This window comes from Methylorubrum suomiense, assembly GCF_022179765.1.
Lineage (GTDB): Bacteria > Pseudomonadota > Alphaproteobacteria > Rhizobiales > Beijerinckiaceae > Methylobacterium > Methylobacterium suomiense.
Genome location: NZ_BPRE01000013.1, coordinates 113716 through 166031, shown reverse-complemented (window position 1 = coordinate 166031; position 52316 = coordinate 113716). Strand labels below are relative to the sequence as shown.

73 protein-coding genes (1 of these 73 running past the window's edge) are annotated in these 52316 nt (G+C 64.0%); 12 read left to right on the top strand and 61 right to left on the bottom strand.

What is annotated here, in order from left to right; translation table 11 throughout:
• Window positions 1-336, bottom strand: partial view of a GIY-YIG nuclease family protein gene (locus MFF26_RS26635; protein WP_373324503.1) — the 5' portion only. Its footprint begins 150 nt before the window's first position; only the first 336 of its 486 coding nucleotides appear in the window; its start codon is at window positions 334-336; the stop codon falls past the left edge of the window.
• A 162-nt stretch (window positions 337-498) separates the two neighbouring features.
• On the opposite strand from MFF26_RS26635, the gene MFF26_RS19490 reads away from it, so the two are divergent.
• From MFF26_RS19490 to MFF26_RS19470, 5 genes are all read left to right on the top strand, one after another.
• Window positions 499-1620, top strand: coding sequence for a T4 RnlA family RNA ligase (locus tag MFF26_RS19490; RefSeq protein ID WP_238308426.1), 1122 nt, complete (start codon window positions 499-501; stop codon window positions 1618-1620).
• A gap of 57 nt (window positions 1621-1677) precedes the next feature.
• Window positions 1678-2094 (top strand): hypothetical protein, encoded by a 417-nt coding sequence (locus MFF26_RS19485; RefSeq protein ID WP_238308425.1) that lies wholly within the window; start codon window positions 1678-1680, stop codon window positions 2092-2094.
• An 11-nt stretch (window positions 2095-2105) separates the two neighbouring features.
• Complete coding sequence (locus tag MFF26_RS19480; protein WP_238308424.1) at window positions 2106-2525, top strand: hypothetical protein; 420 nt, start codon at window positions 2106-2108, stop codon at window positions 2523-2525.
• 120 nt (window positions 2526-2645) lie between these two features.
• Window positions 2646-2870: a hypothetical protein gene (locus tag MFF26_RS19475; protein ID WP_238308423.1), complete on the top strand. Its 225-nt coding sequence runs from the start codon at window positions 2646-2648 to the stop codon at window positions 2868-2870.
• Window positions 2871-2927: 57 nt separating this feature from the next.
• Entirely contained in the window at window positions 2928-3404 is a 477-nt protein-coding gene (locus tag MFF26_RS19470; protein ID WP_238308422.1) for a hypothetical protein, read from the top strand.
• A gap of 63 nt (window positions 3405-3467) precedes the next feature.
• Here MFF26_RS19470 and MFF26_RS19465 read toward each other — a convergent pair whose 3' ends face one another.
• The 19 genes from MFF26_RS19465 to MFF26_RS19375 all read right to left on the bottom strand — a co-directional run bounded on the left by MFF26_RS19465 (window position 3468) and on the right by MFF26_RS19375 (window position 19845).
• Entirely contained in the window at window positions 3468-3692 is a 225-nt protein-coding gene (locus MFF26_RS19465; RefSeq protein WP_238308421.1) for a hypothetical protein, read from the bottom strand.
• Window positions 3692-4252, bottom strand: coding sequence for a hypothetical protein (locus MFF26_RS19460; protein WP_238308420.1), 561 nt, complete (start codon window positions 4250-4252; stop codon window positions 3692-3694). The genes MFF26_RS19465 and MFF26_RS19460 overlap by 1 nt, the downstream gene beginning before the upstream one ends.
• A complete protein-coding gene (locus tag MFF26_RS19455; protein WP_238308419.1) occupies window positions 4249-4590 on the bottom strand; it encodes a hypothetical protein in 342 nt (113 codons plus the stop codon). Before MFF26_RS19455 ends, MFF26_RS19460 begins: the two co-directional genes overlap by 4 nt.
• 262 nt (window positions 4591-4852) lie before the next feature.
• On the bottom strand, window positions 4853-5344 hold the full coding sequence (locus MFF26_RS19450; protein ID WP_238308418.1) for a 3TM-type holin: 492 nt from the start codon (window positions 5342-5344) through the stop codon (window positions 4853-4855).
• Between the two features lie 4 nt (window positions 5345-5348).
• Window positions 5349-6176: a hypothetical protein gene (locus MFF26_RS19445; protein ID WP_238308417.1), complete on the bottom strand. Its 828-nt coding sequence runs from the start codon at window positions 6174-6176 to the stop codon at window positions 5349-5351.
• Between the two features lie 305 nt (window positions 6177-6481).
• On the bottom strand, window positions 6482-8482 hold the full coding sequence (locus MFF26_RS19440) for a hypothetical protein (RefSeq protein ID WP_238308416.1): 2001 nt from the start codon (window positions 8480-8482) through the stop codon (window positions 6482-6484).
• Window positions 8483-8537: 55 nt separating this feature from the next.
• Entirely contained in the window at window positions 8538-11039 is a 2502-nt protein-coding gene (locus MFF26_RS19435) for a hypothetical protein (protein WP_238308415.1), read from the bottom strand.
• Between the two features lie 78 nt (window positions 11040-11117).
• Complete coding sequence (locus MFF26_RS19430) at window positions 11118-11537, bottom strand: hypothetical protein (RefSeq protein ID WP_238308414.1); 420 nt, start codon at window positions 11535-11537, stop codon at window positions 11118-11120.
• A gap of 10 nt (window positions 11538-11547) precedes the next feature.
• On the bottom strand, window positions 11548-12690 hold the full coding sequence (locus MFF26_RS19425; protein WP_238308413.1) for a glycine-rich domain-containing protein: 1143 nt from the start codon (window positions 12688-12690) through the stop codon (window positions 11548-11550).
• Between the two features lie 10 nt (window positions 12691-12700).
• Window positions 12701-13525 carry a baseplate wedge 1 family protein gene (locus MFF26_RS19420; protein WP_238308412.1) on the bottom strand — a complete coding sequence of 275 codons (825 nt, stop codon included), beginning with the start codon at window positions 13523-13525 and terminating at the stop codon, window positions 12701-12703.
• Entirely contained in the window at window positions 13525-14424 is a 900-nt protein-coding gene (locus MFF26_RS19415) for a hypothetical protein (protein ID WP_238308411.1), read from the bottom strand. Before MFF26_RS19415 ends, MFF26_RS19420 begins: the two co-directional genes overlap by 1 nt.
• A complete protein-coding gene (locus MFF26_RS19410) occupies window positions 14424-14867 on the bottom strand; it encodes a contractile injection system sheath initiator (protein WP_238308410.1) in 444 nt (147 codons plus the stop codon). The genes MFF26_RS19415 and MFF26_RS19410 overlap by 1 nt, the downstream gene beginning before the upstream one ends.
• 1 nt (window position 14868) lies before the next feature.
• On the bottom strand, window positions 14869-15510 hold the full coding sequence (locus MFF26_RS19405) for a Gp138 family membrane-puncturing spike protein (protein ID WP_238308409.1): 642 nt from the start codon (window positions 15508-15510) through the stop codon (window positions 14869-14871).
• 8 nt (window positions 15511-15518) lie between these two features.
• On the bottom strand, window positions 15519-16409 hold the full coding sequence (locus tag MFF26_RS19400) for a baseplate hub protein (protein WP_238308408.1): 891 nt from the start codon (window positions 16407-16409) through the stop codon (window positions 15519-15521).
• Entirely contained in the window at window positions 16409-16729 is a 321-nt protein-coding gene (locus MFF26_RS19395; protein ID WP_238308407.1) for a phage baseplate plug family protein, read from the bottom strand. Before MFF26_RS19395 ends, MFF26_RS19400 begins: the two co-directional genes overlap by 1 nt.
• 9 nt (window positions 16730-16738) lie before the next feature.
• Window positions 16739-17239 (bottom strand): phage baseplate protein, encoded by a 501-nt coding sequence (locus MFF26_RS19390; protein WP_238308406.1) that lies wholly within the window; start codon window positions 17237-17239, stop codon window positions 16739-16741.
• Window position 17240: 1 nt separating this feature from the next.
• A complete protein-coding gene (locus MFF26_RS19385; RefSeq protein WP_238308405.1) occupies window positions 17241-19085 on the bottom strand; it encodes a phage tail tape measure protein in 1845 nt (614 codons plus the stop codon).
• Window positions 19085-19330, bottom strand: coding sequence for a hypothetical protein (locus MFF26_RS19380; RefSeq protein WP_238308404.1), 246 nt, complete (start codon window positions 19328-19330; stop codon window positions 19085-19087). Before MFF26_RS19380 ends, MFF26_RS19385 begins: the two co-directional genes overlap by 1 nt.
• Window positions 19327-19845, bottom strand: a complete 519-nt coding sequence (locus tag MFF26_RS19375; RefSeq protein WP_238308403.1) for a phage tail assembly chaperone — start codon at window positions 19843-19845, stop codon at window positions 19327-19329. The genes MFF26_RS19380 and MFF26_RS19375 overlap by 4 nt, the downstream gene beginning before the upstream one ends.
• A gap of 45 nt (window positions 19846-19890) precedes the next feature.
• Between MFF26_RS19375 and MFF26_RS19370 the strand changes: the two genes are divergently transcribed.
• Both MFF26_RS19370 and MFF26_RS19365 read left to right on the top strand, forming a co-directional pair.
• Window positions 19891-20232 carry a hypothetical protein gene (locus MFF26_RS19370; RefSeq protein WP_238308402.1) on the top strand — a complete coding sequence of 114 codons (342 nt, stop codon included), beginning with the start codon at window positions 19891-19893 and terminating at the stop codon, window positions 20230-20232.
• A 51-nt stretch (window positions 20233-20283) separates the two neighbouring features.
• Complete coding sequence (locus MFF26_RS19365; protein WP_238308401.1) at window positions 20284-20589, top strand: hypothetical protein; 306 nt, start codon at window positions 20284-20286, stop codon at window positions 20587-20589.
• Here MFF26_RS19365 and MFF26_RS19360 read toward each other — a convergent pair.
• The 18 genes from MFF26_RS19360 to MFF26_RS19275 form a co-directional block, all read right to left on the bottom strand.
• Window positions 20586-21038, bottom strand: a complete 453-nt coding sequence (locus tag MFF26_RS19360) for a phage structural protein (RefSeq protein WP_283207417.1) — start codon at window positions 21036-21038, stop codon at window positions 20586-20588. The genes MFF26_RS19365 and MFF26_RS19360 overlap by 4 nt on opposite strands.
• Before the next feature lie 16 nt (window positions 21039-21054).
• Entirely contained in the window at window positions 21055-22482 is a 1428-nt protein-coding gene (locus MFF26_RS19355; protein WP_238308399.1) for a DUF3383 family protein, read from the bottom strand.
• Window positions 22483-22485: 3 nt separating this feature from the next.
• Window positions 22486-23055, bottom strand: coding sequence for a phage neck terminator protein (locus tag MFF26_RS19350; protein WP_238308398.1), 570 nt, complete (start codon window positions 23053-23055; stop codon window positions 22486-22488).
• Window positions 23033-23404, bottom strand: coding sequence for a hypothetical protein (locus tag MFF26_RS19345; protein WP_238308397.1), 372 nt, complete (start codon window positions 23402-23404; stop codon window positions 23033-23035). Before MFF26_RS19345 ends, MFF26_RS19350 begins: the two co-directional genes overlap by 23 nt.
• A 579-nt stretch (window positions 23405-23983) precedes the next feature.
• The gene (locus tag MFF26_RS19340) at window positions 23984-24397 is read right to left on the bottom strand and encodes a DUF4054 domain-containing protein (protein ID WP_238308396.1); all 414 of its coding nucleotides are present in this window, start codon (window positions 24395-24397) and stop codon (window positions 23984-23986) included.
• 3 nt (window positions 24398-24400) lie between these two features.
• A complete protein-coding gene (locus tag MFF26_RS19335) occupies window positions 24401-24712 on the bottom strand; it encodes a hypothetical protein (protein ID WP_238308395.1) in 312 nt (103 codons plus the stop codon).
• Window positions 24713-24715: 3 nt separating this feature from the next.
• A complete protein-coding gene (locus tag MFF26_RS19330; RefSeq protein WP_238308394.1) occupies window positions 24716-25654 on the bottom strand; it encodes a DUF2184 domain-containing protein in 939 nt (312 codons plus the stop codon).
• A 13-nt stretch (window positions 25655-25667) separates the two neighbouring features.
• Window positions 25668-26135: a structural cement protein Gp24 gene (locus tag MFF26_RS19325; RefSeq protein ID WP_238308393.1), complete on the bottom strand. Its 468-nt coding sequence runs from the start codon at window positions 26133-26135 to the stop codon at window positions 25668-25670.
• A gap of 3 nt (window positions 26136-26138) precedes the next feature.
• Window positions 26139-27353 (bottom strand): DUF2213 domain-containing protein, encoded by a 1215-nt coding sequence (locus tag MFF26_RS19320; RefSeq protein WP_238308392.1) that lies wholly within the window; start codon window positions 27351-27353, stop codon window positions 26139-26141.
• Between the two features lie 22 nt (window positions 27354-27375).
• Window positions 27376-27768 carry a gp53-like domain-containing protein gene (locus tag MFF26_RS19315; protein ID WP_238308391.1) on the bottom strand — a complete coding sequence of 131 codons (393 nt, stop codon included), beginning with the start codon at window positions 27766-27768 and terminating at the stop codon, window positions 27376-27378.
• Window positions 27769-27779: 11 nt separating this feature from the next.
• Window positions 27780-28265, bottom strand: coding sequence for a hypothetical protein (locus tag MFF26_RS19310; RefSeq protein ID WP_238308390.1), 486 nt, complete (start codon window positions 28263-28265; stop codon window positions 27780-27782).
• 10 nt (window positions 28266-28275) lie between these two features.
• Window positions 28276-28908 (bottom strand): hypothetical protein, encoded by a 633-nt coding sequence (locus MFF26_RS19305; protein ID WP_238308389.1) that lies wholly within the window; start codon window positions 28906-28908, stop codon window positions 28276-28278.
• Window positions 28909-28930: 22 nt separating this feature from the next.
• Window positions 28931-29761, bottom strand: a complete 831-nt coding sequence (locus MFF26_RS19300) for a hypothetical protein (RefSeq protein WP_238308388.1) — start codon at window positions 29759-29761, stop codon at window positions 28931-28933.
• Between the two features lie 3 nt (window positions 29762-29764).
• Window positions 29765-32710, bottom strand: coding sequence for a hypothetical protein (locus MFF26_RS19295; RefSeq protein ID WP_238308387.1), 2946 nt, complete (start codon window positions 32708-32710; stop codon window positions 29765-29767).
• Between the two features lie 114 nt (window positions 32711-32824).
• Complete coding sequence (locus MFF26_RS19290; protein WP_238308386.1) at window positions 32825-33127, bottom strand: hypothetical protein; 303 nt, start codon at window positions 33125-33127, stop codon at window positions 32825-32827.
• Between the two features lie 27 nt (window positions 33128-33154).
• Complete coding sequence (locus tag MFF26_RS19285) at window positions 33155-33781, bottom strand: hypothetical protein (protein WP_238308385.1); 627 nt, start codon at window positions 33779-33781, stop codon at window positions 33155-33157.
• A gap of 1 nt (window position 33782) precedes the next feature.
• Complete coding sequence (locus MFF26_RS19280; RefSeq protein WP_238308384.1) at window positions 33783-34181, bottom strand: phage baseplate upper protein; 399 nt, start codon at window positions 34179-34181, stop codon at window positions 33783-33785.
• A 15-nt stretch (window positions 34182-34196) separates the two neighbouring features.
• Window positions 34197-35093, bottom strand: a complete 897-nt coding sequence (locus MFF26_RS19275; RefSeq protein ID WP_238308383.1) for a phage head morphogenesis protein — start codon at window positions 35091-35093, stop codon at window positions 34197-34199.
• A 147-nt stretch (window positions 35094-35240) separates the two neighbouring features.
• Between MFF26_RS19275 and MFF26_RS26515 the strand changes: the two genes are divergently transcribed.
• Entirely contained in the window at window positions 35241-35372 is a 132-nt protein-coding gene (locus MFF26_RS26515) for a hypothetical protein (protein WP_283207416.1), read from the top strand.
• Between the two features lie 23 nt (window positions 35373-35395).
• Here MFF26_RS26515 and MFF26_RS19270 read toward each other — a convergent pair whose 3' ends face one another.
• The 5 genes from MFF26_RS19270 to MFF26_RS19250 all read right to left on the bottom strand — a co-directional run bounded on the left by MFF26_RS19270 (window position 35396) and on the right by MFF26_RS19250 (window position 38864).
• A complete protein-coding gene (locus MFF26_RS19270) occupies window positions 35396-35596 on the bottom strand; it encodes a hypothetical protein (RefSeq protein WP_238308382.1) in 201 nt (66 codons plus the stop codon).
• 4 nt (window positions 35597-35600) lie between these two features.
• Window positions 35601-35849, bottom strand: a complete 249-nt coding sequence (locus MFF26_RS19265) for an Acb2/Tad1 domain-containing protein (protein ID WP_238308381.1) — start codon at window positions 35847-35849, stop codon at window positions 35601-35603.
• Window positions 35846-36721: an anti-CBASS protein Acb1 family protein gene (locus MFF26_RS19260; RefSeq protein WP_283207418.1), complete on the bottom strand. Its 876-nt coding sequence runs from the start codon at window positions 36719-36721 to the stop codon at window positions 35846-35848. Before MFF26_RS19260 ends, MFF26_RS19265 begins: the two co-directional genes overlap by 4 nt.
• Before the next feature lie 52 nt (window positions 36722-36773).
• Window positions 36774-37925 (bottom strand): tyrosine-type recombinase/integrase, encoded by a 1152-nt coding sequence (locus MFF26_RS19255; RefSeq protein WP_238308379.1) that lies wholly within the window; start codon window positions 37923-37925, stop codon window positions 36774-36776.
• A gap of 255 nt (window positions 37926-38180) precedes the next feature.
• Window positions 38181-38864 carry a phage antirepressor KilAC domain-containing protein gene (locus MFF26_RS19250; protein WP_373324502.1) on the bottom strand — a complete coding sequence of 228 codons (684 nt, stop codon included), beginning with the start codon at window positions 38862-38864 and terminating at the stop codon, window positions 38181-38183.
• Between MFF26_RS19250 and MFF26_RS19245 the strand changes: the two genes are divergently transcribed.
• A complete protein-coding gene (locus MFF26_RS19245; RefSeq protein ID WP_238308377.1) occupies window positions 38805-38957 on the top strand; it encodes a hypothetical protein in 153 nt (50 codons plus the stop codon). The genes MFF26_RS19250 and MFF26_RS19245 overlap by 60 nt on opposite strands.
• A 17-nt stretch (window positions 38958-38974) precedes the next feature.
• Here MFF26_RS19245 and MFF26_RS19240 read toward each other — a convergent pair whose 3' ends face one another.
• The 4 genes from MFF26_RS19240 to MFF26_RS19225 all read right to left on the bottom strand — a co-directional run bounded on the left by MFF26_RS19240 (window position 38975) and on the right by MFF26_RS19225 (window position 40915).
• Complete coding sequence (locus MFF26_RS19240; RefSeq protein ID WP_238308376.1) at window positions 38975-39304, bottom strand: hypothetical protein; 330 nt, start codon at window positions 39302-39304, stop codon at window positions 38975-38977.
• Window positions 39305-39732: 428 nt separating this feature from the next.
• Entirely contained in the window at window positions 39733-40215 is a 483-nt protein-coding gene (locus MFF26_RS19235) for a hypothetical protein (protein ID WP_238308375.1), read from the bottom strand.
• Window positions 40212-40457 carry a hypothetical protein gene (locus MFF26_RS19230; RefSeq protein WP_238308374.1) on the bottom strand — a complete coding sequence of 82 codons (246 nt, stop codon included), beginning with the start codon at window positions 40455-40457 and terminating at the stop codon, window positions 40212-40214. Before MFF26_RS19230 ends, MFF26_RS19235 begins: the two co-directional genes overlap by 4 nt.
• Complete coding sequence (locus tag MFF26_RS19225) at window positions 40454-40915, bottom strand: hypothetical protein (RefSeq protein ID WP_238308373.1); 462 nt, start codon at window positions 40913-40915, stop codon at window positions 40454-40456. Before MFF26_RS19225 ends, MFF26_RS19230 begins: the two co-directional genes overlap by 4 nt.
• A gap of 434 nt (window positions 40916-41349) precedes the next feature.
• On the opposite strand from MFF26_RS19225, the gene MFF26_RS19220 reads away from it, so the two are divergent.
• The 3 genes from MFF26_RS19220 to MFF26_RS19210 are packed head-to-tail and all read left to right on the top strand — an operon-like array spanning window position 41350 to window position 42566.
• Complete coding sequence (locus MFF26_RS19220) at window positions 41350-41619, top strand: BrnT family toxin (RefSeq protein ID WP_238308372.1); 270 nt, start codon at window positions 41350-41352, stop codon at window positions 41617-41619.
• Window positions 41601-42206 (top strand): helix-turn-helix domain-containing protein, encoded by a 606-nt coding sequence (locus MFF26_RS19215; RefSeq protein ID WP_238308371.1) that lies wholly within the window; start codon window positions 41601-41603, stop codon window positions 42204-42206. Before MFF26_RS19220 ends, MFF26_RS19215 begins: the two co-directional genes overlap by 19 nt.
• A gap of 51 nt (window positions 42207-42257) precedes the next feature.
• Entirely contained in the window at window positions 42258-42566 is a 309-nt protein-coding gene (locus tag MFF26_RS19210; RefSeq protein WP_238308370.1) for a hypothetical protein, read from the top strand.
• On the opposite strand, the gene MFF26_RS19205 is transcribed toward MFF26_RS19210, so the two are convergent.
• From MFF26_RS19205 to MFF26_RS19140, 14 genes are all read right to left on the bottom strand, one after another.
• Window positions 42563-43162, bottom strand: coding sequence for a hypothetical protein (locus tag MFF26_RS19205; protein WP_238308369.1), 600 nt, complete (start codon window positions 43160-43162; stop codon window positions 42563-42565). The two genes, MFF26_RS19210 and MFF26_RS19205, sit on opposite strands and share 4 nt — an antisense overlap.
• A gap of 1 nt (window position 43163) precedes the next feature.
• The gene (locus tag MFF26_RS19200; protein ID WP_283207415.1) at window positions 43164-44219 is read right to left on the bottom strand and encodes a DUF2213 domain-containing protein; all 1056 of its coding nucleotides are present in this window, start codon (window positions 44217-44219) and stop codon (window positions 43164-43166) included.
• An 8-nt stretch (window positions 44220-44227) separates the two neighbouring features.
• A complete protein-coding gene (locus MFF26_RS19195) occupies window positions 44228-46171 on the bottom strand; it encodes a phage tail tape measure protein (RefSeq protein ID WP_238308367.1) in 1944 nt (647 codons plus the stop codon).
• Between the two features lie 262 nt (window positions 46172-46433).
• Window positions 46434-46823, bottom strand: coding sequence for a phage tail assembly chaperone (locus MFF26_RS19190; RefSeq protein ID WP_238308366.1), 390 nt, complete (start codon window positions 46821-46823; stop codon window positions 46434-46436).
• 1 nt (window position 46824) lies between these two features.
• A complete protein-coding gene (locus MFF26_RS19185; protein WP_238308365.1) occupies window positions 46825-47025 on the bottom strand; it encodes a hypothetical protein in 201 nt (66 codons plus the stop codon).
• An 85-nt stretch (window positions 47026-47110) separates the two neighbouring features.
• Window positions 47111-47341, bottom strand: coding sequence for a helix-turn-helix domain-containing protein (locus MFF26_RS19180; RefSeq protein WP_238308364.1), 231 nt, complete (start codon window positions 47339-47341; stop codon window positions 47111-47113).
• A 47-nt stretch (window positions 47342-47388) separates the two neighbouring features.
• Window positions 47389-48903 carry a terminase large subunit domain-containing protein gene (locus MFF26_RS19175; protein WP_238308363.1) on the bottom strand — a complete coding sequence of 505 codons (1515 nt, stop codon included), beginning with the start codon at window positions 48901-48903 and terminating at the stop codon, window positions 47389-47391.
• A 5-nt stretch (window positions 48904-48908) separates the two neighbouring features.
• Window positions 48909-49277, bottom strand: coding sequence for a hypothetical protein (locus MFF26_RS19170; RefSeq protein WP_238308362.1), 369 nt, complete (start codon window positions 49275-49277; stop codon window positions 48909-48911).
• 10 nt (window positions 49278-49287) lie between these two features.
• Complete coding sequence (locus MFF26_RS19165; protein WP_238308361.1) at window positions 49288-49845, bottom strand: hypothetical protein; 558 nt, start codon at window positions 49843-49845, stop codon at window positions 49288-49290.
• Between the two features lie 78 nt (window positions 49846-49923).
• Window positions 49924-50622 carry a hypothetical protein gene (locus MFF26_RS19160; protein WP_238308360.1) on the bottom strand — a complete coding sequence of 233 codons (699 nt, stop codon included), beginning with the start codon at window positions 50620-50622 and terminating at the stop codon, window positions 49924-49926.
• Between the two features lie 19 nt (window positions 50623-50641).
• Window positions 50642-50863, bottom strand: a complete 222-nt coding sequence (locus MFF26_RS19155; protein WP_238308359.1) for a hypothetical protein — start codon at window positions 50861-50863, stop codon at window positions 50642-50644.
• Entirely contained in the window at window positions 50860-51096 is a 237-nt protein-coding gene (locus tag MFF26_RS19150; RefSeq protein WP_238308358.1) for a hypothetical protein, read from the bottom strand. The genes MFF26_RS19155 and MFF26_RS19150 overlap by 4 nt, the downstream gene beginning before the upstream one ends.
• The gene (locus tag MFF26_RS19145) at window positions 51093-51287 is read right to left on the bottom strand and encodes a hypothetical protein (RefSeq protein ID WP_238308357.1); all 195 of its coding nucleotides are present in this window, start codon (window positions 51285-51287) and stop codon (window positions 51093-51095) included. The genes MFF26_RS19150 and MFF26_RS19145 overlap by 4 nt, the downstream gene beginning before the upstream one ends.
• 73 nt (window positions 51288-51360) lie before the next feature.
• Window positions 51361-52098, bottom strand: coding sequence for a recombinase family protein (locus MFF26_RS19140; protein WP_283207414.1), 738 nt, complete (start codon window positions 52096-52098; stop codon window positions 51361-51363).
• Window positions 52099-52316 lie beyond the last annotated feature (218 nt).

Sequence of the window (52316 nt, the reverse complement as noted above, 5' to 3'; positions counted from 1 at the left end):
AAAGCGGACAATGGTCGTGTCTTCAAGCTTCGCCTTCGGCACCTGCGCCCTCGCCATCCGACTTCGATGGCCCTCTCCGCAAGCAACAGCGCGTCGAGCCGCCTGAACCGCTTGCACGGCTCGGACAGGAAGGACGCGAAACCACTCGCCACGCACTCGGTGCTCCTTAAGGAGGAAATGCGCGTGGCGCTCAACGGCGAAGGCCTCCTGCCGCGAGAGCGCGACGGAAAGCGATATCTCCAACGCCGTCAAGCTTGCGACCTGAAGAACGCTTCGACGACTTTCAACGTCGTTGGTCACACCAACCTTCACCGGGCCATCGGCTGGACCGATCACGTAGACAAACGCCGGCCGGGCACTCGTAGCTTCTTGCGGCAACAAAAACGCCTCCAATGCGATATCGCTTGTTGCAAGCTATCCGATATCGGATTAGCCTTCAATTCGATATCGCATCCGGTCCGCCGTAGGATGCGAGATATCTCTTAAGGAGCCGTGTCGATGACCCGCCACCCCGCACGAGCGATCTCATTTCCTGATCTGATGGCTGGTCTCGACGCCGCCGTGACGGCTGGCATGGTCTACCGGCGCGCCGACCCTGCTACGGGCCTTGAGCTCTACATTTACTCGAACAAGTGCGTGTACGAGGACGGCTGGGATATCTTCGCTCTGATGGCGCGCGGCTTGATTTTGGATCGCGCCAAGGGCCGCGTGCTGGCAACGCCGTTTCCGAAGTTCTTCAATGTCGGCGAGAAGCGCGGGGTCGTGCCGGATCTACCGTTTGAGGCTTACGAAAAGCTCGACGGCAGCCTCATCATCGTGTTCTTCCATGATGGGCGATGGAAGGCGGCGACGAAGGGCGCTTTCAATTCCGAGCAAGCGCGGTGGGCGCAAATCCGGCTGGACCAGTCGGATCTGTCTCCGCTCGTGCCGGGCGCCACCTACCTGTTCGAGGCCGTTTATCCCGAAAACAGGATCGTCGTTCACTACGACGAGCCAGCGCTCGTGATGCTCGCTGCTTACGCTGAGGATGGGCTGGAACTGTCTTATGCGGACGTGCTCGCGACCTGCAACGCGTTGGGCTGGCGCGCCGCGAGGCGGTACGCTTTCCAGTCCATACCCGAGATGGTCAAGACGGCGGAGGCACTACCCGCGAACGACGAGGGGTTCGTCATCCGGTTTTCAGATGGTCTGAGGCTGAAGCTCAAGGGCGCCGAGTATCGCCGCATCCACGCGCTGATCTCGCGGTGTACGCCTCTCGCGATGTGGGAAGCGATGTCGGCAGGCGATGATGTCGATGCGCTCCGCCGCGATCTCCCTGAGGAATTTTGGGGGGATTTTGACGCGATCATCGGCCTACTTCGGGCGCAGATCGCAAAGCGCGAGCGCGCCGTAACTGAAGTGGCGGCAACGTTGGCCCATCTATCCGACAAGGAAGTAGGCCTTTCACTCAAGACGCTACCGACCGACGTTCAGCCTCTCATCTTCGGCTACCGCAAGGCCGGATGCATTGAGGGGCGGCAGCGGGCGGCGCTGATGCGCGCGATCCGTCCAACCGGCAATCTGCTTGAAGGCTACACGCCATCCTATGCCATGCATCGGGCGATAGATGAGGCCGCCTAACCCCACTCCCCCTCCAAGCTGAGGGCTTGGTGCGGATGAGACGAGAGGAGATGGACGATGCTTTTGGGTAAGCAGGTCTGGATCGCCGTAGTCGTCAGCCTAGCCGGTGGGGCTGCCGCAGGCGTGCTGTATGCGAGGGGGTCATCCATACCGTCCGCCGATCCTTGTGCCGGCAGTAAGATCCCCGACGAGTTTCAAAGCGTTGGGGCGCTCTACCTCGTCACGCCTCGATTGAGCGCCTTCGATGTCCCGGTGATGAGTTCGACGCCTGAGAGCGTGGAGCGCTTGAGGGTGGAGATCGATGCCCTCCGCAAGAACTGGCTTCCGACCATATCGAACCGCTGTCTTGCCGCTCACGTAGAAGCGCGGCTTGCAGATGTCGAGAAGATCAACTCCGGCAAGACGGCTTTCAAGGCGGCCATTACGGAAGCTAAGGCCATGCTTGAAAGCGGGCAGGCAAACCCCTCTCGCTGAGGAACAATCTTATGCCCCAGACAGACGAAGAGACCTTGCAGAGGATCTGCGAGGAGGTGCAGGGCGAAATGGGCGTGTCGCTTCAAGGCGCCGTCTTCACCGGCTTCGCCAAAGCCGTCGCTCGGCGATATGCGGAGACGGTCGGGGCGGGCGGATGGCAGCCGAGACTTGTTGGTGCGGAGATGCTTGGGACGGATCGCAAGAGCGATGTCACCATCAACGTTCCGACAGCCCTCTGCTGGCTCCAATTTCGCCCTGAGGTCACAACCGGAACCGATGAAGACACTCGGCCGGGCCTTGGCTTCACTCTGGTCGCCTATCCCGAAAGCCGGGGCGAGTGGCCTTGCGGCGTCATTCCCCGCACCGAAGCCGCGCGGCTCTACAATATGCTCGCCGAGTTCTTGGCGCGGAACCCCGCACCTGTCGCCTAGCCCGCTCTAGCAGAGAGGATCGAAGGGATGACCAATCCAGTCGCAGGAATGCCGGAAGATGCGCCGGCTCGAACATTCGTCTGCATGCTTGAGCGCAGGGAGGATAACACCGAGATTTTGGTGCCGCCCGATCAGTCGGCATTGATCCGGACGTGCCTCGGTCTCGGTGTGCAGGTGATCGAGCATTCGAATGGCCGTCTCGGCATCGCCGTCGATCAGGAGCCGCCCGGCGCCTCCAACACCGAGTACAAGGCGCTGCGCGAGTTCATGGAAGAGACCGCCGTCGCGTGGCTTCGGCAAGTCGCACCGCATCGCCTCGCGGATTGCTTCCAGTGCGATCATTGAGGCCCAAGACGCAAAACCCCGCCTCGGCGGTGCCGGGCGGGGCTGATGGAGGGTGAGATGCCGAAACCGGATTTCGCTGCCGAAGAGCGGTTCATGCAGCAGCACGAAGAGCGCCAGCGCCAAACAACCGCGCGGGTGATCGCCGTGCTTGAGGAAAACGGACGGTCCGATCTCGTCGCGGAATTTGAGAAGCGGCTGCACGACATCGACAGCGGCGTGGATGGCGCCCGTTCGACTTGGCACAGCATTTCCGACGCGCAGCGTCGGATCCTGCTGCTGCTGAGCGGCGGTAGGCGATGGCTGACCCGCTCGCCCGGCAGCAAGCACTTCTACGACGCCCAGGGCGAACCACATGCCTTGAGCCGGATCGGGACGCTTCGCGGTGTGCGAGCCCTTGCAGCGCGCGGCCTGCTGGATTGGGAAGGTGGCGCACTCGATCCGGAGCGGAAGGCCGTGCTGTCAGAGAAAGCCCGCTTCGTGCTCAAGCACGGCAAGCCGGGGCCGGGTGAGGTGTTCGCGGGATATCGGCCGTAAGCACAAAAAAGGCGCCGCCGGGTGACCGGGGCGCCTCGTGTCGAGCGATCGTGTCGTCAGTTCTCACGTCAGGCACGGCATCCGAACCACCTCTTCCGGTGTCTCGGACACGTAGATGCCGCGCTCTTCCAAGCCGACGAAGGCACGAGCCCTGGCCAATTCCGGATCGTTCGGCCGGTTCACCGCAGAGACCATGCTGATCGCGGATTGCCGGACGTAGACCAGGGCCGGCGTATCGACGGCGCGGGCCGCGAGGTGGAGGAGCAGGACGCATGCGCCGCCCAGCATTACTGCGCCCGTGGCAGGATCTCGAACTCCAGCGGCGGCAGCACGGTGACGATGGACCAGCCCAAGGCGCGCTGCAACACGTTGCAATCGTAGGATAAAGAGCCATACAGCCTGCCGCGCCCCGGCATTGCATCCAACGGGATGTAGGGGCCGAAGGTCTCTTCTTCCCGGCCAACGGGTCCGTAGGCGTCGAACGGCTCGGGCTGATAGTCGATCCGGCGTCCGGCGCCGTCCACCAGCCACCAGCGGCGTACCAATTCGCACTGCCGCTCGCGGACGCGGATGCCGTGGATCAGAAGGCGTTCGCCGATCCTGACGCGCCCTCCCTCGTTCACGACTTCGCGAACGATCTGCTTGACCGGCGGGGTTCGGTCGATCGCCATGGCGAAGAACCATCCGCCAATCCCGAGCAGGGCCGCCCAATACAGCAGGTTAGCGAACCGATCGCCCACCGACCGTCTGCGGCTCGGACCGTAGGCCAACTGGATGGCCTGCGCGTAGATCTTGTCGTTGATGTCGATCGCGGCTTCAGGCGGATCGGGCTTATGAATGATCGTCACGGATGCGGTACGCCACCTTTGACGAGCACGACGCCGAGAACTGCCGCGACAACTGCGCCGAGGATGATCTTGACGATCCAGCTCTGGTTATTCTTCAGCCCATTGACCTGCTCTTGCAAGCCCTTGAACTCGTCCTTGGTCGCGAATGTGCTTTTCAGTTCGCGCACTTCGCCACGCAACTCGCTGAGAATACCTTTCAGCTCTTTGAGTTCTGTGTTTGTAACTGCCTGGGCGATCTGAAGCGCCGTCAGCGCACCCGTGTTGCTCTGCTCATTGTTCTCACTCATGGGTGCCGCAGCCCCCTCCAATCGGTCATCGGCAATGGCAGCGTCGAGCATGGATTACCTCATCGACTCGACGGTTGGTCGGACCGGCGGCCACGTGTCTTTCGGGCACGAGATCCGTCCGCTTGTCAGGACGATGCCGACCATTCCCCCGATCAGGAGGAGGCCGATAGTTCTTGCCAACATGAGAGATGTCTGCCGACTGTGCTCAAAGCCATTCGGTGGCGCCCTCGCTGGCGTCGTCGGAGGGTTAGGGGCTTGGCCGTCGCGTCGCCAAACTAGGCGGTCGAGCCCCGCACGCTTAGGGTGAAAACGATCAGCGCTTGACGGCCTTCGTGCCGACGTTGGGGTCCACGCCGCCAATGCGTTCGGCCGTCTTCAGACCTGACAGCCCGAGCAGGCCGGTGAGCAGGGCCAGCAGCGAACCGTTGTCGAGCGTGGGCGGAGATGGGAAGGCGACGCCGAGCGCCGTGCCGAGGATGGCCGCGCCCCACGCCACCATAGGCGCCAGAACGAACGAGTAGGCGAAGCCGAACACGCACACCCACGCGACGGCGGGGCGCCAGCCGGATGTCCAGAAGGAAGGGTTCTGCGCCTCCGCGAGGTTGATGGCCGCCTGCTGCTCGTTCTGCTTGGCGAGCATGTCGGCCAAGGCGCGCTCGCGGTCCGCCATCGCTTGAGCGATCTGGATTTGGACCTTTTGCGCCTCCACCGGATCGGGGATCACCCGGTCGAGGATCTTGCCGATGGTCGGCATGATGTCCGGCAGCAGGCTCGCTGCGATTGAGCCGATGATACCGGCGGCCATGGCGTCAACCCTTCGGAGGATAGGTGTTGCGAAGGCGGGCAAGTGCGCTCGCCCAGAAACCGGGCTTGGCCTCGGTGACAGGCGCGGGCGTGGGGGCTGGCGCCTTGGCGACCGGAGAACCGCTATTGCGCGGGGCGGGTGGGAACAGCGGCCCGGTCTCGATAGGACCAACCGGGACGGCGGGCGTGACAGCGCCCGGCATATGCCCCGCCGCCTTCAGCGCGGCGCGGAAGCCCGTATGGTAGGCCTTGATGAGTTCGGCGCGGTCCACGCCGTTGATGATGCGGCGGGCGTTGAAGGCGTCGCCGCTGCGGTTCGGGCCGAAATAGTCCGACAGCTTCTTGCCGGTGAACCAGCCTTCCATCATACCGAGAAACATGATCGCCGCCGCCACGTCAGGCGTCATCGCCATGTCGGGCGCCTGCGTCAGGTCTTGTTCTCGGGTAAGGTAGCCGCGGTTCTGCAACTCGCCCGTGGCGCGGCGATAGTTTGATCGCCCGGTGAGCTGGACGTATCCGCGACCGGCGAACTTGGCGCCGTCACCTGGCACGGTGTTGCCGAGCGCTTTCGCGACCTCCGGCCGATCACCCTGCGGATCGTACATCCGCTTATAGTAGGCCGTGCCACCGTATTCCTTAATCGGCAGCATAGTCCGAGCGGTCTCGTGGAAGGCCGTTGCGAGGCAGTAGGACAAGCTTTCGCTCGCGAGATCGGGCGGGCACGCATCAAGGATCGCGCTGATCCCGGTGACCTGCCCCTGCGTCAGGCTTCCGCCGAACGGGTAGGACCGCGCAGCAGCAAAGAACGCCCCTCTGTCGAGAGTTGCGGCCATTGGGTATCCTTGGGTGATCGGAAGGGGTGCCGCGATCAGCGCGGCGCGGCGACGGTGAAAACCGTTCAGTCAGCGATCCCGCTGTAGGTCATCCAGCGATCCCACCAGAGGCGCCATCGGGCAGCCCAGACGGCGAGGCACAGATCGCAGTAGGCGGCTTCTTCGGAGCGCGGGCGGATCATGCGTGGCGCGATCAATGCGGCAGGCGTCCGTCAAGCAGGCGGACGCGCATGGCCTTGAACAAGGCGGCGCGGCCAAGCCGTGCGGTCGTGGCCGTACGCGGAATGTCGCCCGCCGTCGGGGGATCAGGTCGCTGCGCCGACATACAGCGTCGTGAACTGGCTTGTGCCAGCGAGCAGTTTTTCCGTGTTGCAGCTCTGGTTAATGGTAAAATCGACGGTCTGACCAGTGGAAAGCGGCACGTCTACCGTCCATGCCAACTCAACCGGACCACCCGCGGTGCCAGTGTTCTTGCGGACGGATTGCCGGAACACGGCTCCCGCCCGGCGACAGGCCAAGGCGACGACCTTGGTGCCGTCAATGTCGTTGATCTGGCCCGCGAGAACGAAGCGATAGGTGCCAGGCTTGCTGGCCGTGAACGCGCTGGTCGATGTGTCCATTTCGCCCTTGGCATCGACGGAGACGGCGTTGAAGCCGATCACTGTCGTGGTCGAAGCTGGGATGGACTGATCGGCTGTCAGATACGCTGAGACGGCGGTCTTTTCGCCGATCATCATCGTTTGCGCCGCACCGTTGCCCGAGAGCAGGTTCATTCGGCCGGTCATGGAGTCGTCGGCCCGCAATACGCGGAACGCGTTGCCGGCGCCCGTGGTCCCGACGTAAGCGGGCACGTTGCACCTCGGGCTGTCGGAAAGCGTCACCTCGACGGTGTTGTTCTCGACGAGGCCAGCCGCGCCGCCGGTCGACACATCGAGCGCAAGAATGCCCGCGAAATTCGAGGCGGAACCTACCTTCGTGGTCCGCGGGGCAACGGTCACACCATTGACGGTCGTGCCTTCCATCGCGATTTCGCCGACGCGCGTTGCTTCGGCCTGGACGAAATTGCCGGAGACCGATTGCACCTCGTTCTGACCCGATTGCAGGGTCACGGCGGCGAGTCCGATCCGGCGCATCTTGAGGCCCGTCGCGTAGGCGCCACGTGCCCCATGCACGAGCTTGAACCCGAAATTGTGCATATCCTCGTAGAGCCCACCGAGGACGCGGACCCCGCCGAAATAATCACACTCGCCGCACGACGACACGAGCGGGGCAATGATCGTGATAGCGGAAGCCCGCCCGCCCACGGTCCAAGCGTCGCTTTCGTAACCGATGACGGACGCCACCGCGTCGGTCAGAAGCAGACGGCGGACCACGGGGCGATCAAGGATGCCCGTCGAAATGCTGAGATCGTGATCGCCCTCATCGAACCAGATGCCGGTCAGCTGGTGCGTGCCTTTGGCCGGCGTCGTCGCGTGCAGAACGCAGTCGTGAATGTTCGCCCGACGGATCAGGAAATCCTTGCAGGCGTCGATCCAGAACACGCCTCCATTGTTGAAGCCCGTCGCCTCAACGTCTTCCACGACGAGGCCCTTCACACCGTTGGCGAGCAGCCCGATCACAGCCTTGTTGACGAACGTGGAGGCGCTGGCCGCTGTGAACTGGAGCTTGAGCCCTCGGAACGTCACACCCACGGAATTGTCGGCCGCCGCGACCATCACGGCGTTCGATCCGAACCGCGCTCCCGTGAACGTGCCGATATCGCCGACGAAGGTCGCGCCGCCCCCGCGGCTCGTGTTGTTGAAGTCCCCCGCGTCACCGAGGATGGTCACGCCGCCATCCGATACGATGCCGGTTCCGGACGGGAAGGTGAGCTTGCGCCCGATACGGTAGGAACGCCCACCTGGGAGAAGGACGGGCTTGGCGAGCGTCGGCAGGGCATCGGCAATCGCCGCAAGCCACTTCGTGGTTTCGTCGGGCACGGAACCGCTCGTCGCGCCCGTGATCCCGAGATCGACGCTGGCCTGGATGAACCCGCGCGAGAGGATGCGTTTCTGCACAGTTGCGATGGCGGGAAGGCCTAGACCCACACCGTAGTCGCCACCCTTCGACAGGTCGATCTGTGCTTGCAGAACTTTGCCCGTGTCGGGGTCGAGGCTGGCCTTGCCTTCTAGGTGATTGGCGATGGTATCCGGCACGCCGTCTGCAACGACCGGAGCGGCGCCGACCGCGGCCCCGAACCGGGCGTCGGTGGGACGGATCGACGTGGGAACGCCATCGATCTCCGGGACAAGGCGGAACTCGGGCATGCAGATGCCTTGCGGTCAGGTGATGTGCGGAGGGCGCGGTCGGGACGGCCGAGGCTCAGACGCCTTCGGCGGTCCAGTAGACGGCGACCGTGACGTTGGCTGCGTTGCCCGCGAGGGCGACGGTGAAGCTGGTGCTGGACGTGCTGATCAGCGACAGGCTCGGCGCGGCGGTGTTGGAGTTGCCCGCGACTGGCGTGACGTGCGGTGCCTGCCGGAAGAACGGCAGCGCGCCACCGGATCGGCGCGGTAACGGCACCGTAATGCGGCCCTGCGCATCGGATGTCTGCGTGCTCAAGCCCTTGAGGCGGTAGTAGCCCGCGTCGCTGACGGTGCCGGGCTGTGCCGCGACGTCCGACTCGCTGATCTGGTAGGGCTGGTCGCCCGTGCCCGCGTAGAGCGTGACCGGCGGGGCGCCCCACCACAGCAGGAGTTTGGTGCCGCGCTCGACGATGGTGGCCAGCCGATCACCGGATAGGCGGAAGGCGCAAGTGGCCGTCGCGTGATCGGTGAAGATCGACGAATTCTGAATGACGCCGAAGCTGCACTTGGCGTCGGTGTGGACGAGGGCGAAGTTGGTGCGGACGGCATCCCCGCCGGGGCCACCCGCCGCGAACTGCATCCCGTCGAGATTGAAGTCGGACACGTCGCGGAAGTTGACGAACCGGACCTCGTCGTTGTCCGTCACGGTGCCTGTCGGGAGAGGGCGGCTGGCGGTGTTCGGCGTGGCGATCCAGAAGCCGCCGCGCACGCGCACGCCCCGCACCCGGTAGAAGTCCAGGGCAAAGCCGAGGCCTTCCCAATCGCACCCGTTGAACTCCCACAGGAGCGAGTAATAGAACTCCGCTGGCCGATTGTTGACGACCCGGCAGAGGCCCCATCCGTTATAGGCGTGGCAACCCGTGAACAGGACGCCCTCCAGCGCCGCGACGCTGGTCCAATCCCAGCCCCACGTGTAGTTGGCGACGATCACGTCCTTCCACGAATAGGTGAACGAGCCGTAGGTGCAGGCCGCCGTGACCTTAATCTCGATCCCGCCGCCCGCCTGCATCTGGAAGTCGGCGCCGAACACCTGCAGATCATCGACCGTCAGGCCGCGCGGCATGTCGCCGATGAGCCATCCGCGCGTACCACGATTGAACCGCGCCTTCTGCAACGTGAGGCACTGGCCGCGACCGATGTTAGGCGAGCCGAAGAAAGTGATCAGGAGCGTGGTCGCTGCACTGGACGCGCTGTCCAGATCTACGCCGCGCCACGTAAACGGACTCGCGGCGGGCGAGGCTTCCGTGCCGTGAACCCAGCACCCCGTGGCCGTACCGACGCATTTGATCGTGGCCGGTCCAGGGCTCGTCACGTGGCAGGCGATGGTCGCGGTGCTGTTGATCGGAAACGAGGTGAGCGCGACGGAGCCGCGCGGCAGGACCGTGCAGGAGGCGTAGCCATCGCGCACGGCGATATCGATGCGCCGTTGGATGGCGTGGCCGTCGATCTCTTCGTTGAGCGACTGCGCGCGCGGAAACACCGCCCTGGCCGCCGTCAACCCAGCCGTACCCGTGCCGAAGCGCTCGCTGAGCGGGTGGCTCTGCCCGTCCCCCTTGAACCCGAGGGCGCGCAACTCGGCGCCCTCGATCATCAGGTCGGCGAGCCAGTCGAGGATGGTCTTGGTCGCGGCGGGCTGATTGAAGCTTGCCGCCGCCTGAAGCATCGCGGCGAGGCCGAGCTTGCCCGACAGCGCGGGGTTGAGCGCGGACGGGGTGACGTACTTGCTGCCGTCCTGCCCGGCCTGCACCTCATCCGCGCTCGCGGGCGACGAGAACCCGCCATCGGGGAGGAACAACGCCGTGCCTTCGTCCGAGACGACGCGCGCCTCTCCCAACGCGACGACGATCTGTCCTGCCCCGACCGCCGTGCCGACGATCTGACGCCAACCGGATGCGGGCGGCGTGGTGACGAGGGCACCGCCCGCGCCGACGAACAGCGTCGAGCCGCCCGTGAAGCCGCCGTCGGGCCCGCGCACATCCCCGGCTGTCTGCGCGACGAGAGAGGAGCCGCTGACGCCGCCCGACACCACGACACCGATGACCCGCTGGCGATGCAGGGGGTTGCTCGGATCCGCCAAGCGAAAGCGATCATCCACGTCAAGGATGACGGCGCGCCAATCCGGGATGGTCTGCGCCGCGAACTTGGTCTGCGTGCGGCCCGACGGACCCGAGGGACCGACCGGGCCAGGTGCTCCCGCTGGACCTGGCACGTTGCTGACGCCGTCGGCGCCCTTGACGTTGCCGTCGCGCGCCCACGTGAACGGTTCGAGCGAGGTGACCTTCCACTCATCGCCCGTGTCGGACTCGCGCCACCTATCATTGAGTTTCGGGCGCAGCGCCATGATGTCGGCGGGCAGGGTCGGCGGGCCCGACGGTCCGGAATAGGTCCGCGTGCCCCGCAACGACGCCTGATCGATCCGACCGAGGCGATCGTTTTTCCAGACCGCGATCAGTTCCTCGCCGGTCGCGGCAGGAACGAAGGGCAGTTCCGGAAGGGTGACGGTGATCGTCTCGGCCATAGGCAGCCCTTCGCGCGGCGCGGATGCGCTGCGGCGTGTGCGGGGGTGAGATGGATGAGCGGTGGAGGTGCGCGGGCCTTACGAGGCGGCCAGCAGCGCGTCGGCGCGGTCCTTGCCGAACATCCCGACCATGGCCTCCTGCGCGAAGGCGAAGGCGGCGTCGGAATGGTCGAGGTGCAAGGCGCTCTCGAACAGGCGGCGCTGGCGAACCGGCGCGGCGGCAAGCGCCATCTCGATCGCCTCCGCTTCCGCATCGGTGCAGCGACGGTAGATGTCGGCCTTGTAGGTGATCACCGGCAGCGGATCGGGCTCTGGCAGCGGATCGGGCTTGCGGAAGTTGCCGTCCTCGAACAGGTCGCCGACCTCGACCGAGGGCTCGCACACGTGAAGCTGTGCCGCGAACTCGGCAGTGTAGATGTCGGTGCCCGGTCGGATGCCATCGTCCAGGCTGATGATCTCGCGAACGACGCCGTTCACTACGTAAGCAAAAAGCTGCATCGTCGCCTCGTCAGTATTGGATGAAGACGGCGCCGTCCGCGCCATTGCCGCCGAGCTGCGCCGGGCCGACGTACCAGATGCCACCGCCGCCCGATCCCGGTGCGTTGCCGTTCATCACCGGGTCGTTGACGGTTGCGGTTCGACCGCCGCCGCCGAACGCGGAGGCCGCGCCGTAGCCGCCTTGCACGTCGTTGCGGTACGGATTGCCGTCACCGCCGTTGGAGCCGTAGAGCGCGCGCTGGGCGTTCGGGCCAGAGCCGAGACCGGGGGTGCCGCCCGAGCAATCCGTGTTCGACCCCCTGCCACCGCTGCCGCCGGTCGCTTGGAAGAACGCGCCGACCGAGGACGTGCCGCCCGCGCCGCCGACAGCGCCGTTGGCGTTGTTCGTGCCGAGGCCCTTCGCGCCGACGATGACCGTGATGGATTGGTTCGGCTCGACGCTGATCCAGCCCGACGCGTATCCACCGGAGCCGCCACCACCGGACGCCCACGTCGCGCTGCCGCCGCCACCGGATCCGCCGCCACCCGCGCCGACGCATTCGGCGAAGATCCACGTTACGCCGGCCGGGACGACGAAGGTGTAAGTGCCCGCCGTCTGGAACGACGACAGGCGCCGCGAGGGCATCAGGGAGGAGCGAACGCCGAACAGGCGCAGGTTCTCGCCGTCGCTAACGATCTGCAGCACCTCGCTGGCCAGCCAATCGCCCTTCTGGGTCGGCGTGCCATCCGCGCGCAGCAGGGCGACGATGCCGCGACTGTCGAGATTGACGTCGGTCACGCCCGTGGCGGCATTGGCCGCCTTGATCAGGAACAGGTTGCCGAGATCGTACCCGGCGATGTCGGGCGAGACGTTCGCGACGATGTGGCCGGCGGTGCCCGTATCCACGCCGCTGTGGACGCGCTCGATCGACGGCGACGAGGCTTGGATCGCGGTCCAGAGCTGCGTGAGGTTGTTGGCGTTCGGCGTCTGGCCCGACTGCGTGATGCAGTAGGAGATTTCGCGATACGCCTGCGCGAGGCGATAGATCAGTTCGTTGAAGAGCGTCAGGTCGGCCGGGCCGCAGGGAAAGCCGCTGGCCATCTCGCCGTTGGTCGGCTCACGACGCTGCGTCGCCGGGGCTTCCGCCCAGAGCGCAGGGAAATCCCGCTTCATAGCTTTTCCTTTAGGGGCAGGCGTAGGGGTCGATGGCGACCGGGCAGAGCCAGAAGCCGGCCGGGACGACCGGAGGCGCGCAGTTCACCCACACGCTGTCGTCACAGAAGCCGACGACCGGACGCGCAGAGGGCGTGTCGGGGCAGTCGAAGCCGAACACGGGCTGGCTCGGGACGCTGTCGCAGAAGCCTGCCCAGCCGGTGCCGAAGCCGAAGATCGGAGCCGCGCCGTAATGCATGGCGATGCGGATGCCGGGCGCGATCGGCAGGATGCGGAGCGTGACGACGAGGCGTTCCAATTCCGGCTGCGTCAGGTCGCGGCCCGGTGCCAGCACGACCTGTCCCGCCGAGGCCTGCGGGATCCACGCCGTCGCGCCCCAGATCTGTCTGACCGCGGCACAGAGGCTTTCGAGGTCGAACAGCCCGAGCATCTGGTAGCGCCGCGCCTTGAGGTGGGCGCGGAACACTTCGTCATCGGTCAGGCAGAGATCCGAGACGCCGCCGCAGCCCTGCCAGATGCCGTCCTCGCAGAACCCGGTGATCGGGAACGGGGTCGGGTTGTCCTCACAGGCGAAGCCGAACACGGGCTTGGTGGTGCAGACGCAGTGGCAGCGGGGCACGCCCATGCGCTTGCCGATCCACGTCAGTTGCTCCCCGCGCGCCGTGTTGAGGTCGAAGTGGTTGGGGATGTCGCAGGTCGCCCGCGCCGCCTCTTCCAACTGGTCGTAGAAGGCGGTCATGTAGCCGCGCAGTCGGGTCGCCTCGCGATACTGCGTGGCGATCCGACTCATCTCCCGGTCAACGAGGGTGCCCACGGGCGGGCAGGTGTCGGCCATCAGACCAGCGCCACCGTGACGGCCGACGGCACGATCTCGGCGATCGACAGGAACGGCACCTCAGCGGGTACGGGCGTCAGCGGCCCGTCGAGCAGCAGGTTGTAGGTCGCGCTCACGATCTCGACGTTGGGATAGGTGCAGGAGACCGCGGTGCGGACCAGGTGCAGGTCGATGTCCCGTCCGTTGATCGGACGGTTGACCCCGGTCAGCCCGTTCGAGGCGGCAAGGCCGATGGCAGCGGCGGACGGCGGGGGGCAGCCGAGGCGGTCCGGCGCGACTTTGGCGACGAGCTGCAGGCCCATCCGGATCGGCGTCGGGCGGATGAACAGCATCGTCCGGCAGTAGCCCTCCACGTCGATGTCGACGCGGCTGTTGCCGTAGGTGTTGACCCCTGGGACGACGTAGGGGCGGATCGCTCGCGCGATGGCTTCGTCGTCGCCACCGATCACCGCGACCGCAATGGAATGACCGGGAACGCCGTCGGCATCCTCGGCATCGGCCGGATTGACGAACACCTGAACGTAGGAGACGCCGTCGATCTTGGCGATCGCGCGGTTGATGTCCGCGAGATCGATGCGGGCGCGGTCCTCGTTGGTGATGGCTTGGCGATAGGCGGGGTCGGTCTCCCCGTCCATGCGCTCCAGCAGGCGAATGCGGCCCAACTGCTCCAGTCGGATGCCTTCGGCTTGGTCGGGGTCGTAGCTCTGGTATACGTCCTCCGCCATCTCCCACGCGGTCGTGATGATGGAGGCGGCAAAGCCGTTCAACTGACCGAGCGGGCTCTGCGGCGTCTGGATCACGCCAGGCCCGAAGATCTCCCTGGCCTTCTCCTCAATCTCGGCGAGGGCGGTGGTCAGGGGCTTGCGGACGAAGCCGGTCGGAGTTGTTCCGAAGGGCATCAGACCTCCACGGTCTCATCGAATTGGGTCTCGACAAGGACATTTGAGACCCGGATGCCGCGCACGAGGCGGTCGAACGTCGTCTCAATCCCCGACAGCCCGGTGACGCCCGGCGTCTGCAGGATCTCGCGCTTGACGATGGCCTCGGACACCTGCGGGCGGGATCCGGAGAAGCCCAAGACCTGCTCGAACCACGGCACCCCGATGCGGGGGTCCAGGAACCACTCGCCCTTGAAGAACTGCAGGCGCTGCCGGGCATGCTCGCCCACGGCCTCCGCGTCGTAGACCATGCGCAGGTTGCCGGTCTCGTCGAGGGTCAGGTCGTTGTTGGCCGAAGACGCGAGGATCGGGCGCCCGCGCTCGTCGATGACGGCGGCCCCGGCCTCGGTCGCGAAGATCTCCCGGCGTTCCGGCGTGATGCCGAGACCGACGAAGGTTGCCATGTCAGGAGGCCTTGATCTTTGCGATGCGGTCAACGATCGCCTGCGCTTCGGCTTTCTTGTTGTTCTCGGCGTCGTTGTTTGTGTGGTCGCGGAAGGCCATCGCCAGATCCTCGATCACCTTCCACAAGCTGTCGCCGTTGCGGACGAGATCGAAAGAGCCGTCGCTTTTCATCTGAAGGCCGGACTTGCCATCGGTCGAGCCGATATGCATCCGGTCACTCGGCATGTCGGAAAGTTGCTTGCCCTTGGAATGCGCTGCTGGCCGGGCCGTCGCGTCGGACAGGCTGTGCATCCTGCCGGAGCGGTTGCCGCTCTGGTCGCTGCCATCCTCAATCGCTTCATCCAAGGGGCGCTGCGAGTAGTCGAGATCGACCTCGTCGCCGCCTTGGAGATTACCATGTATGATGAAGTTGCCGATCCGCGTATGAGAAATCGGCACGCTCTGGAGTTCGGGCGCAGCTACCTTCTCGCCTGCGATCATCATCGACAGTTTCGGCCGGATCGTCGCCGTCTGCGTTTTGGGGTCGTATGAGACGACGACGCCCTTGCCGTTGGTGAAGATGTCGGCGCGCTCTGTCTCAATCAGCGCCGCCAGCATCTCGTCCACGCTACGGCGGGTTGAGGATCCCTGATGACCGGCCATCCGACGTCCTACTTCTTGACCTTGTCGCCCTGGATCCGGTTCGCCTCGATCTCCGCCGTGCATTCGTCGTCGCGCGAGGCGATGGTGTAGGCGACCGAAGCGATGCGGAAGAGGCCGCCACCCTGATCGGTGGGGCGCTTGTCCTTCTTGGCGGCGAGGCTGGTGTCGGTGAACTCGGAGCGAACATCAATTACGCGACCGGGTGTGAGGCCAGGGATGATCAAAGTTGTGACCTTCACACCTTTGTCAGTTACCGTGGGCACCCCTAAAAGTCCGGTTTCCGCCGAGATCAGGACGTTGCCGCCCAGATGCTCGTCCGCCTTGACGGCCTGCATCTTGCCATTCTGCAGCGACCAGTAGAACCCGTGCTGTCGCCCGATGGTGTCCAACTCGCGGTAGGCGTAGCCGTAGACCGTCGTCGGGCGCTTGGTGGCGGGCAGATCGTCCAGGCCCTTGATCTCGCCCTTGGCGATGCCAGGCATCTGCTTGCGCAGGTACTCGACGATCTCCTTCGGCTTGGTGCCGGCGGGAAAGGTCTTGGAGGCCTTGCCCTTGCCGACGGCCTTGTCGCCGTCGCCCACCTCAATCGCCGTCTCAATCTCCGGCGAGGTCTTGGTGTGCGACACGTCGCGGATGTCGCCGGAGAACAGCACCCACGGCGCCATCCCCTTCCAGCCGAACTCCACGGTCACCTTGTCGTACTCGTTGCCGAGCATGTTGCGTCGGGCTTGCGACAGGTTCTTGATCGTGACGGTGCCAGCATTCGGCTTGGAGCCGATCGTCTGCGTGCAGGTGCCGCTGATGCTCAGGCCGGGCTCAGGGCTTTGATCGCCGATGAACGTGGCGGATCCGCCGTCGCCCTCGACGGTGACGCGGATGATGCGGCCGAACAAGCGCATCAGGCGGCCTCAGAAGCCCTGTCCACGTGCCAGAGGCGGAATTGCCCACTCGGCAACGCGTCGCGCCCTGGCGAGCCTCCCAGCCCCTCCCAATCGACCAGATAGAGCGAACCGATGCCGAACCGGTAGGGTGCGAACAGATCGATGCCGGGAACGAGCCGCTTGCCCGACAGGACCGTTTGGCCGGTAATCTGCAGGTTCATCGACCAGCGATCCGTGGTCTCGTTGAACAGCAACTCAAGCGCAACGGCTGTGTCGCTCAGGTAGGTTTCAAGCCGCTGGTACGGCGCGTCGATGACGGTGAGTTCGTAGACGTTCACGAAGGGGCCTCACGGTATGCCGGGAAGGCCACCGAACACGGCGGCGGCGCGGCCTCCGCTGACATCGACTTGGCGCGCCTGCACTTGGCCGCGCGCCGACAGCCCTTGGCCGCGCGGATCGCCGCCCGTGCCCGCGTTGCCGACGCCTTCGGCGCTGTCCACGATGATGACTTCCTTGAAGCTCACCGTGAAGTAGAGGACGTTCGACCAGATCACGTCGCGCTGCGGCTCGATGCTCTCGATCATCATGTTCGGGAACAGGTCGAACCCGGTCAGGATGTCGAACGGCTCGGCCTGCGCCATCAGGTCGTTGAGCGCCCGCCACGGGCCCGTCACGTCCTGCGTGATGCTGGTCATCTTCAGCGTGGTCGGCAGGCGCCACGCGTGGTCGCTGATCTTGGCGCCCCGCTCCACCGGATGCGAGGGGATCTCCATCGACGCCGAGGCGGACTCGTCCACCACCACGTCGATGAAGACGGGACCGATTGAGCGCGGGAAGAACACCGGCATATCACGGACCCGTGAGCGTAAGGCCGGTGGTCGGCGTCGTGTTGCCCTTGGCGATGCTCGGGCCCATCGACGACAGTCCGGCCTTGACCTGAGACAGCACCTGCGCGGCGACTTCGGCGAGACCGCTCGCGTTCACGGTCACGTGGGCGGTCTGCGTCCGCTGATCGTTGCCGGTGTTGGTGTTGTTGGTGATGTTCTGGACGGTCTGCTGCGCCGCCTGTCCCATCTGCTTGTTCTGCGGGCCGGACAGCCCGAACGATCCGCCGAGCGTCGGCGCCGTGCTGCCGGGGTACTGCGGCGATCCGAGCGAGAGAGTCTTGTTTCGTCCTCGCCCCGCGATGCGCGCTGCAGCCGCATCCCGCGTGAAGATCGGCGAGTTGGACAAAGCATTGCCGAAGCGATCGTTGAATGCCTCGCCTGAAATCGTGTTGTAGCCAGGCGGCAGCCCGAACTTTTCGTTGATCTTGTTGAGAAAGCTCGCGCTTTCCGCATCGGATCGCTGCTTGCCCGCAAGGCCTTCCAGCCCCTTGGCAGCAATATCGGCTGCGCCCTTGGCGGTATCGGATCCGAAGGCCCCGATCTTGCCGAGCAGCACATCGAAGGACGCGGCCAACTGCTGACCCTTCTGCGCCAGCGTGCCCATGACCTCGCCGAAATCCCGCTCCGACATACCGGGCGCGGTCTTGGTGACGTCTGCTGCTAGTTGAGCGATCTCGTCCTTTGCCTTGAGGTAGACCGTGATGAAGTCGCCAGCCTGAACGTCACCGAATACTTTCTTGGATTTAAACTGATCGCCCTTTGTAAATTTAACAAGTTCATCAAGGGTGACTTGCGCTGCGTTCAAGCCCTTGCTTGAACCTTCCTTGATTTTCTTCTCAAGGCTGATGCCAGCTTCTTTCTCGAATGCCTTTGTAGTTACTTCGGCAAAAATTTTATCGAAAAAGTTTTTGATGTTGTTCGCTGCCTCTCCGGGCGTACCCGTCGATTTGCGAGAGTATTGCAGAAACGACGTGATGTCGGTGAGGCCGGAAAGCCCTGTGTAGCCAGCCTTCTCACCCGAAGCCAAAAGCTCGGACAAGACGCCAGCCATATTCTTGAACTCGACCTGACCCGCCTTCCCGCTGGCCGCCATGATGTCGTAGGCCTTCGGCAACTCGTCCGAAGTAACCTTGAGATTGTTCATGCTGGCGATGCCGGCCTGCGCCACGTCGCCGATCTCAGCAAATCCGCCTTTGGCCGCCTTCACCGTTGGGATCGTTGCCTTGATCGCGTCTTCGTACTTCAGGCCAGCCGCTACGAATGCATTGGCAACCTCAAGCATCTGCTTGGGCGTTGTGCCGAGTTCGCGGGATTGGTCGCTGAACCGCGCCGTGTCCTTCGCTACCTGATCCGCCGACACGCCAGCCGTGAGCTGCAGCTGCTTCTGAGCTGTCTCTTGGTTTGCGAAGGTGACGAGCGGCTTGGCCGCAATCCGTGCCGTTCCCCGGATGGTGTCCGTGATGAGGTTGCCGGCGACGACGCCTTGGGCAACGGCCCCTGACCCAGCACCGGAAGACATCCGCTCACGCGCGGGACGGCCCGGCACGTAGTTCGGGCCGCGCGGAGACATCCGGTTGACGCCGGCCATCTCGCGCCGCAGACGCCGGGCCGCTTCCGCAGCTTGGTTCAGATCGCGCGTCAGTCGCGAGGCGCCGCCGGACTTGAAGTCGAACCTCATGTCCTTCGACGTGCCCTGCAGCTTCTTGAGCGCCGCACGGGCCTTTTCGATGTCGGCGAGGAACTTGCGCAGATCGCTCTCGCCGGTCAGGCGAAAGCCGAGCTTCGCGATGAGTTCTTCGACTGTCATCAGCGGCGCCGTCCGTTCCGCGTATCTCGCGCACGCTCGCGCTCGGCCTCTTCCTCAGCGCGCCGCAACGTCGCGTCCTGAAGGTTCATGGCCTCGTGCATGTCGGCGAGATCGTCGATTGTCAGGACCGTCTTCAATTCGGCCAGCGAACACAGCGGCTGCGCGCGGAAGGCTGCGGTGGGACGGTAGAGATAGAACCTGTCGCCGAGGTTCGGCGCGATGGCCTGAACCTCGTGATCCCTCAAGCCGCCTGACCGCTTTCGGTCGGGCTCGGGGGCGGCGGCGACAGGGCGACGGACAAAAAACTTCTGAACTGGACCTCCAAGCACCAGAACGCGACCTCAACGGCGTCTTCCATGCTCTCCGGCTTCACGCCGATGACGCAGGGATCGTAACCACCGCCCCCGTGCGCCTGACACATCCCGACGAGTTCGGCGATCAGGGCGGCTAGTTCGGTCGGATTGCCGTTCGGGCTCAGCGCAAGGACGAGGTATTCCTCCATTGCCTTGGCGCGGTTCGAGCCGTCGCGGATGATCGCGAGGCTATCGACACCGAGCACCTTTGACGCCCGTCCGAAGAGCGCGATGCCCTGATCGGCGGGCACCTTCTCGCATCGGTAGACAACTCCACCTATCTTGCGCTCTGCCACGAACGAACCTCGGAGTGAGAGATGCGGGCGAGCCCTTGGGTTGCCCTTGGATTGTTGATGCCGGCCGCGCCAGCCGCGGCGGGCGATTTCGGCCCGGCCGATCAGGTCCACGTCGCCTACAATCGCACCGCTGAACGGATAGACTCGGCGTCTCGGATGACACCGGGAAAGTGCGAGGATCGCGCCGCGCGCTATTGCGATTACACTGTGACGGGCAGCCTTGCTGTCGTGGCCACGTCACCGCCACGCGCCCTTGGCAAAGCCCAGATCATCACGCTGATTTACGCGAAAGGAAGCGACATCGACGCTTTCATCGGCGCCATAGGTCTCGCGATGGCAACGTGGTCGCCCTTCACGACGGCGGAGCAGCGCGGCGCTGCTCTCAAGGCGCTGACCGGGACGCCTCAGCGTCGTGCGGTCCTGGCTGGTGTCGAGTACAGGCTATCGACGAGCCCTGAGACCGGCGTTGTGCTGACGCTGGTGCCGACGGAAGGCTAGACAACCACAGGGCGTTGCGAGGAGACTGCCCCTCCTTATTCGGGGGCGTCGATGCATCGGGTTCTGTCTATTGCCTGCGCCGCACTAGCGCTTGGGCTCCTCACCGCGAATACGGCCGATGCCCGTGGACGTGGCGGCGGCGGTCGGGGCGGCTTCTGCAATTACTGCGGCTGCAAGGGCGGTCCTGGATACCGTGCCCCGGACGGCAAATGCGTCGGCAAGCGGAACATCACCAAGGTGTGCGGCTCGCCGCCGTCAACGCGGTGCAAGTTCGAGGGGAAGAGCGGCGAGATCAATCAGACCCCGAACCCGTCCCACCATCCGAAGATGCTGAACCCGTTCGCGGTTCAGGGCTAGGCCGCGTTCACCTGCACGGTGCTCTTCGTCCAGCACGGGCAGAAGATCGCCCATTCGAGATTGTTCGTGTTCACGCCGCGCGTGATCGTCGGCTCGCGCATCACGATGGCCTGCGTGCAGCCGCCGGTTTCCGTGCTCGACAGGTCGGTGAAGCCGATCGCGAACGTGGTGCCGGTCAGAGCCCCGCTGCGCATGCGGCGCACCTTGTTCTCAAGGAAGCGGTTCATGGGCGAGTTCTGCAGCAGGCGGAGCGTCACGGTTGCCGACTGATCTGCGGTAACCGACAGGATTGAGCCGCCATCTGCACCGACCTTGGGCGTGCCCAGATCGCTGGTCGGAGCGATCGTGATGCAGTCGTCGCCCTCATCGAAGTTCGTCACCATCGCGCCGTCGATATTGAAGGCGACATTGCGAAACGAGTAGGTGCCGAAGATCCCACACTCAGCCATTGCGAGCGCTCCTAACTTAGAACTTGAGGGTCATTGAGACCGAAGCAAAATGGATCGCTCCGGCGGTCAGGAACTGGACTTGGATGTCCGGAGCGATGCGGTTGCGGCGCTGCGCGACCGGGATGTTGGCCACGTCATCGACCGCCGTCTGGAACTCCGGCACGAACTCGCCGTCATCGCCGAACTGCGGGGCGATGAGCCCAGCCGCGAACGCGCGACGCAGCGGCGGATGCACGCCCGCCTCGATCAGGAAGGCCGTGCCTTGGTTGGTGTAGGGAACGACTGCCGCATTGGAGAGGACGCCGAACACGCTCTCCTGCGTGCGGGCGCGGATCCACGCGCTGAAGTGGATGGTGTCGATGAAGGCACCGGATCCGACCGTGCCTTCCAGCAGCATGTTGCGGCCACCCATGTTGACGTAGGTGTTCGCGCTGTGACCCTGATCCCGGTTGATGCCGATGCCCGGCACGAAGCCGGTGACGGCCTGAATGGTCGCCGAGGGACGGTTGATCGGCTCGACGCCGGGCAGGGTCTTGAACTTGAGGGTGTAGGCCTGCCCGCTGTCGATGAAGCCCGCAGCGGCGCGCGCGTAGTTGGCGCGGTCGAAGTCGCGTCCGCAGGCATAGGCCCATGCGGCGGCGGCGAGATAGGAGCCGGGGTCCGTATGGTAGAACACGGCGGTGTGATCGTAGGCCTTGTTCTCCACGTACTCGGCGATGGAGCCGCCGAACCGGGGCGAGGTGACCGTGTGCGTGCCCGATCCCGCCGTGGTCGTGGCGATGGCGGTGCCGCCCTGCGTCGCCGAGAGGTTGAAGGTGTTCGCGCTCGCGTTGACGACGAAGTAGGTGTCCGTCGCGGTCAGGGGCGCGGGCAGCGTGCCGGAGGTGGTGAGGCGCACCTGCTGATCGTTCGTGAGGCCGTGCGCGGTCTTGGTGAGGACGGCGGGCGAGCCCTGCGAGATCGTGGCTTGGAACGTCACGTCGTCCACAGCGCCGGGCACCTCGGTGTCGGTGTCGTTGCTGTCGGCGCCGAAGATGACCTCGTGCGTCTCCGACCAGTCCGCGATGGCGCGCTGCTTGGCGGTGTCGTTGAGGACGTTGGTGGCGAGCAGCCAGAACCAGTCCGGATCGGCCTGGTAGATGGCGTTCATCTCGTCGGTCATGTCCTTGCTGGGGTCGTACCAGCCGAACTTGATCTGCGGCGGACGAACCTTGGCCGAGAAGAACAGCGCGGCGGCCTTGTACTCCTGGCTTGCGGCGGGCCATTGCAGACCAACTTCGAAGATGTTCGAGTACAGCAGCGTGCGGTGGGTCGCGTCGAGGAAGCCGACGAGGGGTGTCGGGGTCAGCATCAGCGCGGTGTTGAAGCCCGCCGTGGTCGGGAACTGGTCCTCACGGGTGAGGGTGACCGAAACGGAGCGGTCGATCGGCAGCCGGCTCGGCATGGGCTAGTCCTTCGCGTAGTCGAGGGAGGTACGGATGGTGGTGGGACCGCCCGATCCGGTGAAATTGATGTGCCCACGCTCGATCACGTCGATGAGCGTGCGCTGCTGCCGGGCGGCGGAGAGGGTGACGGTGAAGTTCGCCCGGCCTTCCCAATTCTCTTGGATGCGCTCGGCGGATTGCTTGATCTCGCCGATCTCGGACACGACGGCGGGCAGCAGGTCTAGCTGCGCGCGGGCGGACCAGAGTGCGGCATGGAAGGCGTCGGCGTGGTCGCGCGGGCGGGAGGCGTAGATATCGATGCGCCAGCCGTACGAAATGCCGATGGTGCGGACCTCTACGACCCGCTCCACCCCGTCGAGGGTGATCGTCTCGTAGCAGAGGCTGTAGCCGTCGCCGCTCTCGGTCGAGCCCAACGGGGTCAACCCGGCATAGGCGCCCTCGGGCATGGGCGCGCGCTGGTGATGGAGGATGATGTCCGTCAGCGCGGTCTTGGTCTGGCCGAGCAGCACGCTCTCGGCGTTGACGGCCACGAGAAGCGCGCGCAGGCGGTCAAACGCTTCGTCCTCGGTCATTCTCAAGCCGTCCGATCGCGCGCGTGAAATCGGCCTCGGTGCGGCGGCCAGCCTTGACGATGCGGTAGGTCACGCCCTCGGGGGTCACGATCCGCTGCGCATCCGATGGGTTGTCCTCGTCCACCGTCTTGAGGGGGTGGAACGTGTAGATCCGGACGTAGCCGTCGAGGCGATCCGCGTTGGACAATTGCAGCAGATCAATCTGCGTGGCCGACTGGATCACCGCCTTGATCGGGATTGAGGCGAGAGCCTCGACCCAGCGCCCGTCCTTGTACCCACCGGGGCTGACGATCAGCGTGGCGGGCTTCTGCAGGAGACCGATGCCGATGGCGCCAAGGGTGAGGTCCATTACCGAGCCACATCATAATAGATCGGCAAGCCGCTCGTACCTCGGCTTGAACGTGCGCCGCTGGCCCCACGCCCGCCACCCCCGCCCGAGATGCCGCCATCTATAGTCCAGGTGACAGAGGCTCGAAGCCTACCAGTGTCAATGAGTGTCCTATCGGACCCCTTGAGGGCCACAGTCACGGCTGAGTTAGCTGGGGCCATGTTAGACCCGATTTGATCTTGAATAGCTCTCTGCCCCCAGATGCCAAGCCTCATCAAAGATTGCTCTACTGTAATGCGCCCAAGGAGTATGTTACGAGCTTCGGCGCGCATAAAAGTGCGCAATTCTCCGCGCCCCTGGTGCATGGCTTGGCTGATAAATGGTCTTGGTGGAATGGGGCCGCCCCACCCCCCCCCGTCAGTGCCCTCGTGATTATAAAATGCAATAGCTATCAAATCCGATGCGGATTGCCCCGCCGGGAAGCCAACCTTAACAGTTCTGCCAGCACGGCTTGATGCCCTGAATTGATCTAATATGCGCCTAATGAATGTCTGTGCATCTCCACGGCGCTGAATATCGAACCGCATTTGGAAATTCATCTCAAACTACCATCATCGCCGGAAAGGAGCGACGGCGCAGCCGCTCGAACTCGGACCAGTAGAGGGCGGCGGCGGGCGAGATGGACGAGCCGGAGCCCGATCCGCCGCCGCTGCCGCTCTTCACATCCGCGAACTTGGCCTTGACGTCGCCGACCCACACTTCCGTGAGGGCACCGGAGACACCGACGTTGAGGCCGTCGCCGACCGCAACGCTGGCGCCGGCTGCCGCCTCGGACGCGATAAGGTAGGCGGTGTAGACGAGCAGGGCCGGCACTTGGTCCTGCTCGATCCACGCGTCGTTGACCTCGCCGCGGGCCTCGTTCAGCACAGCCGTGACGTAGGCGTCGGGCTTGCTGTCGAAGGACGGGTAGCGGGCCTTGAAGTCCGCTGCCGTGACGTCGGCGAGGTTGGGCATGGCTTAGGCCGGGGCCTGGACCTTGGCGGCCTCGGCGAGCAGCTTATCGCGCCCCCAACGGCCATCGACGGTCACGTCTTTGCTCTTGAGCAAAGTGCGCAACTCGTCGTCGGTCATCGTGCTCAGCTGCGGAGCCTTGGCTGCCTCTTTGGCGGCCGACTCACCCTTGGCGAGATGGCCCGCCTCGATCCGAGCCTTCATCACAGGATGATCCAGATCTTTCGCCGGAACATCCTCGACGGTGGCGCCGGGATAGACGATACGCCCGTCAGGCAGACCGAGAGGCGCCGTGAAGCGGTTGGTAAGCTTCGACATGGCTCACACCCCGTCCAGATAGCGCATGGCGCTGGGACGGCGGATCTCGACACCGCCGAGGCGAAAGATGCCGGGGATCTCGTACTTCAGCAGCCGGCGCTCGACCTCCAGCCAGCGCAGCGGCATCGGCACGTGCATCTTCAAGACCGAGGGATCGCGACGATACGCGATAATGCGTCGGGTCGCTCCGGCGCCGGCCGTCTCAAGCCCGAACACGGCTCGGATCGTCAGAGGACGGTTGGTCCGTGACGTGTAGACGTTGACCCGCTGGATGTGCTCCAGAATGGTCGTGGTCTGAAGGTCGTTCAGCCGCTTGGTCGCGATCAGCTCATAGAGAGCCTGAGGCAGGAGCAGAGTGTCGGCCTGCTCGATGCCATTCGATCCCAGGAACACCGCTGACAGGATGCGATTGCAATCCTTGACGATCTCGTCCGGGGTCTTGTTCTCCCAGAGAGACGACCCGCCAGCGCCAGCAGCCGCAGTGAGCGCCGCAACCGACGCGCTGGTGGCCAGACCCTGCAGGTTCAGCTTCGGGCGGCCGACGAAGGCAGTCTGATCGACGTAGAGTTCGTACCGGCGACGAGCGGCATCGGCGCGATCCGTTTCGAGACGGATGCCGTAGTAGCGCGCGTGCTCCAGCTCCTGAAGGTTGTAGCGGTAGCCGATGGCGGCCATGTAGACCCGGCTGTCGCCCTTATCGAGTTGGAAATCCACGAACGGAACGTCGTCGGCGTCGGGAGAGAACTCGCGAGCCTCGCCGACATCATCTCCCATGGAGAAGAAATCGACACGGGTGGTCCAGTCCGGAGCCGAGTTATCGACAGGCACCAACTCCCGATACTGGAAGTCAGGATACTGGCGAGCATAGACCTCAGGCTCAATGTAGTTCTGAGCCGTGCGCATGAAATTGAGCGCCAGGGACGGCGCGTCGTGAGTGAGCATCGATGCGCCCTCCTTACTTGCTGACGGCGAGGCGAACGGCTGAGATGGCAGCCCCGGTGGTGGGGATGATCCATTCCGCGTTCTCAATGAGAGTGTTGGCACCCGATCCGGCCACGTTGGTCAGGGCGCCCGTGGCGTTGACGAAGTAGACCGGGTCACCCTGCGCGACGGCACCAGGTGCCTGAACACAGATCGCACCAGCACGCTTGCCGGTAACTTGATCGTACGGCTTGAACACATTGCCGTTGGAGAACGGCAGGGTGCGATCAACGACGGCGATGCCAGCGAACTTGCCGCCAGCTGTCGGGAGCTTGGCGGTGCCTTCCAAGGTGTCGAACACCATGGCGAGGCCGGGAGCCACATCGGCGCTGGTGGCGCCGATCACGAGGGAGATGTCGGCATCTGCCCCCTCGGTCGAGTAGACCATGCCCGGATAGCCACGGGCGGCGATGCGGTCATAGGAGATCGTCGGGAAAGGCATCGGTTACGCCCCCATCTTCCAAGCGTTGCGGTCACGCTCTTGCATGCGAGCGTATTCGGTAGCCGCGTCGCCCAGCTGGACGGCGTTGTTGCTGCGCGCGGCGGTCGGCGGGGTCGGCAAGCTGTCGCTGATGGCGCGGCCGAGCGGGTCGGCCTTCGCAATGTCTGCGTAGAGGCCGTCGAAACGGGCCTCAACGTAATCGTCCGACTTGCCCTGAACGGCAGCGTCGGTGAGTGCGGTCGCCACGGCCACTCGGCGAATGGCCGAGATCGAAAGCCCGTCCATCTGAAGATCAGACTTGCCGGAGACCTTCGCCGCCTTCGCCATTACGTCCGCAAGTTCGCGGGCGACGACGTGCTTCTGGGCGTCATCGAACTGCGACGCCTTCAGCTTCTCGATCTCGGCGTCCTTGGTCGCAAGTTCCTTGTCCTTGGCCTTCACGACCTCGGCGTGAGCTGCGTCCCTGGCCTTCATCGCCTCGGCATGGTCAGAGACCAGCTTGAGATTGTCGGCCAGAAGGTTGGTCTTCTCGGCGAGGGCCTTGGACACCACCTCGCGGGCAGTGTCCGACAGATCAACGGTGATCCCGTCAATGGTCAGCTTGTGCATGGAGGGTGTGTCCCTGTCTGCGGTGGGGCGCGGTTGAGACTGGTCGGGGTCGCGCTTCCCCCCGTCAGCGAAATCGGACCAGCTATCTCCAATCCGACATTGTGGACCGGCGCGCCCTCTACTTACGATTGCCACGTGATCCGCGACTATTGAGGTCTGGCGCGCCTGAAAGGGGGTGCCGTCGGGAGCGATGCCATCGCCCCAAACGATTTCTGTGCGGTAGCCGACGCTGAGTTCGCGCTTTCCGCCGCGCACGGCTTCAATGGCCGCCGCATCCATGATCTTGAGGCCGATCTTCAGCCGCTCGCCGTCACGAAGAACTTCCTCCCCCGTTGTGCCGACCGCGACGGACTTCCAGTTGGCTGCCGACACGCCGCCCGGCGGGTGATCAACAGTGACCGGCACCTTGGCGAAAGAGTGCAGCGAGGCGTGGGAGAACACGTCCGCCGCGTCGCGGTAGACGTTGACGATACCGAGGTCGGGCCGCCCCATCTCCGCGCCGAGGTACTGCTGTATCCCCGTGCGGGCGGTGTGCGCGAAGGCTTCAAGGTAGCCGCCATCGCTCACTCGGACATCGCCGAGCGCGACGGCGTCGGTCGCGTAGAACATGGGCTGTACCTGTGAGATGCGGCTAGTTGCCGATGGCGTGGAGCTTCACGTCGAAGCTGCCCGCGCCGAGGTTCAGGACGCCGAGAACGGTGGTCAGCGAGCGCCCGTTGATGACGGCGGTCGTCTTGGTCGGATCGCTCGCCAGCCACGCGTTGATCGTCGTTGTCGCGGCGAGACCGCTGACGACCGGGACAGGATCGACGTGCAGGCAGGCATTCGGGAACGGGAGCGGAAAGGTCCACGTCGCCGCGCCGTTCACCAGCGTCACACGGCCGAATTGCTCAATGGCTCCGTCGGGGAAGGTGTAGGCGGTGCCGTTGGCGTTGGTCGTCACTGTGGCGGGAAGGGTGTCCACGCCCTGGAGCTGCTGCGGGAGCCCGTCAGCCCCGAGCACCAGGGGTTTGCGCGAGGCCACGCATCATCCCCTCAGAGCAGGATCGGAAGTTCGATGTCGACTTCCAGTTCGGTCGCGGAGAGCGCAGAGCCGATGCAGACGTTGACCTGTCCGGCCGTGGTCGGCGGCGTCGCCGTGATCTTGCCGGGAGTGGCCGGGTCGAGGAAGTAATAGGTGCCGAAGACGAGACCGCCCGTGGTGCCGGCAACTGCATCCCACTGCGCTGCCGTTCCGGTGAGGATGCCGGTCTGGGCGACGGCGCCGGAAGCGCCAGCCGCAATGCTGCTGTCGTAGACGAGACCCACGAGCTTCGCCGTCGCCTTGGCGTTGGCCTGACCGCGGCGCACCTGCGTACCCGACGAAGCATAGACTGGCGTGCCGAACGGGATGGCGACGCTCTCGCCGTTGATGGCGGATCGCAGCGAGGGCGCGTTGACCGGAACCGAGATGGTGTCGCCGGATTGAAGAGCCTGCGGCAGGCCGTCGTCACCCAGCACGAGAGGTTTGCGCAGCGCCATTGATCGGCTCCTACAAACGGATCGGGTCGGAGATGGTCGGGGCGAAGGTCTGCGGGCTCGTCGCCATACCCAGCCGAACGTTGCTGAAGTCGGCGCCGGACCGCATTTCGGGGATCAGGGTCAGCCCACCTTCGGGGCCGAGGAAGTACGGCAGTCCAGGCGAGAGCGAGGGCGTGCCGGCGACCGCCGTCCAATCGGCAAGCGTCAGGGCTTCTCGGGTCAGCGTCGCGACAAACCCAGCGCCCGTGTCGTCGAGCGCAAGACCCGCCACGAGTGCCAGAGGGTAGGTGTCGGCGCGGGCCGGAACCAGCTGACCGTTGAGACGCGAGACCGTCATCGGCTGGCCTGCGACCGCGCCCGCTGGTGCCACCGCCGCAGCCGGGGCGATCTCGACAGGCGGACGCCGTGCGAACTCACCCCTGAGATAGGCCGCGGCCTCGTCGTGCGTCGCGAAGCCGAGACCGTCGAGCGAGATCACGTCCGACCACAGGACGCGCAGTTCGGCGCGCTGGGCCAGCGACCAGATCTCAAGGTAGCCGTCGTCCGTCTCAATCAGCGACAGCGTGCCGGGCGGGAAGACGTTTGAGCCGACGATGACGAGAGCGCCGACTTCGCCATGATAGCCGATGCGCTTGACGGTCACGGCGCGTCCTCAGTCGGCGGGGTTACGGCAGCGCCGACACCTTGAAGGCGATGACGGGGTTGCGGTTGGCCGTGTGGTCGTTCCATGTCGCGCTCGACAGATCCGACGGGAAGGTGACGGTGGGGTCAGTGTTGTAGGTGTTGGCCATCTGCAGGCCGGTGATGGCCGAACTCGCGGTCAGCGCGTTGGCGAGCGTAGCCGATCCGATCGCCGACGAGATCACGACGTTGTTGGACGCGTTGATCGCAACGTAGGTCGAGGCAGCATCACCCTGTGACACGCCCCAATACCAGCCGGGCTCAAGGGCGAGAGCGCCGCCGACGAGCGCACCGGAATAAACCGTGCTGGCCGCCGCATTGGCGATGGGGTTGGTGTAGCCGAGGCGCAGCGAGGGACGGCCGCCGGCTGCAGTCGCCGCGTAGATCGCGAGTTCGGTCGAGCCGGAGACGGTGGCCGCGGTCTTAAACGCCAGATCACTGATGGTGATGGGCTCAGGCACGAAGAACGGGTGAGCCCAAAGGTTGCCGACGATCGTGGCCGATCCAGACGCGGCGACGGGACCGACCGCCTCGCCGACATACCAGTTGCCGACGACGTAGCCGATGTGTCCGCGGCGCACCCGGCGCCACACGGCCGCACCAGCACTTACGCTGCGGGCAATGTAGAGGATGCCGCGGGTGGCGTTGTACCAGAACGAGCCGACCGAGTAGCCCGCCGCGCTGTCGTCCGTGACCGAGGGGGCGGTGGTCGCCGTGAAGTTGTTCTGACGGCTCTTGTCCACGCCGCCTTGCACCAGCGGGTACTCTTCGACGCCGGACGCGGCAACCGGATTGAGGGATGCGATGGTCGCCATGCGTCAGGCTCCGAGCGTGAGCGGCGTGGTGCCGTCCATGAGGGTGTAGGGAGTGGAGCCGTCCATCAGCGTGTAGGCGTTCGACGGCGCTTGCGAGTAGGTCGCGATGCCACCTTCCTGCAGGTAGCCCTTGCCTTGGGCGGCGGACCCCGCCCGGCTTGAGAACGCTGCATCGATGGCAGCCCTGGCCGCCGCGAACGAGGTCAGCGGGATTTTGTCGGCATAGCCGCGATACCCGACGACATCCCCCGGCTGCGTGAACGTGTCGAAGAACGTCGCGCCACCCGTGAAGATCTGCGGGTAGGCGGCGTCGCCGCTCTGCGTGTTGTTCGAGGAGTAGAGGTTCCTCAGGGCATAGTAGTTGTAATACTCGACGCTGAAGACGCCTGTATCGTTGTCAGGGTCGGCGTAGACCAGCACCTTGTCCGTCGATCCCGTGGTCGTGTTCGGGATCGCGGCCCAGATGGCGCCCATGATGTTGTCGTAGATCGCGACTTCGTACTTGTAGTTTGCCGCCCACTTGGTCGTGTCGGTAAGGGGGTTGTTGAGGTTCGCGTTGACCTTGGACGAGTAGAATACACCGTTCGACTTCACGACGTCACCGTAGTTGTAGCTCGTCGTCGTCGAGTAAACGCCCTTGTTGTTCGCCCACGGCTCGACGCACGAAGGATATTTCGGCGAGAAGGCGTTGATGTCGGTGAACTCTTCCATGTACCGAACGCAGGTGTTGCGCGCGAACTGGCAGAGCGTCTTATCGACGGCCGATCCGAGCTGGTAGTTCTGCGTGCTCGATATGAAGAAGTTGTCCGAGATGTCGAAATAGTACGGCAGCGGTCCCTGCGTGTTGAGGATCGGCTGCGTCTGGAAGTTCCGAATATTGCCGGGCCAGAACACGCGGTTGAACCGCAGAACCGTCCGGTGCTGGGCCGACACGTCGGCGGGCGTGCCGACCTGCATGAAGTCGGCGTGGCTGTTCGACCAATCGACCGCCGTCATCGGCTGGGCAGCGATGTTGCCCAGAACGCGGAACAGTGGGCCGTTGGCCAACTGATCGCCAACAGGACTGTTGGCCGTATACTCGCGGTACACGTCGTTGGCGTTGCCGAGGAACAGGTTCCGGGCCGCCTCGCCGTCGTTGCACTGGTAAAGCTGGATGCCGATGTAATAGTTGTCGAACGTGCAATCGTGGATGTAGAGCTGCTCCGCGTTGCGAACGTCGATACAGAACGGGATGCGATTGACCGATCCGCCGGGATTGCCGAACGAGCAGTTGCGGATGATGACCTTCGACAGGGTGTTGGTCGTAAGCTGCAACTGCACCGCGCTCTCGGCGGTGGCGATGTTCGACTGGCACGTCTGAAGCTGCGTCGTCTCGGAGAGACGCGGCTGCCGGAAGCGCATCGTGCTGTCGTAGCCTGACCCCGCCGTGACGATGGTCAGGGGCGAGTTCGTGTCGATGGTGCCGTCCGCGTTGGCGTCGAAATAGCCTTGGAAGCCGGTGCCGGGGCCGCAGTAATGCGTGCCCGATCCATCCGTCGTAGGCGTGATGGCGACGCCGCCGTTCTGAGCCGAAACGGTGAAGCGATTGGCGTCGAGGACGTCCTTGACGTAGTAAGTGTCGGCCTGCAGCGTCGAGAGCGGTCGAGGCAGAACGCCGTCCGTGTTGAAGCCCACCGCCCGCCCCGCCACGAAGCCGTGGTTCGGGTAGGTGACGACGATCGGCGTATTGCGGGTGTTCGTGAGCGTGACGACGGTCGTCGGCTTGCGATGCGCGATATAGACACGCCGCTCGTTCGGGCTCGCAAGGTAGCCGGCGCCGTTCTGAACGAACGAGGCGACCCCGGTCACGGCGCCATTGTTGAGCGTCGGAACCCAGATCACCTCGTTCTGCGGCAACACCTCGTTGAACTTGGCGTTGTAGCTGTCCGTCGCCGCAACGAAGCGGAAAGCGAACCCATCGAAGACGATGTTCTCAGGGCCGTTGAGCGTGACCTTGAAGTTGAAGCGGGGTGCCCACTTGGTCCGTGCCTTGATGACGAGGCCGCCCGTCATGGTCGGCGAGGCCGTGTCCGTCAAAACGTTCGGGTTGGCGATGCTCTGCGCGGGGCCGATGCCCTTGTAGGGGTGCGTGATCGTGCCCGTGAACACCTTGGAGATGGTCACGGCCGCGCCGTCCACGAACGTGTCGGTCAGGCCGATCGCACTCCCCGCCGAGGCGGCGGTGATCGCCGACGTGAGACGCGAGCCGGTATCGACATCCACCTCCCCCGCGACGGTCGCGATCCGGAGGGTGGTGATGTCGCCGCCGCCCGTGATGGCGACGTCGATCGTCGTCGATCCAAGGTTGGCCGATGCGAACGCCGCCGTTGTGCTGACGACGCCGCTGGCGTTGATCGCGAAGTACGTGCCGGGCGCACTATCCGGGACCGCAATCGTAGCCCCTGCCTGAAGCTGGGCAAACGACACACCCGACGCCGTCGCGGCACCGAGCGTCTTGGTCAAGATCGGCTGCACCGCGCTGACGACGGTGATGGCGATGACGAGAGTGCGCCCCGCACTCGTCGTGAGCGTGTAGATGCCGAGGCCGATCGAAGAGGCGGTGAGGCCGACCACCAGAGCGTTGCCGCTGCCGTTGATCGCGACGCGCCCGTCGTTCGGAAAGATGGACTGCGCCGTCTCACCCGCGCCCAATCCGACGAGAGTCGTGATTAGCGAGCCGGGCGATGCCCCAACCGTGAACGACGCCGTGGCCGGACCCAGAACGACGATGACGTCAACAGGCAAGCTGGCGCCGGTCAGTGTCCAAGCGAAGTCGTAGGTCTGTCCTGCCGTGGCGGCAGAGGTCAGCGTGAAGGTGGCGGCGCCTTGAGGCGTGACCGTCGCGGAGCCGAGCGGCGTGCCGTTGCGGCGGCACACAGCCGTGGCGCCTGCGGGCACGGTGCCGCGCACGATCGTATCGCCGACAGCAACACGGCCGATGGAGGCCGTGATCGACGTACCGCCTCGCTGAGGCAGCAGCCGGGAAAGGCCAAGGGAAAAGCCAGCCATGAAGCGGTGCCCGCCTTAAGCCACAGCAGCCACGCGGACCACGAAGCCCGACCGCAGAAACAGATTGCGGGTTTCCCCCGCGCGAACGACGAGGCGAGGCGTCGTCGGAAGGGCCGGATCGGCCGGCGCAGCGCCATAGGACACCCAAACGTCAACCGCCGCCGCAATCTCCGTTGCAGTGTTGTCGGACGCGGTCGGCGTTGACGTGCCCGACCCCGTCGGGAAAGTGTCCGACGAGACGATGTCGCCCGTGAGCGTCGCATTCGCGCGCGTGGTGATCGTGGTGCAGGCGATATGAACACCCGAAGTGAAGGGCATGTAACGCCTCCAAGAAATGCGAAGTGATCAGGCCGACGCGGAGACGTGGCCTTGCGGCGTGATCTCCGGGCTGAACTCAAGCAGCGTCGCGCCGGCCGAGGACCAGATGTGAACCTCGGCTCCCCACGTGACGAAGCGGGAGCGGACGTTCTGGATGAAGGTCGCGGACGACCGCTCTTCCTGACCGGCGTCCGAGGAAATTATGATCGGGCCGGGGCCGAAATCGAACTCGGACATGCCACCGGGCCAGAGGCCGAAGCGGATCGCCGAGCCGCGCTGTTCGGGCACGACCACGTAGGAGAACTTGAGCGCGATCAGGTCGCCGACCGCACGGGCGCGAAGTGCGCCATCGCGCCAGAACTGGAAGCCCGTCCAAGGACCAGCGGGCGGGTTAGCGTTCGAGGTGGACGGCACGAGGTTGCGGGCCATCCGCACCCATTGTCCCGCCGGGATCTGCAACGGGATCCCTGCATCCGTATCGGTGTAATCGACGGTGCCGAAGCCGTTGTTGAGCGGTCCGGGCGGGCCTCGATCCCCTTGCGGACCCGTTGCGCCCTGCTGGCCCGGCACGGTGATCGCCATGACAGGCGGGCGATCAACCTGTGAAACGCTGACCTTGGCGCGACCGCGCGGCGGCAGAACAATCCCCGCCACGTCACGCCGCCTTGATCGTCGTGCCCGGCAGAACCACGAGGGCGAACCGCTGGACCGCGCGATACGAGCCGCCGAGGGTGGCCTGTCGCATCACGTCGCCGATGATGGTCTGTGGGAACACGAGACCCGCCACACCCAGAGGGCAGCGCCATGTCCGGAGCGCCACGGGGCCGGTGACGGTAAGTACCCCGCCGACCGCGTTCTTGACCGTGAGACCGACGCCCGGTGCGGTGTCGTGCTGACTGACGATGGCACCGTCGGCGAGAGCCCGGAACGTCAGTCGCAGCGTGGATCCGGTGAGGTTGAGCGGCTGGCCATCGTCACCCATGACGGTGGCGTCAAATTCCCAATCTTCCGTGTCGAGCCAGCGCCCGTCGATGGTGAAGATGTCGGGCAGCATGGGCGCTGTCCTGTCTTAGGGGGTAAAGCCTGTAAGAGCAGCTTCGACGGCGCGCCGCCCCTGTGTACTAGCTCGGCGACGTTCGGACCTGCGTATGGCTGGCTCGTCAAAGTCAAGAACGGCTCTGGCGACACACCGACAACGCGGCTCGCTACCAGGTGGCCCGCCCTGCGGCGGCGTATCCCAACGGTAGGTCTGGCCTTCGCGAGCGCGGTGCTTTGGCCTCACTCGATTGTCGCGGACGGTTGACCACGTGTAACGGCTAATTCCCGCCTGCGTTTGACGAATTCGGTTCAGTTCGCCATTAAACTTATTCGCCTCTGTAACGGCGATGAGTTGCGCGCGCCTCCTACCGAACCCACCAATCTCGGTGAGTCTCGCGGCGATCTCTTTCGTGGATGCACCCCGTGACACCAGATCGGTGATGGCGACTTCGATCCTGGCCGCAACCTCGTCGGTCAGCCCTTTGATCAGGGCAACATTCCGCCGGGTAGCGAGATCAATGGCTGGCTGAACCTGCTCCGAGGTCACCACCGCATTAAGATCGACACCGATGACGCTGTTGACCTGTTCGATCCAGCGGCTGTCGTGCCGGGCGCCCTCGCCCCGGAACAGATCCCGCAGCGGGTTATCCGCCAAGGCGATGGCCTGCGAGAACGAGCCCCGCAGAGCCGAGACGATGTCCGAGATCCCGAAGGCATCCATCGTCAGCGTGGAGCGGTCCGCGCGGGCGCCTTCGATCAGCGCGGGCTTGGCCTTCTCGTAGACCGCCAGAACCCGCAGGATGATGCGGTAGAGCGCGACTTCGAACGACAGCCGCGCCCCGATGGGCTTCATCTCAATCCGACCGCGCTTGCCTGCGTCACGGGCGACGGCGGCGAGGTCGAAGGCGGTTCGCAGCTTGAGGTTCACGCGCTGCCTCTAGCCGGTGGTGCATCATCCGAGCAGGAGACGCGCCGGATCAACTACAAAATACTCTGCGCTCAGCAGAGAATTACTGTTGACGCCTCAAGTATAGATCTGTATATCTACAAGTACAGGCAGAGACGGAGACAGCAAATGTTCAAGATCATCGACACCAAGAGCAACCGGGTTGCCTTCGCCAAGATCTCCGAGCGCGAGGCTCACATCAGGGTCGATCACCTGAACGCGGCCTTCCAGACCACCCGGTTCAAGGCGGTGCGGATCTGACAAGGGGCCTTCGGGCCCCTTCCCTATTCTGCGGCGACGCTCACCAGCTTGCCCGAAACGATCTCAGAGATGCGAGCCAGGACTTCGTCAGGAACTTTAATGGACTGGATCGGCCATACCGCAGCGTCGGGATAGAAGCGGGCGTCGCGAGCGATATGCACGACAATGCCGTTATGCGTGGGCTCAACGCCGACAACGACACTTCTGTTGGGCTCGGGGTTCATTCGCTCACTCGTCCTCAGGCAGATCGACACGACCCGGCTGGAACACGGCGCGGTTCAGCCACATGAAGGACTGCTGGATGCCGGTGATCGCCAGCGCAGCCATGCGCGGATCCATGCCGGGAGTCTGCTGGATGGCCTCGGCCGCACGAATGCAGCGCTCTTCCAGCATCTTGTTCTCGTTGACGATGGCGACCTTGGCCTCGGTCTGGGCGTTGTAGCCCTTGACAGGCAGGCCTTCGTGCTTGTCGGTCATTCCGCGGCCTCGATCGTCTCGCGCCAGTTCTCATCGACCTCGGCGAAAGTCTCAGGCCCGAACACCAGCGGCCCATTGTAGGGCACGACCTTGGACAGGTCGGTGTCACCGAGATCCCACGACAGGGTCACGTGCGGCTGATATTCCGGGTGATCCCAAGAGGCCCCAGCCTCTTCGATCTCACGGTGCCGCCACTGCAGGTCGGACGAGGCGAACAGAAGCACGACGGCATCGCCGAACTGCTCCATCAGGCGCGGGCCGCCCGCATCGACCTTCAACTTCTCGCCCTGCCATGTCGGTGCGATGGCCATCCAATCGACGGGCGCCTTCGAGTACGCGATGGTCACGTGGAGCGCGCTGGCCGGCATCAGGTTCTGCAGGCCCTGGCTGCGCGCCCACGCAAGCAGGTCGTCGCCGTTCTTCAGCTTGCGTGAAACGTACAGCGTCCGCGGCGCCGCATCCTGTGCCACGGCGCGGCGCAGCGGGATGACGTTGCTGGTCTCGTCGTCCTCGCCGGACTCATCCTCGGGAATGTCGCGAAGCTCGCCCGCCGCCTTCTCGTAAGCCTGCATCGCGTCGTCGAGCGCGGGGAAGGTGCCTTCCTCCACCAGCCGTGACACGAGGCCCTTGGACATGGGCTCTTCGGGAACGAGGCCGGTATCGGCGATCAGCTTCACGCCCTGCGAGAGCGTGTGGAAGTTCTTGGCCTTCTGCTCCGACGTTTCCTGCCAGAGCGAGTGGAACGTGAAGAACGCCCCGTCGGGGATCTGGATGCCCGCATCCGCGCACAGGATCGCGTCAAGGCGCTCCAACTGAGGGCGCAGACCGCTTTCCTGCTTGGCGCTGATGGCGTCGTAGTAGTTCCGGAAGATAAATCCTATGCAATTCAGTGGCTTAGGAATTCATGAGCACGTCTTGCGCCACTCAGAAACCTTTTGTGATGCTTTCCACCGACTTTCGGATCCGCTCATCCTCCGGGAATAAGTGTCCGTAGACGTTCATCGTCGTGCTGACATTGGCGTGTCCGATGTGGGTTTTGATGTGCAAGGGGGTAAGCCCATCAGCGATGAGGAGACTCACATTAGCATGGCGCAACGCATGAAAGTGATATTTTGGCGTCCCCTTGTCATCGCAGAGACCGACACGTTGCGCGACCTTAACCCAATAGGTCCATAATTGTACCGGTGCCACGCGCTTTCCTTGATGTGTGCGGCAGACAAGTCCCGAAGCGGGATGCCCTGATTGTGCCGCCAATGCCTGTAGAGCGAAACGAACCCGTTCGGGCATCGAAACATCTCGGATGCCAGCCCAAGTTTTCGGAGTTTTCAGACCGTCCAGCAGGGACATGTTATGCCGTATGCGTATGATGCCCGCATCAAAATCAACATTCTCCCAATGTAAGCCGCAGATCTCTCCGCGCCGCATACCGCAGAACATTGCAAGTAGGATAGCACATCGTCTGATTTCGAAAACATTGTAGCGATCAAGGGTATGGCGTACCTCGATTTCTCTTAAAATTTTTCCCAACTCAGCCCTTGTTGGAATTTGAATTCGTTCTTTGACGAAACTCGGCACGCGAACGCCGCCCTCAACGATAAGATTTCTAGCAATCATCCTTTTCCGCATAGCAAAAGCCAAGACCGCTTTTAATATCCATCTGCAACGCATTACATTAGCGCGAGAGAACCTTATTGAAAGTTCGTTTAAGTGCTCTTGCAGCATATCAGCAGTGAGCGCCGTAAGCTTCAGATGCCCGAGTTGGGGAACGATTGTGTACCGAATTGCGGCGCGGTAGTTCGCCAATGTTGTCAACGTCATCCTGTCTTTAATACGGTGGCGACGTTCACAGTCTTTCAAGTACAAATCACATGCAGACGCAACAGTTACAGTTTCTGAGGATGCAACGTGCACCCCCATATCAATTTCTGTTTCCACACGAAGTCGAGCATGATCGGCCGCTTTCTTCGTTTGAAATGTTGACGTGTGACGCTTACCATTTTTGTCAACATACCGAAGAACCCAAGCTGTCTTCTCGACGCCCTTATAAGTCCATCGCCTCTTATTAACGCTGGCCATTGTCGCCCCCAATCTTAGACAGCAACCGTTCAGCTTTCCATAAATCCTCTTTCTTTTTGATCTCTTCTAAAAAATAAGACCAAGCTTCCTGTGTTTGAAAAGTCACATGCCGTCTTTTGCCTTCTCGATCAAAGTATCGCGCGACCCATGCCCTTTTCAGCTTCCCGTCGGTTTCGTGAAACCTCTCTCCGCCGCTTGCCATCTCTCTGTGCTCCATAGGTGCCCCGCCGCCGGTCACGGCGGGGCGGTTGGGGGTTAGGCCCGGACCGGGGCGGGAAGAGCGAGCGGGAGGCGGGCTTGCGCCTCCAGCGGGACAGGCTTGCCGAGACGGACGGCGAGGAAGGCGAGCCCGCGCGACGTGATGCGGGCTTGAGTGCGGTTCCACGTCCCGGTCGAGGTCTCGACGGGAACCACCTTGGTTCGCATCATGCCGGCCGCGAGGCGTTCGGATCGGGCCACCCACGGATCGGTTGGGGTTCGCTGGTAAATCCAGCCGTTCCGCTTGAGGTAGGTCCGCAAGGCGTTCTCAGGCTCGCCAAGGGCCTTTGCAGCGTCGCGGATGCAGAACGTCCCCTCCGTCTCGGCAAGGGTCATCAGGGCCGCCGCCTGGGGCTCTAGGACGGCGATCCGCTCCGACTGGCGGGCGTTGGCCTCGGCGAGGTCCGCCGCCAGCCGTAGGGCCTCTGGCAGGGTTTGCGGGACAGAAACCGGCGCAACTTGCGCCAGTTTGGCCTGCCGCTCGCATTCGATGAAGTAGCGGCGCGCTGCCTTCCCCTTTTCGGTGCGCTCCACCATCGACAATTCCTTGGCCGTGTCGAGGGTCAAGGCGTAGTCGAGGCGAGCGCCCCGGTTTCCCACTCCCCCGATTTGGGGAGCGGCATGAACGATCACAAAATCAACGTCTTGGGCGAACCCGTAGGTTTGCAGCCGATCCTTGATCCATGTGCTGAAATCGCGGCGCACGTCGAGAAAGGCGTGAAGCTCGCGGGCGTCTACGGTCGGGACGGCGCCCCCACCGATCGGTTGATCTGAGACGGTCGGGAAGCTGGTCATCGGCTCGCCCTCCCCTCGAACCGGGCGACGGCGGCCACGAAGTCGGCGGCGCAGCGGGTCGCCACGTCGTCGATGTCTGGCATGGGGATGAGCGTCTGATAGTAGGCCCGCAAGGCGCGGAAGCCTGCCGCCGTGGTAGGCGTCGCCCGGCGAAGGTCGCGGCGTCGGTTGTGCCGCAGCTTGCACGTCCGCTTGCGCTCTGCCGTCAACTCGACAACGGCGGGACCATGGATGAGGCGAGCCCGCGCGAGGGCGTCGCCGGCCTTCCGATCCTTCGCGACGGCGAGGCGATGGGCCTCGATCAACGCGAAGATCGGGTCTTGCACCAGTTCGGGGACAGAAGCGGCGACGGGTTGGGCCGTGAAGACTGAAACCGTTGATAATATACACGATAAGCCAGAGGCGAGCCCGCGACGGGTGACGGTGGGTCGATGGGTTTGCATGTCAGAACCTCACGATGAAAGCCGCCCGCGCGGGAGTGCGCGAGCGGCAGTCGTGAGGCCCGGCCGGGCTAGTTGGCGGGCAAATCGGCAACCGTTGCCGATATCCGAAATGATTTCGGATTTGACCGCCGCAGCGGCCGGGCCGGGGTACTAGCTGCGGGGCAGGTGAGCACGATCCGCGAGTGCTGCGGCTTCGTCCATCTGCGCGCGGGCGGCGTGCCACAGGCTTTCGCCTAGCCATCCGAGTGCGAGCGAGATGTGAAGCAGGGCCATCGCAAATCGAACGTACGCGACGGCGCGATAGGCGAGGATTAAGCGCATTGCCGCGCCCTCCCCACCAGGGCCGCCATGTCGTCCAGCGCCTCTTCGTGCCAGCAGTCGAAGAGGATCGCGAGACGGGCTTTCCAAGCGATGGCGGTGGGCGTGGTCATGGGGTAGCCCATGAGTTCCCGCGTCGCGTCGCCAATGGGCTCTTCGAGAGCAGTCATCCGCTCCCACGCTTGGTTATAGCCGTTCTCCCGCTGCGCCCTTTCCACTCTGCGCAGTCGTGCGTGATGTTCAGTAGTCGTCTCGTCGTGCCGCCATCGGCCGGCTTTCTCCATGGCAGCTTCGTACAACGTGTGCTTCAATTGCGCGGCCTCTTCGGCCTCTGGAACGACAGATTGCAGCCACGGCACAAGCGCGATGAACTCGCGCTCTTGCTTCGATAAGTTCGGCGCGGCCATGGCAGGGACGGGCGCGAATGGTACGGCGAGGATAGCGCCTAAAGCGATGCGGCGAGTGGTGCGGCTCATGGCGTCCCACCCTCCGCGAAACCGATGGCCCTTTGTGCGCCGCGCACTTCATGCTCAAGCGACCGGAGTTGCCCGCGCATCATATCGGCAAGAAGTGTCAGCCCATCACTGTCACTATTGTCGAAGATACCCCGCGCTGCGAGCAGGATGGCGGAGGCGATTTGCTGCGCCTCTTTGGTAGCATCAAAGACTTCGATGAGTGCCATTTCGGCAGGAGGTCGTTTTTGATGCTCGGCGCTCATAGGGCACCTCGCGGCGCGCCGTAGTGGACGACGACAGCGGGCAGGTCGCGGCTGTCGTACTCGAAATCGTCGTCAGCCTGAGGCAGGTCGTCGGCGGCCTCCTCAAGGTCGAAGCCGCCGCCTCCGGCCCAATCGCCCTGCCCTAGGTGAGCGCCTTCGGCAGTGCCGTAGAGCGAGCCTAGAGAGGGTTCGTCATCGAGGTTGCGATTGAATGTCTCTGACTCGGGCATCTCGCCCGCGTCCTGCTCAACGTCGGCGTCGCCGTCGAGGGCGTCGAGCAAGGCAAGGTCCGCCTCGATCCTGTCTTGGATCGCGCGGCGCAATTCACGGATGCGGGTGTAGTCGGTCGCAGGCTCGTCGGCGCGCATAGCGCGGATCGCAGCCGTCACGGGGCCACCGAGCGCGATAATGCGCTTGGGCGGCAGGGGATGATGGAAACCCATTGGTTCGGTGCTCACGGTGCTTGCACCAGCTTCTCACGGCTGGGGACGCGCGCTGCATGTCGCGTCCAGGCTGCCAGCCTGCGGGGCTGGCGCCGGGAGTGTGAGAACACGCCCGTGAGAACGTGCGCCACGGCCTTCACCCGAAGGCTCTTGTATAACCGTGGCACTCCCGGCATAGTGAGCCGGTCGCAGCCCACGGCAAGCGGGCGCGTCGATTTCTCGGCGTCACTTCGGCCGGCAAGCCGCAGCGCACGCCCACTCACGGACTGAGATGCCAGCCCCGGCAAGGGCCCATCTCGGGAGGTCTCACGCTCCATCCACACCATGACACGAGAACCCCGCGCCCGGCAAGGCGGCGGGGGTTTCGTGCTGCGCGTCAGCGGAAAAGATATGTGCTAACCGCACATCCGCGCCCTTGCGCAGTATGTGCTAACCGCATACTCTGAGGCATGGATTTCGATTGGGACGACGAGAAGGAAGCAAAGGTCCGCGCCGAGCGCGGCTTTGGCTTCGATGTCGCCATTCGCATCTTCGCCGGCCGCACTCTCGAATGGCAGGACACCCGCAAGAATTACGGGGAAGTCCGCATGAAGGCCGTCGGGGAGTTTGGCGGCGATTTCTACACGGTCGTCTATACCGATCGCGAGGCCGTTCGCTGGGTTATCACGGCGTGGCCCGCGAACCGCAAGGAGCGCAAGAAGTGGCACGCATCAGCCTAGAAGAGGCGATGAGCCGCCCGGCCAATGTGGATCGGGCGAAGCTCGACGCAACGACCGAAGACGATATCCGCAGGTACAAGGCCGAAGACGGCTATGCGGACGAAGAGCCTCCGGCCACGGCGCGCACGGTCATCCCGCCGCGTCAGCTACGGGTCAGCCTCGGCCTCACGCAACGCGAGATGGCGGCCCGGCTGCGCATCCCGTTCGATACGTGGCGGAATTGGGAGACTGGACGGGTGCGGCTTGATCCGTCCGTGCGGTCGCTTCTCGATATCGTAGCCGCAGTGCCCGATGTCGCGTTCCAGGCACTCCAACTCGGTGCCCCTCCCCCAGTGGGCGCTCCTCCGGTAGGCGCTTCCCCGATTGGGGCTGTCGCCGCTATTGGAACGCCCGCGATGGCAGGCGGGCTTTTGTTCTCGCCCGGTGCAAGGCCGGTGGACGGCTACTTGTTGCCCGCAAGCCCTGCGACGGACGAGGCTTCACGTTCCTCCACGGATGAGGCGATACGGGAAGCGGAGAAGGCCCTTACAAAGGCGCTTGAACCTTCCCTCAAGCGCAAAGGCGGGCGCGTCCCGCTGAGCAGATAGGGTTGCCGGGAGGCCGCTTGCCGCCTCCCGCTCTCGTGCTAACCTGTAGCGATGCGCTACCTCGTCGCCGCGATCCTCTACCCCTTCATCGCCTTGCCCGCAGCGGCGGAAGCGCCCTCGGGAAGCTGCCAGGGCATTTCGGAGGTAGCGGCGCGGACTGCCGCCTCCATTGACGGGATGGCGGCTTCAATGCGCCGGCGGTCAAGCAAGGAAATGATTGCCATGTCGCGAGGCGAGCGACGCGCTGCGCTTCAAGGTTTCGAGGATGCCCGTTTGCGGTTGCTTCCCGAACTTGACGCCTACAGTGCCGCCGCTTCCCGGCTGGCCGAAGCCTTCCGGTACTGCGACAAGCCTTTCTAGTTGTTTCGGCACTCTGCGACCCGCCGGAACCACTTCATCGCAGCGTCGCGGTGCATTCCCGGCAAAATCACGTTGTCGATAAGCTGGCCATAATGGATGTCGTTGGCTTCGCGCACGATCCATTCGGCCGGTTGCAGGCGGGGCTTGTCTGCCGGCGGATCGGCGCGACGGATCTGCTCGTTACTCGCTACAACGCGCTGTAGAAGTACCACGAGGGCATCGGCGAGCTTCGGGTACTCTTCCCGAACCAAGCGCACGCACTCGTCACGCTCCACCTCGGCGGCCTCATAGGCGATGCGGCGGCGTTCCTCGTCCTCGGCTGTCTCGATAGCCGACAGTCGCAGCTTGAGTTGGGCGATGGAAGAAACGGCTCGCTCTTCCTCGAACCCGAGATCATGGTGCAGTCGTCGCGCTGCATCGGCCTCGTCGTCGCCGGTCATCGGATCGACGGCCTTCGCCTTCGCGGCGATGAGGTCGGATTTGATCCGCTCTCTATCGAGCCCTAGTTCCTCAATGAGGGCCTTCACTTGGTCAGACGTACGATCCTCGCGGAGCGCGGCGCGGACCTGATCGGTGAGCGGGAGTAGCTTCTGCATCTCACTTGCCCTTCTTCCAGGCATTGGAAAGGTCGTCGCACATCTGCGCGTAAGCGGACTCGCGATCCATTGACATGGCCGGCGGCGGCGGCGGGGCCGCATCCTGCGCCACATGCGAGCCGGTCGGGCGGCGCCAGGCATTGGCGCTGTCCTCCATCATCTTCGCGCGGGCCTTCTCGCCGGCCTGCGGATCGAAGCCGGGATTAATGCTCTGATCCCCTTGCAGGAACCGACCGATCAACTGCGCTTCGACGGCCGGGGCCATCTTCGAAAGCCCCTGCAAGAACTCGTAGCCGTTGCGCGCGGTCGCGGCGTCGAAGGTGCCGGATCGGCCCATCTCGGCGCCGAACTTCCACGAAAGGTCTTGCGCCCGGCGACCCGCATCGCGGACCCGGAACACCTCCTTGGACTGCAAGTCGGCGATGATCGTAGACACCGCCGCTGCGTCGTGCGTCGGGATCGCGTCGAGGAAGTTCGTCGGAACGGTGATGCTGTCGGCCATAGTGTGAGCCCTTTCGGTGATGGAGGGAGCGGCGTCAGAAATTCGGCACTCGGAACCGGCCCGGCCGCGCGGAACGAGGGCCACGTGATTTACGCGGATCACCTGTTGCACCGCGTCCCAGGTCTCACCGTTGGCGCTACCAGGGGCCCAGGAGAGCGAGCAATTGTAACCTACCGACAACTCTCGGGTGCCGCCTTCAAGCTGGCGGATGGCCTCGGCGTCCTTGAGGATGAGGGGGAGCGCGATGTATTCGCCATCGCGGGCGACGCCCTCGCCAACGTGACCGACAGCAAAGCGCTTCCACGTATCGGCCGTGACGCCGCCGGGCGGATGTCCCAGCGTGATCGGCGCCGTCCCGTAAGTGGACATGCTGGCCTTGTCGAATACCTCGTTCTCCGGGCGCAGCACGCGCACCACTTGGAGATCGGGGCGGCCAACCTCGGCCCCGCTGTAGACCTGTATCCCGGTTCTCGCGGCCCGCGCCTCGGCCACGAGGTAGCCGTCGCCAGTCTTGCGGCGCGTGCTGATCGGTGCGGCGTCGAATAGATTAAGCATGTCGTCTCCTATGGTGCGTTGGCTTCGCCAGTTGCGCCCGAATTGCCCTTCACAATTGATGCGCCCATCGTAGACAAGGCACGCTGCACGGCGTCTCTGGTCATGGCGCCGACTTGCTCGAGACCGCTCGCGTTCACGGTCACGTGGGCGGTCTGCGTCCGCTGATCGTTGCCGGTGTTGGTGTTGTTGGTGATGTTCTGGACGGTTTGCTGTGCCGAGCGGTTGGCCCAATCGAGCCCCTTGCCCGAACCGCCGACCCCGCCCAAACCGAAGTTATTCGCGCCGAAGGTTGGCGCGTTGCCGGGATCCATTCCGACGTTGCCGTAGCCCAAGCTCAGGCCGCCGCCCTTCGTGCGCCATGCGCGCGGCATCCCGGCTCCACTGCCAGTCAGGAAGGACATGCGCGGGCCGGACATGGTGCCCGTGCCGAAGCGCTCTTGGAAGCTGTCGGCCGAGATCGCGGGAACCACGATAGCCTTTTTGCCCGGACCGGTCTGACCGACATGCCCCAAGCCGGGCAACTCGTCATAAGCGTTGTAATTAGCGGTCTTGTTGTATGTACGATCGTCAATCGCATCCATTGTCTTGTTGAACTTCTCGGCGACAAAGCCAAGTCCTTGCTTCAATGGATCGCCGAGACGCTTCATCGCAACGTCAATCTGTTGCGTCGCTTGATCAATCTTAGACACATCATTTTTCAACTGTTCTTCGAACTGCGATTTTACCGTGCCGCTGTATTGGCTCTTGTCGTTGAACTTCCCTGCATTCTCACGGATGCTCTGGATAGAATTTGCCAACCGCTCAACGTCATCCTGCCGGGTCTTACCGAAAATCCCGGTCAAGGCCTCGGCTCGCTTCATCGGGTCTTTGATGCTGTCGATCTTGTCTAAAAACTTCATAATTGTTTCCATCGGCATCGCGACGAAAGATTTACGAAGTTTGTCGGATGAATAGCCTAGCTTTTTTAGTCCTTCGCCCGCGCCGTCGGAATACTTTTCGCCGAGCTTCATAAAGTTAATGAAGTCTTCAATACCGGACGCGGCAATCTCGGTCTGTACGCCGCGTTCCTTGAGGCTGGCGCCCATCGATAGGAGATCGCCAACCGAAAGCCCTGCGGTTTGAGCGGTTGAGCCGACGCGGCGCGTGATTTCAAGGAGATCAACTTCCTTTGAAGCCGAAGAGTCGGCCGCATAGTTGATCTGGTTGCCGATTTCTTCGAGCCGTTCTTGGCTTGCCTTATAGATGTTTTTGATTTCGGCCAGGGATTGGCCGGTTGCCTCCGGCGTCGTCTGCCAAGCCGTGGAGGCCATGGCGCCAAACTTTGTAAACTGAGTGAGGTCCTTTTTCGGAACGCCAGCAAAGCCGGCCTGCGACAGCATTCCGGCCAAGCCTTCTTTGTTCTGTCCAGTGTCGCGAGCCAGACGAAGGATGTCGTTTTCGTACTGTTTCCTCTCGGCGGCGTCGGCATTCGTTGCCTTGGCAACCTCGATCATGGATCGCTCGAAATCCATGGATGACTTGAGCGCTGTCTGCGCCACTCGGCCCGTTCCATAGGCAGCCGCCGCCGCGACGCCGACGCGCCCCATGCCTAAGCCAGCACCCGCAAGGCCAGCTTCGGCAAGATTGCCGCCACCGCCGCCGGGATGCCGCGTGGGACGGATACCGCCGCCGGGACCGTAGCCGCCGCCGGGACCATAGCGGCCCGGTTGGATGCGAACCCGTGAAAGCTTCTCGGCTTCCATGCGAGCTTGTCGGATAGCCTTGGCCGCACGCTCGGCTTCGGACGTGATCCGGCTAAGGCCGGAGTTGCGACCCGTAAGGCCGGTGTCCATGCTGCGCCCAGCGTCCTTGGCGGTCTTGCGAACCTGCTCAAGAACCTTGATGAACTTTTGCGCCTCTGAAAGACCGCCGACGCGGAAACCAAGTTTCGCCGCAAGTTCTTCGACTATCATCGCCGACGTCCCCTTCGATTGTTCTGCGCATCGCGCTCCACTTGCTGTCTTGCCTTATCCTCAACAAGTTCCCGCATGTCGAGGATTTCGTGGAAGTTGGCGAGGTCTGCTAGCGTGTAGACCGTTCTAAGCTGCTGGATGTCGCATAGAGGCGGATTGGCAAACCCAGGCGTCGGCCGAAACAAATACATTTTCTCGGCAACGTTCGGAGCAATAGCACTGAACTCTCGCGCGGATAAAATAGGCTTGTCGTTCCCGGAGCTTACGCTTTTAGCTCCAGGCTTTCGGACAAAAAATCCTTGAATTGTACCTCCATCGCGAACCAAGCAACCTTGACGACTTCGGCCAGTTTCTCGGGTCGAATGCCGATAATGCATTCCTCATAGCCTGCACTTGGCGCCTTGTATTGGCATGTCCGCACAAGGTCTTTTAGCAATTCTCCGGTTTCCTGCCGGTCGAGGTCGTCGCTAAATACTAAGGCCATGAAGCGGCCCGGCGCATCTTGATCGCTTTTGCCAGCGGCAAGCGCGCCCATCAACTCGGGGGCCGCCTTGAATACCTTTGTCACCCGCAGAAACAGTTCCAGCCCTTGTTCGGCCGGCAGCATGTCGGATCGGTAGAGGTTGCCGTTGATCTTGCGTTCGGCGGCCATGCTACAGGTTCTCCGTTTTGGACATTTGGTCGAGGCGATGCAGGAGCGCGCGGCGCACGAACTCGGCGATGGTGACGCCTTCCATCCCGGCGGCTTCCCGCACAAGATCGTTGAACCCGCGCGGGACAGCGGCGGCCAATCGTTCCGGGTATAGCCCGCGCCCGTCATCAAAGGGCGGCGGGGGAAGTTGCGTCGAGATCATGCGTCTAGACTGGCGCAGATCAATCGATCGGCAAAGGTCGAGATTTCCGGCTTTTCCGGATTTTCCGAATTTGGCGATCTTTCCTTTAGATCGACACGGATAGCCGCCGGAAATAGGCTGTTACCACATCGCCTGTCCGGTCGCCGGAGAGGTAGGCAGCGAGCGCAGCGCTATCGCTTTCGAGGAACATGAGCAACGCGACGCGCGAGACCACCCACTCCCCGCCGATCTTGCGGCCGATGTCATGGCAGGCCGCCCAATTGCGCACGGTGCGGTCATTCCTGCGGGCGAAGTCAGCGGCCTCGGCGACACTCATAGCCTCGGCGGGGATCCAAGGTAGGAGAACACGCGGGGCTCGGCGGGCTACCAAGAGCCATATCCACCAAGACGCTGTTGCCACTCAATGGCACGCCACGCGGCCTTGTCCTCTTCGCTATTTGGGTCGCCGATAATGTCTTCCCAGATGTTTCGCTTCGTCTGGCATTCGAGCAAGGCGCCCGCCGCAGCGTTTATGAGGTCGTCGTGTCCGTTGTTCGGATGGTTGATTGTATCGCGGCCCATCTGTGATGTGCTGCGCTCCAAATTCACTAGCTCGCGGCGCATCTCGGGATGGTCTAGCAATCGAACGGATTGGCTGTTGAGCAACGGCAGGAAGGCGCCATAGATAGCGTTTTTCACCTTATCCGACTTCTCATAGCTAATGCCATTGGCCCGCATCATTTCCTTGGGCCATTCGTCGGCATAGTTGTCGCCAGTTACTTGATGCAGTCTGTATTTATTCAATATCTCCGCATACTGCTCGCAGGCGCCGGACGGTGAGAACGGCGGCTTTATCGCACGAACGAGGTCAAGGATTTGCGTTCGCTTTTTCGTCTTCGGGTCTTTTACCTCGTGCGCAATCGCGAGCGTGAAGGCGTCCTTCCCCGTGCCGCCGGACGGATCAACGAAGGCCCGATACGTGATGCCGGGTTCGGGGGCGCGTTCGGCCACGCCGAAGTCGGTACAGGCGTCCACGACCTCCGGGCTTACGAAGTCGGAAATGCCGTCGCGGAACTGCGCGCCGTACTCGGCCTTAGCGGACTCAGGATCGTCCCTGTAGGCTTTTTCTACGTCGCGGCGCAGTCGCGGTAGGCTGCTATTCATCCGAAGGGTCGGCGCTTGCAGCACTAAAACTCGGGGGTCGCCATCTGGACCAAAGTTCTCTTTGTAGGTTTCGAAGAGAATGCCTTTTTTGGCGTATGGGCTCGACATAACGAGAAGCGGGCCGCCGGTCGTCGCGAGGCCGGGGCGGATGGATCGCAAGATTTCCTTATCGGGATTGGCGTGTCCTTCGATCCGCCAGAATGCGATTTCGTCACAGATGCAGGCAATCAGCGTCGGGCCGCGAACGGTTTTGAAGTTCGCCGCCGTCACGACAATATCAATCCTGTTGCTCAGTCGGATTGTGTCTTGGGTCGGTTCGCCCATGAGTTCTTGAGCGAACATCGGCACTTCTTGAATGATGCCCAGGATGTACTGGAACGCTTGAACGGCCTGCTCTTTGACTGCGGCGATGACGGGGAGCCGGAAGCGCTGGCCTGGTGCTAGGTTGCAGTCCGTATAGTCCACTAGAAGGGCTCGATAGACCGCGGCGACGGCAAAGGCGCGCGTCTTGCCGCCGCGGCGGCCAACGACGCCCCAAACCTCGTCGCAAGGCTCGTCGGGCTCGCGCTCGCGCCCGGTCAACTCGGCGAAGATGGCGCGCTCGTCGTCCGTCAGCGGTTCGCCGTTAGCCGCGATCAAGACGACGCGCCACGCTGCCCAACTCTCGCCCGGCAGGACGGTCCCGAAAATCTCGGGGTCTTCCAACGCGGCACGCATCGTCATGGTAAAGCGCATTGCACCTACTTCCCTTTGTTCGCCGCGTAGTCGCGAAGGCTTGGACGGGCGGGAGGCTTCACCGGACCCATGATGCGGGCTTGTCGCGCCATGCGGTCGCCGATCTGGCCCAAGACTTCGGGATCCACCGCCTTGCCGGTCACAAGGTCGGACTGCATCCGATCCCGCAGGATCGCGAGCCCGGCATAGGTGCGGATCGCTTCGGCCTGTCCAACCGTCAGAGCTTCCCGCCCACCGCGTTCGGCCGTCAGGTCGTCCACAAGGTCCGCATAGCGGCGGCCTGCCTCGGATCGGCCGTCTACGGCGCCGAGAAACAGCGTTGTGCCGTTGCTCAGCGCCGATCGGTGCCGCGCAGCCTTGGATTTGAGCGGCATCGGTGCGGCCTCAATAGAGGATTTGCACCTTGCCGCCGGTCGGAAGCGGCGTGACGGCATCCACCACGGCGAGGCCGTTGAAGATGGACCCGGCGCTGTCGGCCGCGTCGCGCGTCAACTCGATGACGCCGCCGTTCGCCAGCTTGAGCTTGAACGGATCGGTGGAACCGCTGATCCGAACCCCGGAGCCCGGCGGAACCGGCGTGCCGGGGACAAGATCGACAATGCGGACATAGGCGCCGGAGCCGTTCGGGTTGGCGATGATCGGCGTGGTGGGATCGCCGAGCGCCACCTGCGCGCCGATGGCCGCGAAGGTCGTCAGGATGATTTGCGCCCGCCGGTCCAAGGCGGGACTGCCGTTGAGGGTGAACACGTCGTTCGCCGGTTCCAGAGCAACGTCCGTCACCGTGGCGCCCTTGGTCACAGTCAGGACGTAGACGATGGTGGGAAACGGGCTGGTCGGGACGGTGAAGGGGAAGTTGCCGTAGTCCGCCGGAACGAAGGGCCGGGACCGCTGCGTGAGCGTGAACCCACCAATCGTGCCGTAGGTCTTGAGGAAGTCAGCCATGGTCGATGTCTTTCGAGGCGCCGAGACATAGGACGGCCAGCCGGGCGCGAGCGGCGGGACGAAGGGGGGGGTGAGGGGTTAGGCCGGGTCGGACCCGCGCGGCCCCCATAGGGCGGCAACGGCGGCGTCGGCTTCCGGCAGGAACTCAGGCACGCCCGCAGCCTTCCATGCCGCCGCAATGGCCTCAGGAGAGGTGTCGGCGGCCAAGGGCGGCAATCCCGACGCCTCGCCGCGCTCGCCAGCCAGGAAGGCCGCTAGGAGCGTCACGGCGCGTTCTGACGGCAGGGCGAGGCCATGAGCGGCGAAGATGCGCGCCAGGATCATCGCGCGGGCGCGAGTGTTCGGGCCGAACCGACACGCTACCTCCGAACCGGCGGGAAGGCTGTCGGGGCCTTCCGGTCCCATCGGCATGTGCATGTAGTGCGTCGCGCGCCAGCCGGGCGGGAGGCCATCCCATCCGCTCTCTTCGTTGATGGCGCGCGTGCATTCGGGGAACCGCGCGCCGATGGTCGAGCCGTCGAGGGCGGACGCGGTGACGGCGTACAAGTCCACCATGCCGGTTGTCGGGGCCATATCGATCGGACCCCATGCCGGCAGGAAGTTCGGGGCGGTCTTGGCGGCCCAATTGAAGAACCGGCCCAAGATCACGTCCGACAGGTCGCAGCCGTGTTCGTGAATGATGTTGATGAAAGGTCGATACGCGGGATGCGGCGGCGGGTTCTCGTCGTCCGGCCAAGCGGGAACGCCCGGCCCGATGGGGGCGGTTGTGTCGGTCATGCTGTCCTCTGGAATGCGGCTAGGAGCGGCTAGGAGGCTCGCCGGCAGGCTCTTCGGCCGTCGCGGTGGGATTGATCCATCCGCGAACATGCCAGCCGTCAGGAACGCCGATGAAACGCGGCGTGCCGAGCGTGAAGAACCGCTTGCAGTCGGGGAACCATTGTTCCCGGCGGTTGTCGCTCGCCAGGACGGTGACGTTGACGCCTAGGGGCGCCGTCTCGGGAGGCTGTAGCGCGCTCATGGGCTGGCCTCCGGCCGGATGTGAGCGGCGAGGGTCGCATAGTGATCCGACAGGGCAGACAGGACGGCGAAGGTCACGGCCTCGGCGTGCGCGTCGTCCAAGTTGTCGCCGATGGCTTCCATGCTCGCGCGCTGGATCGCTCGATAGGCAACGCCGAAGGTCTTGTCCGTCAGGGATGGCAGGATGAACCGGGCGAGCCGGGCCGCGTCGATGTCCACGGTTTCGGCGGTCATAGGTTGGCGTCCGCCTCGGTGACTTCGATGACGGACAGGTGCCGGATTGCGGCGTCGCCGATGGCGTCGAAAGCGGACTCTACCAACGCCTCGGCGATGTGTGGCGGCAACTCGACGGCGAGCAAGTCGAAGAACGTTCGCTGCATCGCCTCGCGCGCGATTTCGGCGAGGGGCCGGGGCTGGTCTGTCATGGGGCTTCCCCTTTAGGGCCGAGATGTCGCCAACTTGGCGACAATTCCGGCGGGCCGCCCCGGAGCGGGACGGCTAAGCGTCGAGGCGGGACAAGACCCGCTGGACTTGAACGGTCGTCCACTTGTCGGAACCGCGCGCAGTCGGGATGCCGCGTTCCGTCAAAGCCTTGGCAAGGCCCGTTGCGGACGTGATGCCGGCCGCTCTCAGGCTGGCGATGGTCGGGGCAAGATCGCGGGCGCGATCCGTCGCCTTGGCGGCCCTGCGCGCCGTTCCAGCCTTGCGGGCCTCGTCGGTTAGGACGGTGCTGCGCTTGCCGCCTAGGCCCGTTGCCTTGCCTTGGGCGGCCAACGCGGCGCGCTCGTCGTCCGTGAGCCCCTGATAGAACCGCCGCTTGCTAGCGAGCGCGGATCGCGTCCGTGCTGAGATCAACCCGGCCTCAAGCTCCGCGACGGCGACCATTTGGTTGAGCATGAACCGCCCCGCCGGGCCTTCCACCTGCGGGAGGTCGCAGAACCGGACTTCAACGCCGCTTTCTAGCAACTTGGACAGGAAGGCGACGGATCGCGTGAGCCGGTCCACCTTGGCGACGATGAGCGGGGCGCGATGCAAGCGGGCCTCGGCAAGGGCCGCGTCGAGGGCGGGACGGTCGGCGTTCCGGCCGCTCTCAACCTCCACATGCTCCGCGATGATGTGCCATTTGCCGCCGTTGAGATAGGCGGCAACCGCCTCCCGCTGCGCGTCCATTCCAAGCCCAGATCGGCCCTGCCGCTCGGTCGAAACCCTGTAGTAAGCGACGAAATTCTTGGGCATTTGAGGGGGCCTTACGTTTCGGGCAACGAACGTTGCCGGAGTTGTAAGCCCTCAAGGTGGAGCAAGCAAGGGGCGGCTTCGGCGAGGCCCGAAAGAATGAGCTTCCCACGGGACGCGCGCGGTGATCCCCAATCCCTATTCCCGAACCCCTGCTATATGGCGCCCTGCCCTATCGGATTTCCGATATGCCTTTTCGGACCCGGTGCGATCCCGCCACC

Excerpts from the sequence above, each read along its gene's own strand:
- MFF26_RS19390 (WP_238308406.1), bottom strand. The coding sequence starts at position 17,239 with ATGCCGGTGTTCTTCCCGCGCTCAATCGGTCCCGTCTTCATCGACGTG.
- MFF26_RS19450 (WP_238308418.1), bottom strand. The coding sequence starts at position 5,344 with ATGGCCGCCGGTATCATCGGCTCAATCGCAGCGAGCCTGCTGCCGGAC.
- MFF26_RS19230 (WP_238308374.1), bottom strand. The coding sequence starts at position 40,457 with ATGAGCGCCGAGCATCAAAAACGACCTCCTGCCGAAATGGCACTCATC.
- MFF26_RS19175 (WP_238308363.1), bottom strand. The coding sequence starts at position 48,903 with ATGCGCTTTACCATGACGATGCGTGCCGCGTTGGAAGACCCCGAGATT.
- MFF26_RS19490 (WP_238308426.1), top strand. The coding sequence starts at position 499 with ATGACCCGCCACCCCGCACGAGCGATCTCATTTCCTGATCTGATGGCT.
- MFF26_RS19400 (WP_238308408.1), bottom strand. The coding sequence starts at position 16,409 with ATGCGCTTGTTCGGCCGCATCATCCGCGTCACCGTCGAGGGCGACGGC.
- MFF26_RS19300 (WP_238308388.1), bottom strand. The coding sequence starts at position 29,761 with ATGGCGACCATCGCATCCCTCAATCCGGTTGCCGCGTCCGGCGTCGAA.
- MFF26_RS19210 (WP_238308370.1), top strand. The coding sequence starts at position 42,258 with ATGCGCTACCTCGTCGCCGCGATCCTCTACCCCTTCATCGCCTTGCCC.
- MFF26_RS19245 (WP_238308377.1), top strand. The coding sequence starts at position 38,805 with ATGAACGATCACAAAATCAACGTCTTGGGCGAACCCGTAGGTTTGCAG.
- MFF26_RS19485 (WP_238308425.1), top strand. The coding sequence starts at position 1,678 with ATGCTTTTGGGTAAGCAGGTCTGGATCGCCGTAGTCGTCAGCCTAGCC.
- MFF26_RS19470 (WP_238308422.1), top strand. The coding sequence starts at position 2,928 with ATGCCGAAACCGGATTTCGCTGCCGAAGAGCGGTTCATGCAGCAGCAC.
- MFF26_RS19170 (WP_238308362.1), bottom strand. The coding sequence starts at position 49,277 with ATGCCGCTCAAATCCAAGGCTGCGCGGCACCGATCGGCGCTGAGCAAC.
- MFF26_RS19155 (WP_238308359.1), bottom strand. The coding sequence starts at position 50,863 with ATGAGCGCGCTACAGCCTCCCGAGACGGCGCCCCTAGGCGTCAACGTC.
- MFF26_RS19410 (WP_238308410.1), bottom strand. The coding sequence starts at position 14,867 with ATGGCAACCTTCGTCGGTCTCGGCATCACGCCGGAACGCCGGGAGATC.
- MFF26_RS19335 (WP_238308395.1), bottom strand. The coding sequence starts at position 24,712 with ATGTCGAAGCTTACCAACCGCTTCACGGCGCCTCTCGGTCTGCCTGAC.
- MFF26_RS19420 (WP_238308412.1), bottom strand. The coding sequence starts at position 13,525 with ATGGCCGACACCTGCCCGCCCGTGGGCACCCTCGTTGACCGGGAGATG.
- MFF26_RS19190 (WP_238308366.1), bottom strand. The coding sequence starts at position 46,823 with ATGGCCGCCGAACGCAAGATCAACGGCAACCTCTACCGATCCGACATG.
- MFF26_RS19160 (WP_238308360.1), bottom strand. The coding sequence starts at position 50,622 with ATGACCGACACAACCGCCCCCATCGGGCCGGGCGTTCCCGCTTGGCCG.
- MFF26_RS19145 (WP_238308357.1), bottom strand. The coding sequence starts at position 51,287 with ATGACAGACCAGCCCCGGCCCCTCGCCGAAATCGCGCGCGAGGCGATG.
- MFF26_RS19465 (WP_238308421.1), bottom strand. The coding sequence starts at position 3,692 with ATGCTGGGCGGCGCATGCGTCCTGCTCCTCCACCTCGCGGCCCGCGCC.
- MFF26_RS19330 (WP_238308394.1), bottom strand. The coding sequence starts at position 25,654 with ATGCTCACTCACGACGCGCCGTCCCTGGCGCTCAATTTCATGCGCACG.
- MFF26_RS19415 (WP_238308411.1), bottom strand. The coding sequence starts at position 14,424 with ATGCCCTTCGGAACAACTCCGACCGGCTTCGTCCGCAAGCCCCTGACC.
- MFF26_RS19340 (WP_238308396.1), bottom strand. The coding sequence starts at position 24,397 with ATGCCCAACCTCGCCGACGTCACGGCAGCGGACTTCAAGGCCCGCTAC.
- MFF26_RS19345 (WP_238308397.1), bottom strand. The coding sequence starts at position 23,404 with ATGGACCTCACCCTTGGCGCCATCGGCATCGGTCTCCTGCAGAAGCCC.
- MFF26_RS19320 (WP_238308392.1), bottom strand. The coding sequence starts at position 27,353 with ATGTTCTACGCGACCGACGCCGTCGCGCTCGGCGATGTCCGAGTGAGC.
- MFF26_RS19200 (WP_283207415.1), bottom strand. The coding sequence starts at position 44,219 with ATGCTTAATCTATTCGACGCCGCACCGATCAGCACGCGCCGCAAGACT.
- MFF26_RS26515 (WP_283207416.1), top strand. The coding sequence starts at position 35,241 with ATGTTCAAGATCATCGACACCAAGAGCAACCGGGTTGCCTTCGCCAAG.
- MFF26_RS19195 (WP_238308367.1), bottom strand. The coding sequence starts at position 46,171 with ATGATAGTCGAAGAACTTGCGGCGAAACTTGGTTTCCGCGTCGGCGGT.
- MFF26_RS19355 (WP_238308399.1), bottom strand. The coding sequence starts at position 22,482 with ATGCCGAGCCGGCTGCCGATCGACCGCTCCGTTTCGGTCACCCTCACC.
- MFF26_RS19445 (WP_238308417.1), bottom strand. The coding sequence starts at position 6,176 with ATGGCCGCAACTCTCGACAGAGGGGCGTTCTTTGCTGCTGCGCGGTCC.
- MFF26_RS19365 (WP_238308401.1), top strand. The coding sequence starts at position 20,284 with ATGCATCGGGTTCTGTCTATTGCCTGCGCCGCACTAGCGCTTGGGCTC.
- MFF26_RS19180 (WP_238308364.1), bottom strand. The coding sequence starts at position 47,341 with ATGAGTGTCGCCGAGGCCGCTGACTTCGCCCGCAGGAATGACCGCACC.
- MFF26_RS19205 (WP_238308369.1), bottom strand. The coding sequence starts at position 43,162 with ATGCAGAAGCTACTCCCGCTCACCGATCAGGTCCGCGCCGCGCTCCGC.
- MFF26_RS19430 (WP_238308414.1), bottom strand. The coding sequence starts at position 11,537 with ATGCAGCTTTTTGCTTACGTAGTGAACGGCGTCGTTCGCGAGATCATC.
- MFF26_RS19265 (WP_238308381.1), bottom strand. The coding sequence starts at position 35,849 with ATGACCGACAAGCACGAAGGCCTGCCTGTCAAGGGCTACAACGCCCAG.
- MFF26_RS19440 (WP_238308416.1), bottom strand. The coding sequence starts at position 8,482 with ATGCCCGAGTTCCGCCTTGTCCCGGAGATCGATGGCGTTCCCACGTCG.
- MFF26_RS19350 (WP_238308398.1), bottom strand. The coding sequence starts at position 23,055 with ATGACCGAGGACGAAGCGTTTGACCGCCTGCGCGCGCTTCTCGTGGCC.
- MFF26_RS19360 (WP_283207417.1), bottom strand. The coding sequence starts at position 21,038 with ATGGCTGAGTGTGGGATCTTCGGCACCTACTCGTTTCGCAATGTCGCC.
- MFF26_RS19455 (WP_238308419.1), bottom strand. The coding sequence starts at position 4,590 with ATGCTCGACGCTGCCATTGCCGATGACCGATTGGAGGGGGCTGCGGCA.
- MFF26_RS19405 (WP_238308409.1), bottom strand. The coding sequence starts at position 15,510 with ATGGCCGGTCATCAGGGATCCTCAACCCGCCGTAGCGTGGACGAGATG.
- MFF26_RS19185 (WP_238308365.1), bottom strand. The coding sequence starts at position 47,025 with ATGATCTCGACGCAACTTCCCCCGCCGCCCTTTGATGACGGGCGCGGG.
- MFF26_RS19255 (WP_238308379.1), bottom strand. The coding sequence starts at position 37,925 with ATGGCCAGCGTTAATAAGAGGCGATGGACTTATAAGGGCGTCGAGAAG.
- MFF26_RS19270 (WP_238308382.1), bottom strand. The coding sequence starts at position 35,596 with ATGAACCCCGAGCCCAACAGAAGTGTCGTTGTCGGCGTTGAGCCCACG.
- MFF26_RS19425 (WP_238308413.1), bottom strand. The coding sequence starts at position 12,690 with ATGAAGCGGGATTTCCCTGCGCTCTGGGCGGAAGCCCCGGCGACGCAG.
- MFF26_RS19220 (WP_238308372.1), top strand. The coding sequence starts at position 41,350 with ATGGATTTCGATTGGGACGACGAGAAGGAAGCAAAGGTCCGCGCCGAG.
- MFF26_RS19140 (WP_283207414.1), bottom strand. The coding sequence starts at position 52,098 with ATGCCCAAGAATTTCGTCGCTTACTACAGGGTTTCGACCGAGCGGCAG.
- MFF26_RS19310 (WP_238308390.1), bottom strand. The coding sequence starts at position 28,265 with ATGGCGCTGCGCAAACCTCTCGTGCTGGGTGACGACGGCCTGCCGCAG.
- MFF26_RS19325 (WP_238308393.1), bottom strand. The coding sequence starts at position 26,135 with ATGCCTTTCCCGACGATCTCCTATGACCGCATCGCCGCCCGTGGCTAT.
- MFF26_RS19150 (WP_238308358.1), bottom strand. The coding sequence starts at position 51,096 with ATGACCGCCGAAACCGTGGACATCGACGCGGCCCGGCTCGCCCGGTTC.
- MFF26_RS19435 (WP_238308415.1), bottom strand. The coding sequence starts at position 11,039 with ATGGCCGAGACGATCACCGTCACCCTTCCGGAACTGCCCTTCGTTCCT.
- MFF26_RS19385 (WP_238308405.1), bottom strand. The coding sequence starts at position 19,085 with ATGACAGTCGAAGAACTCATCGCGAAGCTCGGCTTTCGCCTGACCGGC.
- MFF26_RS19290 (WP_238308386.1), bottom strand. The coding sequence starts at position 33,127 with ATGCCCTTCACTTCGGGTGTTCATATCGCCTGCACCACGATCACCACG.
- MFF26_RS19480 (WP_238308424.1), top strand. The coding sequence starts at position 2,106 with ATGCCCCAGACAGACGAAGAGACCTTGCAGAGGATCTGCGAGGAGGTG.
- MFF26_RS19280 (WP_238308384.1), bottom strand. The coding sequence starts at position 34,181 with ATGCTGCCCGACATCTTCACCATCGACGGGCGCTGGCTCGACACGGAA.
- MFF26_RS19370 (WP_238308402.1), top strand. The coding sequence starts at position 19,891 with ATGACACCGGGAAAGTGCGAGGATCGCGCCGCGCGCTATTGCGATTAC.
- MFF26_RS19235 (WP_238308375.1), bottom strand. The coding sequence starts at position 40,215 with ATGAGCCGCACCACTCGCCGCATCGCTTTAGGCGCTATCCTCGCCGTA.
- MFF26_RS19165 (WP_238308361.1), bottom strand. The coding sequence starts at position 49,845 with ATGGCTGACTTCCTCAAGACCTACGGCACGATTGGTGGGTTCACGCTC.